Annotated in this window: 44 protein-coding genes and 1 pseudogene (1 of these 45 only partly in view); 16 read left to right on the forward strand and 29 right to left on the reverse strand. The window is 71.5% G+C overall.

Annotated elements, in window-relative coordinates; genetic code table 11:
• The 14 genes and pseudogenes from pgi to ACIQM4_RS20970 form a co-directional block, all read right to left on the reverse strand.
• Positions 1-210, reverse strand: the 5' end (the start) of a protein-coding gene (pgi, locus tag ACIQM4_RS20905; protein WP_401593539.1) for a glucose-6-phosphate isomerase. It extends 1,482 nt beyond the left edge of the window; only the first 210 of its 1,692 coding nucleotides appear in the window; its start codon is at positions 208-210; the stop codon falls past the left edge of the window.
• A gap of 49 nt (positions 211-259) precedes the next feature.
• Positions 260-1,453: an MFS transporter gene (locus tag ACIQM4_RS20910; RefSeq protein WP_401594148.1), complete on the reverse strand. Its 1,194-nt coding sequence runs from the start codon at positions 1,451-1,453 to the stop codon at positions 260-262.
• A gap of 190 nt (positions 1,454-1,643) precedes the next feature.
• A complete protein-coding gene (locus ACIQM4_RS20915; protein ID WP_078557164.1) occupies positions 1,644-1,979 on the reverse strand; it encodes an RNA polymerase-binding protein RbpA in 336 nt (111 codons plus the stop codon).
• Between the two features lie 172 nt (positions 1,980-2,151).
• Positions 2,152-2,388 carry a preprotein translocase subunit SecG gene (gene secG, locus ACIQM4_RS20920; protein ID WP_401593542.1) on the reverse strand — a complete coding sequence of 79 codons (237 nt, stop codon included), beginning with the start codon at positions 2,386-2,388 and terminating at the stop codon, positions 2,152-2,154.
• Positions 2,389-2,516: 128 nt separating this feature from the next.
• Positions 2,517-3,296 carry a triose-phosphate isomerase gene (tpiA, locus tag ACIQM4_RS20925; protein WP_401593544.1) on the reverse strand — a complete coding sequence of 260 codons (780 nt, stop codon included), beginning with the start codon at positions 3,294-3,296 and terminating at the stop codon, positions 2,517-2,519.
• 7 nt (positions 3,297-3,303) lie between these two features.
• The gene (locus tag ACIQM4_RS20930) at positions 3,304-4,515 is read right to left on the reverse strand and encodes a phosphoglycerate kinase (protein WP_401593546.1); all 1,212 of its coding nucleotides are present in this window, start codon (positions 4,513-4,515) and stop codon (positions 3,304-3,306) included.
• Positions 4,516-4,623: 108 nt separating this feature from the next.
• Positions 4,624-5,634, reverse strand: coding sequence for a type I glyceraldehyde-3-phosphate dehydrogenase (gene gap / locus ACIQM4_RS20935; protein ID WP_401593548.1), 1,011 nt, complete (start codon positions 5,632-5,634; stop codon positions 4,624-4,626).
• 233 nt (positions 5,635-5,867) lie between these two features.
• The gene (locus ACIQM4_RS20940; protein ID WP_401593551.1) at positions 5,868-8,816 is read right to left on the reverse strand and encodes a M14 family zinc carboxypeptidase; all 2,949 of its coding nucleotides are present in this window, start codon (positions 8,814-8,816) and stop codon (positions 5,868-5,870) included.
• Positions 8,817-9,152: 336 nt separating this feature from the next.
• Positions 9,153-10,133, reverse strand: a pseudogene (whiA, locus tag ACIQM4_RS20945) (DNA-binding protein WhiA); the annotation flags it as partial.
• Complete coding sequence (yvcK, locus tag ACIQM4_RS20950) at positions 10,124-11,182, reverse strand: uridine diphosphate-N-acetylglucosamine-binding protein YvcK (RefSeq protein ID WP_401593553.1); 1,059 nt, start codon at positions 11,180-11,182, stop codon at positions 10,124-10,126. The pseudogene whiA and the gene yvcK, both read right to left, overlap by 10 nt.
• A complete protein-coding gene (gene rapZ, locus ACIQM4_RS20955) occupies positions 11,179-12,192 on the reverse strand; it encodes an RNase adapter RapZ (protein ID WP_401593556.1) in 1,014 nt (337 codons plus the stop codon). Before rapZ ends, yvcK begins: the two co-directional genes overlap by 4 nt.
• Positions 12,143-14,203 carry an excinuclease ABC subunit UvrC gene (gene uvrC, locus ACIQM4_RS20960; protein WP_401593558.1) on the reverse strand — a complete coding sequence of 687 codons (2,061 nt, stop codon included), beginning with the start codon at positions 14,201-14,203 and terminating at the stop codon, positions 12,143-12,145. Before uvrC ends, rapZ begins: the two co-directional genes overlap by 50 nt.
• 116 nt (positions 14,204-14,319) lie before the next feature.
• A complete protein-coding gene (locus ACIQM4_RS20965) occupies positions 14,320-15,147 on the reverse strand; it encodes a hypothetical protein (RefSeq protein ID WP_401593561.1) in 828 nt (275 codons plus the stop codon).
• Positions 15,148-15,151: 4 nt separating this feature from the next.
• Complete coding sequence (locus ACIQM4_RS20970) at positions 15,152-15,871, reverse strand: papain-like cysteine protease family protein (protein WP_401593564.1); 720 nt, start codon at positions 15,869-15,871, stop codon at positions 15,152-15,154.
• A gap of 277 nt (positions 15,872-16,148) precedes the next feature.
• Between ACIQM4_RS20970 and ACIQM4_RS20975 the strand changes: the two genes are divergently transcribed.
• On the forward strand, positions 16,149-17,114 hold the full coding sequence (locus ACIQM4_RS20975) for a hypothetical protein (protein WP_401593566.1): 966 nt from the start codon (positions 16,149-16,151) through the stop codon (positions 17,112-17,114).
• A gap of 70 nt (positions 17,115-17,184) precedes the next feature.
• On the opposite strand, the gene ACIQM4_RS20980 is transcribed toward ACIQM4_RS20975, so the two are convergent.
• Both ACIQM4_RS20980 and uvrA read right to left on the reverse strand, forming a co-directional pair.
• Positions 17,185-17,616, reverse strand: coding sequence for a Rieske (2Fe-2S) protein (locus ACIQM4_RS20980; RefSeq protein WP_401593569.1), 432 nt, complete (start codon positions 17,614-17,616; stop codon positions 17,185-17,187).
• A gap of 434 nt (positions 17,617-18,050) precedes the next feature.
• Positions 18,051-21,113 (reverse strand): excinuclease ABC subunit UvrA, encoded by a 3,063-nt coding sequence (uvrA, locus tag ACIQM4_RS20985; RefSeq protein ID WP_401593571.1) that lies wholly within the window; start codon positions 21,111-21,113, stop codon positions 18,051-18,053.
• Positions 21,114-21,386: 273 nt separating this feature from the next.
• On the opposite strand from uvrA, the gene ACIQM4_RS20990 reads away from it, so the two are divergent.
• The 3 genes from ACIQM4_RS20990 (at position 21,387) to ACIQM4_RS21000 (ending at position 23,872) form a co-directional block, all read left to right on the forward strand.
• The gene (locus ACIQM4_RS20990; RefSeq protein WP_401593573.1) at positions 21,387-22,073 is read left to right on the forward strand and encodes a maleylpyruvate isomerase family mycothiol-dependent enzyme; all 687 of its coding nucleotides are present in this window, start codon (positions 21,387-21,389) and stop codon (positions 22,071-22,073) included.
• A gap of 23 nt (positions 22,074-22,096) precedes the next feature.
• A complete protein-coding gene (locus tag ACIQM4_RS20995; protein WP_401593575.1) occupies positions 22,097-22,753 on the forward strand; it encodes an MBL fold metallo-hydrolase in 657 nt (218 codons plus the stop codon).
• 168 nt (positions 22,754-22,921) lie between these two features.
• Entirely contained in the window at positions 22,922-23,872 is a 951-nt protein-coding gene (locus tag ACIQM4_RS21000) for a TauD/TfdA dioxygenase family protein (protein ID WP_401593577.1), read from the forward strand.
• A 268-nt stretch (positions 23,873-24,140) separates the two neighbouring features.
• Here the strand turns inward: ACIQM4_RS21000 and ACIQM4_RS21005 are convergent, their stop codons facing one another.
• The 4 genes from ACIQM4_RS21005 to uvrB all read right to left on the reverse strand — a co-directional run bounded on the left by ACIQM4_RS21005 (position 24,141) and on the right by uvrB (position 30,466).
• Complete coding sequence (locus ACIQM4_RS21005; RefSeq protein WP_401593580.1) at positions 24,141-25,139, reverse strand: TerC family protein; 999 nt, start codon at positions 25,137-25,139, stop codon at positions 24,141-24,143.
• A gap of 258 nt (positions 25,140-25,397) precedes the next feature.
• Entirely contained in the window at positions 25,398-27,458 is a 2,061-nt protein-coding gene (locus ACIQM4_RS21010) for a TerD family protein (RefSeq protein WP_401593583.1), read from the reverse strand.
• A 110-nt stretch (positions 27,459-27,568) separates the two neighbouring features.
• On the reverse strand, positions 27,569-28,147 hold the full coding sequence (locus tag ACIQM4_RS21015; RefSeq protein ID WP_401593586.1) for a TerD family protein: 579 nt from the start codon (positions 28,145-28,147) through the stop codon (positions 27,569-27,571).
• Between the two features lie 177 nt (positions 28,148-28,324).
• Positions 28,325-30,466, reverse strand: a complete 2,142-nt coding sequence (gene uvrB, locus ACIQM4_RS21020; RefSeq protein ID WP_401593589.1) for an excinuclease ABC subunit UvrB — start codon at positions 30,464-30,466, stop codon at positions 28,325-28,327.
• A gap of 301 nt (positions 30,467-30,767) precedes the next feature.
• Between uvrB and ACIQM4_RS21025 the strand changes: the two genes are divergently transcribed.
• The 3 genes from ACIQM4_RS21025 (at position 30,768) to ACIQM4_RS21035 (ending at position 34,053) form a co-directional block, all read left to right on the forward strand.
• The gene (locus ACIQM4_RS21025) at positions 30,768-31,679 is read left to right on the forward strand and encodes a glycerophosphodiester phosphodiesterase (RefSeq protein ID WP_401593591.1); all 912 of its coding nucleotides are present in this window, start codon (positions 30,768-30,770) and stop codon (positions 31,677-31,679) included.
• Positions 31,680-31,782: 103 nt separating this feature from the next.
• A complete protein-coding gene (locus ACIQM4_RS21030; RefSeq protein WP_401593594.1) occupies positions 31,783-32,349 on the forward strand; it encodes a methylated-DNA--[protein]-cysteine S-methyltransferase in 567 nt (188 codons plus the stop codon).
• A gap of 378 nt (positions 32,350-32,727) precedes the next feature.
• The gene (locus tag ACIQM4_RS21035) at positions 32,728-34,053 is read left to right on the forward strand and encodes an MFS transporter (RefSeq protein WP_401594151.1); all 1,326 of its coding nucleotides are present in this window, start codon (positions 32,728-32,730) and stop codon (positions 34,051-34,053) included.
• A gap of 182 nt (positions 34,054-34,235) precedes the next feature.
• On the opposite strand, the gene ACIQM4_RS21040 is transcribed toward ACIQM4_RS21035, so the two are convergent.
• Positions 34,236-34,607, reverse strand: coding sequence for a cupin domain-containing protein (locus ACIQM4_RS21040; protein ID WP_401593596.1), 372 nt, complete (start codon positions 34,605-34,607; stop codon positions 34,236-34,238).
• A 197-nt stretch (positions 34,608-34,804) separates the two neighbouring features.
• Between ACIQM4_RS21040 and ACIQM4_RS21045 the strand changes: the two genes are divergently transcribed.
• Positions 34,805-35,086, forward strand: a complete 282-nt coding sequence (locus ACIQM4_RS21045) for a GlsB/YeaQ/YmgE family stress response membrane protein (RefSeq protein ID WP_401593599.1) — start codon at positions 34,805-34,807, stop codon at positions 35,084-35,086.
• A 1-nt stretch (position 35,087) separates the two neighbouring features.
• Here ACIQM4_RS21045 and ACIQM4_RS21050 read toward each other — a convergent pair whose 3' ends face one another.
• Together ACIQM4_RS21050 and ACIQM4_RS21055 are read right to left on the reverse strand one after the other, a co-directional pair.
• A complete protein-coding gene (locus tag ACIQM4_RS21050) occupies positions 35,088-35,732 on the reverse strand; it encodes a uridine kinase (RefSeq protein WP_401593601.1) in 645 nt (214 codons plus the stop codon).
• 474 nt (positions 35,733-36,206) lie between these two features.
• Positions 36,207-36,941 (reverse strand): hypothetical protein, encoded by a 735-nt coding sequence (locus ACIQM4_RS21055; RefSeq protein WP_401593604.1) that lies wholly within the window; start codon positions 36,939-36,941, stop codon positions 36,207-36,209.
• A gap of 73 nt (positions 36,942-37,014) precedes the next feature.
• On the opposite strand from ACIQM4_RS21055, the gene ACIQM4_RS21060 reads away from it, so the two are divergent.
• Positions 37,015-37,689 (forward strand): DUF2293 domain-containing protein, encoded by a 675-nt coding sequence (locus ACIQM4_RS21060; RefSeq protein ID WP_401593607.1) that lies wholly within the window; start codon positions 37,015-37,017, stop codon positions 37,687-37,689.
• A 164-nt stretch (positions 37,690-37,853) separates the two neighbouring features.
• On the forward strand, positions 37,854-39,197 hold the full coding sequence (locus ACIQM4_RS21065) for an MFS transporter (RefSeq protein ID WP_401593610.1): 1,344 nt from the start codon (positions 37,854-37,856) through the stop codon (positions 39,195-39,197).
• A 22-nt stretch (positions 39,198-39,219) separates the two neighbouring features.
• On the opposite strand, the gene ACIQM4_RS21070 is transcribed toward ACIQM4_RS21065, so the two are convergent.
• The 3 genes from ACIQM4_RS21070 to ACIQM4_RS21080 form a co-directional block, all read right to left on the reverse strand.
• A complete protein-coding gene (locus ACIQM4_RS21070; RefSeq protein ID WP_401593613.1) occupies positions 39,220-40,503 on the reverse strand; it encodes an SWIM zinc finger family protein in 1,284 nt (427 codons plus the stop codon).
• A 274-nt stretch (positions 40,504-40,777) separates the two neighbouring features.
• Entirely contained in the window at positions 40,778-43,960 is a 3,183-nt protein-coding gene (locus ACIQM4_RS21075; RefSeq protein WP_401593615.1) for a DEAD/DEAH box helicase, read from the reverse strand.
• A 430-nt stretch (positions 43,961-44,390) separates the two neighbouring features.
• Entirely contained in the window at positions 44,391-44,762 is a 372-nt protein-coding gene (locus ACIQM4_RS21080; RefSeq protein ID WP_401593617.1) for a hypothetical protein, read from the reverse strand.
• Positions 44,763-45,345: 583 nt separating this feature from the next.
• On the opposite strand from ACIQM4_RS21080, the gene ACIQM4_RS21085 reads away from it, so the two are divergent.
• The 4 genes from ACIQM4_RS21085 to ACIQM4_RS21100 all read left to right on the forward strand — a co-directional run bounded on the left by ACIQM4_RS21085 (position 45,346) and on the right by ACIQM4_RS21100 (position 49,493).
• Positions 45,346-46,593: an LLM class flavin-dependent oxidoreductase gene (locus ACIQM4_RS21085; RefSeq protein WP_401593620.1), complete on the forward strand. Its 1,248-nt coding sequence runs from the start codon at positions 45,346-45,348 to the stop codon at positions 46,591-46,593.
• Positions 46,590-47,453 carry an ABC transporter permease gene (locus ACIQM4_RS21090; protein WP_401593622.1) on the forward strand — a complete coding sequence of 288 codons (864 nt, stop codon included), beginning with the start codon at positions 46,590-46,592 and terminating at the stop codon, positions 47,451-47,453. The genes ACIQM4_RS21085 and ACIQM4_RS21090 overlap by 4 nt, the downstream gene beginning before the upstream one ends.
• 113 nt (positions 47,454-47,566) lie before the next feature.
• Entirely contained in the window at positions 47,567-48,646 is a 1,080-nt protein-coding gene (locus ACIQM4_RS21095; protein ID WP_401593624.1) for a glycine betaine ABC transporter substrate-binding protein, read from the forward strand.
• Positions 48,633-49,493: an ABC transporter ATP-binding protein gene (locus ACIQM4_RS21100; protein ID WP_401593627.1), complete on the forward strand. Its 861-nt coding sequence runs from the start codon at positions 48,633-48,635 to the stop codon at positions 49,491-49,493. The genes ACIQM4_RS21095 and ACIQM4_RS21100 overlap by 14 nt, the downstream gene beginning before the upstream one ends.
• Here ACIQM4_RS21100 and coaE read toward each other — a convergent pair.
• The 3 genes from coaE to rpsA all read right to left on the reverse strand — a co-directional run bounded on the left by coaE (position 49,490) and on the right by rpsA (position 52,916).
• Positions 49,490-50,101: a dephospho-CoA kinase gene (gene coaE, locus ACIQM4_RS21105; RefSeq protein WP_401593629.1), complete on the reverse strand. Its 612-nt coding sequence runs from the start codon at positions 50,099-50,101 to the stop codon at positions 49,490-49,492. The two genes, ACIQM4_RS21100 and coaE, sit on opposite strands and share 4 nt — an antisense overlap.
• A gap of 83 nt (positions 50,102-50,184) precedes the next feature.
• Entirely contained in the window at positions 50,185-51,123 is a 939-nt protein-coding gene (locus tag ACIQM4_RS21110; protein ID WP_401593632.1) for a PAC2 family protein, read from the reverse strand.
• A gap of 278 nt (positions 51,124-51,401) precedes the next feature.
• Entirely contained in the window at positions 51,402-52,916 is a 1,515-nt protein-coding gene (gene rpsA, locus ACIQM4_RS21115) for a 30S ribosomal protein S1 (RefSeq protein ID WP_401593634.1), read from the reverse strand.
• Positions 52,917-53,310: 394 nt separating this feature from the next.
• Here rpsA and ACIQM4_RS21120 point away from each other — a divergent pair, with 394 nt between their 5' ends.
• Together ACIQM4_RS21120 and ACIQM4_RS21125 are read left to right on the forward strand one after the other, a co-directional pair.
• On the forward strand, positions 53,311-54,177 hold the full coding sequence (locus ACIQM4_RS21120; RefSeq protein ID WP_401593637.1) for a class I SAM-dependent methyltransferase: 867 nt from the start codon (positions 53,311-53,313) through the stop codon (positions 54,175-54,177).
• A 15-nt stretch (positions 54,178-54,192) separates the two neighbouring features.
• A complete protein-coding gene (locus ACIQM4_RS21125) occupies positions 54,193-56,814 on the forward strand; it encodes an ATP-dependent RNA helicase (RefSeq protein ID WP_401593640.1) in 2,622 nt (873 codons plus the stop codon).
• Positions 56,815-56,893: the final 79 nt, after the last annotated feature.

The following is a 56,893-nucleotide window of genomic DNA, read 5'->3' on the forward strand; positions in this document are numbered from 1 at the left end:
CTTGGAGTAGTCGAGGTACAGGTCGCCGGCCTGGAGGGTGTAGCCGGTGCCGCGCGCCGGATCGGCGTCGAACAGGTCGCGCAGGTGGGTGTCGCCCAGCTGCTCCCGGTGCTTGCCCAGGGCGGCCCACTCGGGCAGCTGGTTCAGCCTGGTGCGCCCGCCGGTGCCCTGCGCGCCGCTCTTCGGGTCCACTGCGTTCATCTCGGACATCAGCCCTCTTCTACTCGTATCCGCGTGCATCCCCCGCTGCTTCCCCAACTTAATTGATCAGAGGTGCGAGTGCGGCGACAGACAGGACGAACAGTCCGGCGGCCAGCAGCATCGGGGCGTTCAGCCCCCAGGCCGACGCCACCAGACCGCCCAGCAGCGCGCCGAGCGGGGCTCCCGCGCTGCCCAGGGTCCGGGACGCCGCGCTGATCCTGCCCAGCATCCCCGCCGGGGCGCGCTCCTGCATCAGGGTCACCTCGTTGGCGTTCCACACCAGGCCCATCAGGCCGAACACGGCGAGGGCCGCCACGCTCACCCAGAGCTCCCGCACCAGCCCCATCGCCAGCAGGCAGCCGCACTGCACGATCCCGGCGAGAAACACGCAGCGTATGCGCCCCAGGGCGCGGGCCAGCCGTCCCGAGACCAGCCCGCCGACCACACTGCCCGCCCCGTAAGCGGTGAGGGCCACGACGTATCCCGTGCGGCCTCCGTGCAGCCAGCCGGTGATGTGCAGCACCAGCATCGCGATGAGTGCGCCGACCCCCACGTTGCACAGTGCGGCCGAGAGGCACAGCCCGCGCAGCGGACGGTCGGCCCACAGCGTCGAGAGCCCCTCCTTGATGTCGCCGCGCAGGGTCGCGCCGGCCGCCCTCGGTGTCCGGCGGGGAGCGGCGGTGCGCAGGGAGGCGATCAGCGCCGCCGCCAGGACGTAGGTGAGCGCGTCGGCCGCGAACGGCACGGCGGGGCCGGGGAGCAGCAGCAGCGGGACCAGCGGGGCGGCCAGGAAGGTGCCCGCGATCATCTGCCCGGTCATCAGCCGGGCGTTGGCCGTGCCGAGCGCCGTGGCGGGGACCAGCTGGGGCAGCAGCGCGGTGGCCGCGTTGTCGAAGAGGGTCTGCAGGGTGGTGAGGGCGAACGCCACCACGACGAGCAGGGCGATCGAGGCGTGTCCCAGCGCCACTGCCACCGCGAACGCGGCCATCAGCGCGCCCCGCAGCAGGTCGACCGTCCACATCGCCCGCCGCTGGTCCACCCGGTCCGCGACCGCGCCGCCGATCAGCCCGAACAGCAGCCAGGGCAGGAACCCGCACGCGGTCACCAAGGAGACCAGCAGGGGGTCACGGGTGAGGGAGGCGGCGAGCAGCGGCATCGCGGCCCCGCGCAGCGAGTCGCCGAACTTGGAGACGACAGCGGCCGACCACAGCCGCCCGAACCCCCCGCGCCAGGTGGGCCCCGCGCGCTCCATCGCCTGTACCGCCGCCACAACCGCCCCCGCCCGTCCCGCTGTTCAGACCGTGCGAGAACAGTAGACGCGGCCACTGACAATCGCCCTGACCAGCGGGAAAGCCATCAGCACAGCATCCGCCGGGCGGGCGGTCACGCAAGGCGCAAGGCGACGGCCGGACACCTTCCGGTCTCCGGCCGCACGGTGGTTCCTAGATTTCGCCGCGCAGTTTCGCGAGTGCCTCGGCGAGGATCGCCTCGCCGTCCGCGTCGCTGCGCCGCTCCCGTACGTACGCGAGATGCGTCTTGTACGGTTCGGTGCGCGGCGGCGCAGGCGGGTCGTCCCGGTCTTGTCCGGCCGGGAATCCGCAGCGCGGGCAGTCCCAGGTGTCCGGGACCTGCGCGTCGCTGGCGAAGCTCGGCTGTGTCTCGTGCCCGTTGGAGCACCAGAAGGAGATGCGCAGACGGGGCGCGGACTCGCCGCGCTCTGCCTCACCCATCGGCCCCGCTCCGACCCGGCTTCCCCGGATCGCGTTGCCACTTGCCACGGTCGTAACTCCCTGCGTGATGGTGCGGCGAAGCTTCGTCGAGCGGCTCCGCGGCAGGCGCCCAGTGTCGGTAAGGCCCAACGCGCGTCCAGTGACGGGAGTTACACCCCGACGCCGGGACACCCGCCCATGATAGGCCGGGTCCCGCGCGTCGCACCGTCGGTGCGGCGAGTCAGCCCTTCAGCTTCATCAGCAGGGCGAGCACCACAATCAACGCGAACCAGATCAGTCCGACGACGACGGTGATCCGGTCGAGGTTGCGCTCGGCGACCGAGGACCCTCCGACGGACGACTGCATGCCGCCGCCGAACATGTCGGAAAGGCCGCCGCCCTTCCCCTTGTGCATCAGAACCAGCAGCATCAGCAGCAGGCTGAATACGATCAGGGCGATCGAGAACCCCATAACCACGGCTGGACCACTTTCCTCGGATCTAGAAAAACGACGGGGCCGGTGGCTGGCCACCGGCCCCGTCAGAGTACGACGGATCGGCCCCGAGGCCTACTCACCGCCGGTAGTACTGCCGGTACTGCTGACGACTACTGGTCGCGGAACCGCACGATCTTGACGAACTCGTCGGCGTCCAGCGCCGCGCCGCCGATCAGCGCGCCGTCCACGTCCGGCTTCGCCATGATCGCGGCGACGTTGCCGGACTTCACCGAACCGCCGTACTGGATGCGCACCTTGTCGGCCAGCTCCTGCGAGTACAGCTCGGCGAGCCGGCCGCGGATCGCGCCGCAGACCTCCTGCGCGTCCTCGGGGGTGGCGACCTCGCCGGTGCCGATGGCCCACACCGGCTCGTACGCGATGACGATCGACTCGGCCTGCTCGGCCGGGACGTCCTTCAGGCCGCCGTCGACCTGGGCGAGCGTGTACTCGACCTGGTTGCCGGCCTTGCGGATGTCGAGACCCTCACCGACGCACATGATCGGCGTCAGGCCGTGCTTGTACGCGGCCTTCACCTTGGCGTTGACGAGCTCGTCGGTCTCGTTGTGGTACTGGCGGCGCTCGGAGTGCCCGATCGCCACGTACGCACACTTGAACTTGGCGAGCATGGCGCCGGAGATCTCACCGGTGTACGCGCCGGAGTCGTGCGCCGAGATGTCCTGGGCGCCGTACTTGATCTGCAGCTTGTCGCCGTCCACCAGGGTCTGCACGGAGCGCAGGTCGGTGAAGGGCGGCAGGACGGCGACCTCGACCGCGTCGAAGTCCTTCTCCGACAGTGCGAAGGCGAGCTTCTGTACGTGGGTGATGGCCTCAAGGTGGTTGAGGTTCATCTTCCAGTTGCCCGCCATCAGCGGGGTGCGGGTGGTACTCATGTAAGGATCAGTCCTCCAGTGCGGCAAGGCCGGGAAGGGTCTTGCCTTCCAGGTATTCGAGGCTGGCGCCGCCGCCGGTCGAGATGTGGCCGAAGGCGTTCTCGTCGAAGCCCAGGATGCGGACCGCGGCGGCCGAGTCGCCACCGCCGACGACAGTGAAGGCGTCGCTGTCCAGCAGCCCCTGCGCCACGGCTGCGGTGCCGCCCGCGTAGTCGGGGTGCTCGAAGACACCCATGGGTCCGTTCCAGAAGACCGTGGCCGCGTCGGCGAGCTTCGACGCGTACAGCTCGCGGGTCTTCGGGCCGATGTCCAGGCCCTCCTGGTCGGCCGGGATGGCGTCGGCGGCGACGGTGGCCGGGTTGGCCGGGGTCTTCTTCTTGAGGTCGGGGAACTCCGACGAGACCAGGACGTCGACCGGCAGCACGAACTCGACGCCCTTCTTCCCGGCGCGCTCCAGGTACTCCAGGACGACCGGGATCTGGTCCTCCTGCAGCAGCGAGATGCCGACCTCGTGGCCCTGGGCCTTGAGGAAGGTGTACGCCATGCCGCCGCCGACGAGGATCTTGTCGGCCTTCTCCAGGAGGTGGTCGATCACGCCGAGCTTGTCGGAGACCTTGGCGCCGCCGAGGACGACGACGTACGGGCGCTCCACGTGGTCGGTGAGCTTCTTGAGGACGCCGACCTCGGTGGCGATGAGGTCGCCGGCGGCGTGCGGCAGGCGGGCCGGGAGGTCGAAGACCGAGGCGTGCTTGCGGTGCACGGCGCCGAAGCCGTCGCCCACGTACAGGTCGGCGAGCGAGGCGAGCTCGTCCGCGAAGGCGCCGCGTTCGGCATCGTCCTTGGCGGTCTCACCGGCGTTGAAGCGCAGGTTCTCGATCACCGCGACCTGGCCGTCGGCGAGCGCGTCCACGGTCGCGCGGGCGGACTCGCCGACCGTGTCGGTCGCGAACGCCACGTCGGCGCCGAGCAGTTCACCGAGGCGGGCGGCGGCCGGTCCGAGCGAGAAGGCGGGGTCGGGGGCGCCCTTGGGACGGCCCAGGTGCGAGGCGACGATCACGCGCGCGCCGACGGCGGCGAGCTTGCGGACCGTCGGCTCGACGGCGCGGATGCGGCCGTCGTCGGTGATCTTCGAGCCGTCGAGCGGCACGTTGAGGTCGGCACGGACAAAGACCCGCTTGCCCGCTACGCCATCGGCGATGAGTTCGTCAATCGTCTTCATGAGTTACGGCTCCTCAGGAGGGCTGGACAGGCCACAGGGCTCGCACAGCGCCGCGTTGCGCTGCCCGAGCCCTGTAGCTCACATCTTGATGCTCTCAGTACTGCTGGATCAGAGCTGGCCGCCGACGAAGACGGTCAGGTCGACCAGGCGGTTCGAGTAGCCCCACTCGTTGTCGTACCAGCCGAGGATCTTCACCGTCTTGTCCTCCTGGACCATGGTCAGGGAGGAGTCGAAGGTGCAGGACGACGGGTCGCCGACGATGTCGGAGGACACGATCGGGTCCTCGGTGTAGGTGAGGTAGCCCTTCAGGTCGCCGTCCACGGCGGCCTTCTTGAACGCGGCGTTGACCTCGTCCTTGGTGACCTCACGGCCGAGCTCGACGACCAGGTCGGTGACCGAACCGGTCGGGACGGGCACGCGGATGGCCATGCCGTCGAGCTTGCCCTTGAGCTGCGGGAGGACCAGGGCGGTGGCCTTGGCGGCACCCGTCGTGGTCGGGATGATGTTCTCGGCGGCGGCGCGGGCACGACGCAGGTCCGAGTGCGGGAAGTCCAGGATGCGCTGGTCGTTGGTGTACGCGTGCACCGTCGTCATCAGGCCCTTGACCAGGCCGAAGTTCTCGTCGAGAACCTTGGCCATCGGCGCCACGCAGTTGGTGGTGCAGGAGGCGTTGGAGATGACGTGGTGGTTGGCGGCGTCGTACTTGTCCTGGTTGACGCCCATCACGATGGTGATGTCCTCGTCCTTGGCCGGAGCCGAGATGAGGACCTTCTTCGCGCCGCCGGCGATGTGCTTCTCGGCGTCGGCCTTCTTGGTGAAGATGCCGGTGGACTCGATCACGATGTCGACGCCCAGCGTGCCCCACGGGATGTCGGCGGGGTTGCGCTCGGACAGCACCTTGATGGTGTGACCGTCGACGGTGATGGTGTCCTCGGTGTGCGACACCTCGGCCTTGAGGCGGCCCAGGATGGTGTCGTACTTCAGAAGGTGCGCGGTGGTCGCGGTGTCACCCAGGTCGTTGACAGCCACGATCTCGATGTCCGCACCCTGCTCCAGCAGCGCCCGGAAGTAGTTGCGCCCGATGCGGCCGAAGCCGTTGATGCCTACGCGGATCGTCACGAACCGATCTCCTCGTTGGTACGCCGAGGTTTCGACGCCACGGCGAGCTTGAATGGGATGTCCCCGACCGACTCCGACCCTACCTCTCCGTAGACCGAGCCGCCGCATCGAGTGGGCCCGGAACAGGGCCGTACGTGGATCGGCGGCCCGTACTCCCCAGTAATGAAGCGGGGAGTACGGGCCGCCGGGACCTTCGCCCTGACTACTCGCGGTGACGACGCTGTTGTGCGGGGTCAGCCCTTGATGCTCCGCAGGGCCTTCTCCAGCAGCTTGGCGCGCTGCCCGGCGTCCGGGACGTGCTCCAGGCCGAAGCCGAGGAGCGCGGTGTCACGCGTGGTGACGCCCGCGTACGTCTGGAACAGCTCGCCGGTACGGGCCCACGGCGCGGTGGCCGGCGGGCTGCCGGCCGGCGGTGCGGCGGCGGCCCAGGCGCCCAGGGAGGTCTCGAAGCCGTCGACGGCCTGGTCCGCGCCGCCGACGCTGACCCGGGCGTTGTCGGCGAAGACACCGCGGCCCAGGCTGCTCGGGTCGGTGACGTACGACAGCGACAGCTCGACCTTCTTGCCCGCGTAGGCGCTCAGGTCGAAGGAGACCTGCTTCCAGCCGGAGGAGGATCCGGTGAAGCTGTTCCACGCACCGCTGGTTCCGGAGGCCGTGCAGGCCGCGCCCTGGGTGAGGTAGTGACCGAGGAACGGGTGCGCCTGGAGGAAGAACCCTGCCTCGCACTCGGCGGGCACGGTGGCGGAGGTCTGGCCGCCCGCCTCGGGGAGCGTGGTCCAGTCCTCGGCGCCCGCGGTGTGCGCCTCCAGGAGGGCGTGGTCGTAGCCGGGCTCGGTGTCCCAGTTCAGCGCCATCCTGAGGGCCGGCCGGTCGGCCGCGGTGACGCCCGTGAGGTCCACGGTGCGGGTCAGCCGCTTCCAGTTGCCGTTGGTGCTGACGGCCGAGGCCATGCCCTGGCCGTCGAACGGGGCGTACGGGTTGTTGATGCCGGTGTAGCGGCCCGCCTGGGCGCTCTTGAACTGCGGGAACGCGGCCGGCGGGAGCACGTCCGAGGTGACCTCGTAGGAGCCCGCGGTGTCGAGCGGGTTGCCGGGTGCGCCGGTCAGCGGGGTGGTGATCCCCGCCAGGCCGCCCGCCCCTGCGAGACCGGTGGCGCCGGGGCTGTTCACCCGGCCGTACGCGCCCAGGTAGTACTGGCTGAAGTCGTCGGTCGCGGCCGGGCCGAGCCTGGCGTTGCCGCCCGCCTTCTCCCCGGCCTCGACCAGCTTGCCGCCCTCGTTGAGGTACGAGCGCAGCGCGAGCTGGGTGGGGCCGCCGGGCACCGTGTCACCGGTGTAATGCACCACCGAGTCGAAGTGTCCGAGGACGCCCAGCGGGTGCGGGGCGCCCTGGGTGGCGACGTCCCAGACGGCGGCGGAGCGGCCGTTGGCCCGCAGCGCGTCCACGTACTTCTGGACCTGCGTCGCGGGTGCGCCCTCCTCGGCGACCACCAGGTGCGCGGCCCGGGGGCGCTCGGCGAGCGTGTAGGTGAAGTGCTCGCTGGAGGTCGCCCTGCCCTCGCGGGTGACGCCGGTGAACCAGACCTCGACCTTGTCGCCGGGCTTCCCGTCCTGCACCTTGGCGCGGTAGTCGTCGAAGTAGGTGTTGTCCTCGTCGCCGTAGCGCAGGCCGCCGTTCCAGGGCTTCAGCGCCTGGTCGTGGACCTTGCCGCCGTTGACGCGGTACCTGAGCTCCTTGTCGCGCACCGACTTGCGGACCGTGACGTTGACTTCCTGGTCCTTGTCACGGGCGTACGAGGAGGTGAACGGGTCCGGCGTGAAGTCCGGGGCGTCGATGCCGACCGGCGAGACCGGCCGGTCCGGGGTCAGGGACGTCTCGGCGACCGCGAGCGCGAAGGGGACGTTCTTCGCGAACTCCTGCTGGATCAGCTTCTCGTCGTCGGGGAAGTTGAAGCCGGACCGGCAGTCGCGGGCCTCCCAGCGGTCGTTCGGGTCGATGTTGGACGCCGTCTGGCAGGTGGTCATCTCCGGCGTGAACATCTTGATGCCGTTGACGTTGCCCGCGTGGCCGTCGGCCTCACCGTTGGTGGTGTAGAGCTCCGAGGAGACCTGCGGGTGGTAGCCCGGGACCGCCGAGTTCTCCGGGGTGCCCGCGAGGGCCTTCAGGGCCACGTCGTCGGGGCTGGAGGTGGCGACCTGCCAGCCGATGCCGTAGAGGAGCAGCTCGGCGGCCGAGTGGTAGTTGATCGCGTACTTGAAGCCGATGCGCTTTTGGAACGCGTCGATCGCCTTGGTCTCGGGCTCGGAGTTCGGCGTCGGGCCGCGGAAGGTCTCGTCGGCCGGGTCGGGCGACGAACCCTCGTTGTCGTAACCCCACTTGTAGGCGAAGTTGCGGTTGAGGTCGATGCCGTCGCCGGACTCGACGGTGCCGTTGGCGTTGGTGTCGCGGAGGTTCTTGCGCCACAGCCGGACGTTGACGTCGCTGCTGCTGTGCGTGTAGTCGTAGCCGTCCGGGTTGGCGGAGAGCACGAACCACAGCTCGCTGCTGTCGACCAGCTTGGTGATCCGCCGGTCCTTGCCGTAGTTGTCGAGGTAGTGGTGCAGCAGCCGCCGGTTCATCTCCGGGGTGATCCACTCACGTGCGTGCTGGTTGGCCATGTAGAGCGTCGAGGGCTTGGCGCCGTCGCCGGTACCCCTGGCGTTCTTCGTCAGCTTGAGGGCCAGGATGTCCTTGCCCTGCACGGTCTTGCCGATGCTCACGAGCTTGGTGAGGCCCGGGTACTTCTGCGCGGTGGCCAGCAGCTCCTCCTGGAGGCCGCCCTTGCCGCTGTACGGACGGAACACGCCGTCGCCGGGGGCCGCGGCCCTGGCGTTCGCGGCGACCTTGTGCTCGCTGATGTCGACGCCCTGGCCGCGGAGTTCGCCGGCCTGCTTCCGGGTGAGGATCAGCTCGACGGTCGCGGTGCCCTTGGCCGGGACCCGCTCGCTCAGCTCGTGGGCGTCGGTGCCTGCCTTGAGCAGCAGCGGCACCTGGTCCTGGGTGACCTCGGCGTTCCACACCGAGATGCTGTCGCCGCCCCCCGCGGCGTTCCCCGCGGGCTGCGCCTGCGCCGCGGGCACTGCCGCGACCCCGGCTATCAGCAGTGAAGAAGCGGCGAGTATCGATCTCGCTCGGCGTCTCATGTGCCCCCCTTGCTGTTGTCTGCCACGTGAGTGGACAGACGCCAGAATCATGACCATTCATGGTCACGTCAAGAGCACATCAGGCACACAGAAAAGCTGCCCCTGGCACACAACTTGGCGCCAGGGACAGCGAGTTGAAACGGAGTCAGGAACTCCGCGACGGTGCGGCGCCGCGGATCAGAGGCTTCCGGCCATGCCGCTCGCCATGCCGCCGGAGAGGCCGCCCGGCATCCCGCCGGTCATGCCACCGGACAGCCCGCCGGCCATGCCGCCGGACATTCCGCCCGCCAGGCCGCCCGCCAGTCCGTTGGCGAGCCCCTTGGCCATCTCCTCCTCGATCTCCTCGGTCATGTCCTCGGTCAGGTTGCACTCCGTACCGGGGATGCCGAGGTCCTGGGCCCGCTTGTCCGCCATCGCGAGGAGGCGGCGGATGCGGCCCGCGACCGCGTCCTTGGTCAGCGGCGGGTCCGCAAGCGCGCCCAGCTCCTCCAGGGAGGCCTGCTTGTGCTCCATGCGCAGCCGTCCCGCCGCGGCGAGGTGCTCGGGCACCTCCTCGCCGAGGATCTCCAGCGCGCGCTGCACCCGGGCCCCGGCGGCGACCGCGGCGCGGGCGCTGCGGCGCAGGTTGGCGTCGTCGAAGTTGGCGAGCCGGTTGGCGGTGGCACGGACCTCGCGGCGCATCCGCCGCTCCTCCCAGGCCAGAACCGACTCGTGCGCGCCGAGCCGGGTCAGCAGGGCGCCGATCGCGTCGCCGTCCCGTACGACGACCCGGTCCACGCCGCGCACCTCGCGCGCCTTGGCGCCGATGGAGAGCCGGCGGGCCGCGCCGACCAGCGCGAGGGCCGCCTCGGGGCCGGGGCAGGTGACCTCCAGCGAGGAGGACCTGCCGGGTTCGGTGAGGGAGCCGTGCGCGAGGAAGGCCCCGCGCCAGGCCGCCTCGGCGTCACAGGTGGCCCCCGAGACCACCTGCGGGGGAAGTCCCCGGATGGGACGGCCGCGGCCGTCCACGAGGCCGGTCTGGCGCGCCAGCTGATCGCCGCCCGCCACCACCCGAACGAGGTAGCGCGAGCCCCTGCGAAGACCGCTGGGAGCCATCACCACGAGCTCCGAGCTGTGCCCGAAGATCTCCAGGATGTCCTTCTTGAGCCTGCGCGCCGCATAGCTGGTGTCCAGCTCCGCCTCGATCACGATGCGGCCGCTGACCAGGTGCAGCCCGCCCGCGAACCGGAGGATCGCCGAGACCTCTGCCTTTCTGCAGCAGGTCCGGGTGACGGGGAGCCGGGAGACTTCGTCCTTCACCGCTGCCGTCATCGCCATGGGCCGATCCTTCCATGCATCCGAAAAATACGGTCGTACGCGGCTGCCAGGAGCTCCGGGTCGTGCTTGGGGGCTCCGTCGGGCCGGGCCACCGGCGCCAGCTCGACCGTCGCGCCGAACCGTTTTGCGGCATCGGCGAGTGAGGGAAGGTCGGGCACGGCGGCCTGGTCGGCCAGCACCACGTCGAGGGCGAGTTTAGGGGCGTGTCGGGCCAAAACCTCCAAATGACGTTGCGGGGAAAAGCCCTCGGTTTCGCCCGGCTGGGGCGCCAGATTGAGGGACAGAATCCGCCTCGCCTTGGTCTCCACCAGGGCATCAAGCAGTTCCGGGACCAACAGGTGGGGGATCACCGAGGAGAACCAGGAACCGGGTCCAAGAACCACCCAGTCGGCGTCAAGAACCGCCGCCACCGCCTCCGGAACCGCGGGCGGATCGTGCGGTACGACATGCACCGACTGGACCTCACCGGGGGTCAGCGCGACCGTCGCCTGCCCCCGCACCGTGCTCACGGCGTCCGGAAGCTCCGGGTCGTGGCCGCGCACGAGCGCCTGGAGCTCCAGCGGAACGGCCGACATGGGCAGCACCCGGCCGTGCGCCCCGAGGAGCTTGCCGACCAGGTCCAGGGCCTGGACGTGGTCGCCGAGCTGCTCCCACAGGGCGACGATCAGCAGATTGCCGACCGCGTGCTCGTGCAGGTCGCCCTTGGACTGGAAGCGGTGCTGGATGACGCGGGACCAGGTCTGGCCCCAGTCGTCGTCGCCGCACAGGGCGGCCAGCGCCTTGCGCAGGTCGCCTGGCGGCAGGACGCCCAGCTCCTCCCGGAGCCTGCCGCTGGAGCCTCCGTCGTCGGCGACGGTGACGACCGCGGTGAGGTCGCCGGTGATGCGCCGCAGGGCGGCGAGCGAGGCGGACAGGCCCCTGCCGCCGCCGAGGGCGACGACCTTGGGGGTGGCGCCGCGTCTGCCGCCGCGTGCGGCGCGCGGAGCCGGCTGGCCGCCGGACGCCGGGGTACGGCGCAGGCGGCGGAGCCGGACGGTGCGGTTGGTCACTCGCGCCCCATGTCCCGGTGGACGACGACGGTCTCCACGCCCTCGGACGCGAGGCGGGCGGCGAGCTTCTCCGACATGGCGACGGAGCGGTGCTTGCCGCCGGTGCAGCCCACCGCGATGGTGACGTAGCGCTTGCCCTCGCGGCGGTAGCCGGTGGCGATCAGCTGGAGCAGCTCGGTGTAGCGGTCGAGGAACTCCTTGGCGCCCGGCTGGTTGAAGACGTAACCGGACACCTCTTCGTTGAGTCCGGTGAAGGGGCGCAGCTCGGGGACCCAGTGCGGGTTCGGCAGGAACCGGCAGTCGACCACCAGGTCGGCGTCGACCGGCAGGCCGTACTTGTAGCCGAACGACATGACCGTGGCCCGCAGCTCCGGCTCCTCGTCGCCGGCGAACTGGGCGTCCATCTTGGCGCGCAGTTCGTGGACGTTGAGGCTGGAGGTGTCGATCACCAGGTCGGCGTCGCCGCGCAGCTCGCGCAGCAGGTCCCGCTCGGCGGCGATGCCGTCGGTGATCCGGCCGTCGCCCTGGAGGGGGTGCGGGCGGCGGACCGACTCGAAGCGGCGCACCAGGGCGTCGTCGGAGGATTCCAGGAAGACCACCCGCCGGGTGACGCCCTTGGCGTCGAGGTCGGCGAGGGACTCGCGGAGGTTGTCGAAGAAGCGGCGGCCGCGGACGTCGACGACGACGGCGATGCGGGCCACGTTGCCCTGGGAGCGGGCGCCGAGCTCCACCATGGTGGGGATCAGCGCGGGCGGCAGGTTGTCGACGACGAACCAGCCGAGGTCCTCCAGGCACTTCGCGGCGGTGCTGCGGCCGGCTCCGGACATGCCGGAGATGATGACCAGCTCGGGGATGGGCGTCTCGGCCGCCTCGGGGGCTTCCCGCGTGGTGCCCGTACTCACGTGTGCTCCGTCTCGCTCTCGGTCGTGGGGGGTGTCCAGGGGCCGGCCTGCGGCCTGGTCACGGCCCGGGGCAGGTTCTGGGTCCTGCCGGGTGTGCTGCTGCGTCATGTGTCGTTCCCCCGTTCTCCGACGGGGGCGCCGCGGGTGCGGTGTCCTCGTCGTCCTCAATGATCTCTCCTGTCGCCGTGTTCACGGCGGGTGCGGCCGGGGCCGCCGCTGCGAGGGCCGCCGCGACGGTCTCGGCCGTCTTGCGGCCTATCCCCGGAACCTCACAGATCTGGTCAATTGTGGCGGACCGCAGCTTTTTCACCGAACCGAAGTGTTTGAGCAGGGCCTGCTTGCGGCTGTCGCCCAGGCCGGGCACCTCGTCGAGCGGTCCGGCGCGGAACCGCTTGGCCCGTTTGCTGCGCTGATAGGTGATGGCGAAGCGGTGGGCCTCGTCGCGCACCCGCTGGAGGAGGTAGAGGCCCTCGCTGCTGCGGGGCAGCACCACCGGATCGTCGTCGTCGGGCAGCCAGACCTCTTCGAGGCGCTTGGCGAGCCCGCAGACGGCGACGTCGTAGATCCCCAGCTCGTCGAGGGCCCGCTTGGCGGCCGCGACCTGCGGCTGGCCGCCGTCGACCACCAGGAGCTGGGGCGGGTACGCGAAGCGCTTGGGCCTGCCGTCCTCGTCCGCCTCCTGCTCGGGCACCTCGCCGCCCACCCAGTCCCCGGCCTTCTCCTTGGCCGCCAGATAGCGCCGGAAGCGGCGGGTGATCACCTCGTGCATCGAGCGGACGTCGTCCTGGCCCTCGAAGGTCTTGATCTCGAAGCGCCGGTACTCGCTCCTGCGGGAGAGTCCGTCCTCGAAGACGACCATGGACGCCACGACGTCGTCGCCCTGGAGGTGCGAGATGTCGAAGCACTCGATGCGCAGCGGGGCGCCGTCCAGGCCGAGCGCCTCCGCGATCTCCTCCAGCGCGCGGGAGCGGGTGGTGAGGTCGGAGGCGCGCTTGGTCTTGTGCAGCACGAGGGCCTGCTGGGCGTTGCGCTGGACCGTCGCCATCAGGTCCTTCTTGTCGCCGCGCTGCGGGATGCGCAGCGACACCCGCGAGCCGCGCTTGTCGGACAGCCACTGGTTGACGGCCGCGGTGTCGTCCGGGAGCGCCGGGACGAGGACCTCCTTGGGCACCGCGTCGCCCTTCTCCTCGCCGTACAGCTGCTGGAGGGCGTGCTCGACGAGGCCCTGCGTGTCGACGTTCTCCACCTTGTCGGTGACCCAGCCGCGCTGGCCGCGCACGCGCCCGCCGCGGACGTGGAAGATCTGCACGGCGGCCTCCAGCTCGTCCTCGGCGAGGGCGACGAGGTCGGCGTCGGTGGCGTCGTTGAAGACGATCGCGTTCTTCTCCAGCGCCCGCTTGAGGGCCCCTATGTCGTCGCGGAGGCGGGCGGCCTTCTCGTACTCCATGTCCTCGGCGGCGATCACCATCTGCTGCTCGATGCGCTTGAGGTACGTCCCGGTGCGGCCGGCCATGAAGTCGCAGAAGTCCTCGGCCAGTTCGCGGTGCTCCTCGGGAGTGACGCGGCCCACACACGGGGCGGCGCACTTGCCGATGTAACCGAGCAGGCAGGGGCGGCCGATCTGGGCGGAGCGCTTGAACACCCCGGCGGAGCAGGTGCGTACCGGAAAGACGCGCAGCATCAGGTCGACGGTCTCGCGGATCGCCCAGGCGTGGCCGTAAGGGCCGAAGTAGCGCACGCCCTTCTTCTTGGGGCCGCGCATCACCTGCACGCGGGGGAACTCCTCGTTCATGGTCACCGCGAGGGAGGGATAGCTCTTGTCGTCGCGGTACTTGACGTTGAACCTGGGGTCGAACTCCTTGATCCAGGAGTACTCCAGCTGTAGCGCCTCGACCTCCGTGGAGACCACGGTCCACTCGACGGACGCGGCGGTGGTGACCATCGTGCGCGTCCGCGGGTGCAGGCCTGCCAGGTCCTGGAAGTAGGACGACAGGCGCGGGCGCAGGCTCTTCGCCTTCCCGACGTAGATCACCCGGCGGTGCTCGTCGCGGAACTTGTAGACCCCCGGCGACTCGGGGATCTGGCCCGGCCGGGGCCGGTAGCTGGAAGGATCTGCCATGTCGAACAGCCTACTTGCGGGCACCGACAGTCGGGGCGCCCCGGGTGGAGCGCCCCGACCTGTTCACCTGGTGGTGCGGTACGGACGGCGGCCGGCGGACGGCACGCGTACCACCGTCACGTCCGCGGGCGGCGGCGCAGGCGTACGACGGTCAGTCCCGCGGCGGCGAGCAGCGCGGCCGCCCCGCCGGCCGCGAGCGGGGCCACCGGGACGCTCCCCCCGGCGGCCGTGGGCGGTCCGGCAGCCGTGGGCGGTCCCTCCGCCGTGGGCGCGGTGGAGCCGGCGCCGTAGCCGCCCGCCTTGCCCTGCGTGGCGTAGGCGCTGCCGGGGAGCTTGTCGCCGTAGGCCTGGTGGACCCGGTCGCGGTACACGGTCAGGCTGGTGCCCCCGGCCCCGACCGCGCGGGCCGCGTCGTCGTCCAGCGGCAGCACCCGTGCACCGTCGTGCACGTACCAGGCGTCGGTCTGCGGCTCGCGGAAGACGGTGCCGCCGGGCAGTTTGCGGGCGCCGTCCGCGGCGTAGCGGGTCTCGTCGTCGCCGGTGGCGATGTTGACGACCTTCCAGGTGCCCGCCCGGGGCGTCAGCCACAGCGAGGCCTTCTGCCCGTCCGCGGAGACCGCGGTGGTCGCCAGGAAGTCGAGGCGGGAGACCGGGGCGCCCGGCCTGCCCGCGACGAACTCGGCGGACAGCGTGCGCACCGGGACCGTCGTCCCCTGCACGCGTGGTGCGGCGGCGGCGCGGGTGACGGCGCCGTCGCGGGCGAAGAAGCGGGACAGCGTGTCGAGGGTGGCGGGGGCGGTCGCCGCCGCGCGGGCGGCGGCCCGCTCGGCGGGGGCGACGGGGTTCTCCGCGGCACCGGCCTGGCCGGCGAGGCCGAGGACGGAGGCGGCGACGGCCACGACGGCCGCTGTTCCGGCGGGCCCGGTCATCATGCGCAAGGCCATGGCGTCACGCCCCGATCTTGTAGAGCGAGTGGGTCCAGGAGAACTCGTTGTTGTTCACGTACCAGTCGTGCGAAGCCCAGTTGTAACGGCTGCTGCTCTTCCACGGGTCACCCCAGTAGACCCAGCTGCTCGCCGTGTCGTAGCCGTAGATGACGTGCATGTGGCCGCCGCCGCTCGACCACTGGATGCGGGTCTCGATCGGACGGTCGGCGGATATCTCCGTCTGGACGGTGGGGTAGCGCAGCCACCCGGTCACGTAGGAGCCGGGGTTGATGCCCGCCCAGTCGAGGCCGTTCTGGACGTTGCCGAGGGTGGCCTGGTTGTTGGGGCAGGTGGTGCTCTGGTTGCGGCCGAAGGCGGCGTTGCAGAACTGGTTCTGGCTGTAGTTCCTGCCGAACCAGGCGGCGATGGTGTTGCCGCCCGCCGCCCAGCACCAGTTAGTCTTCTCCTGGGCCTGCATGGTGATGTTCAGGCGCTTGGCGGCGAGCAGCGGCGCGCCCGGTGAGGGGGCCGCGGGGAGCTGTGCCTGCTGTGCCTGCTGTGCCTGCCGAGACGCAGTCGCGGGGCCGTCGGAGACGGATGCGGCGGGGGCGGGGGGCGCCGTGGGCACGGGGGCGGCGGTCGCCGTCGCCGTGCCCACGGCGAGCAGCAGTGCGGCGGTGGGGACGGCAGGGCAGAGCCGTCCGAGGGTTCTGCGGGGTCTGGTGTCGCTTCGATCGCGCATCGCGGTCCTCCCGAGGCGGTGGTGGGGGCCTTCCCGGCTCCGGCGGGGGCCGACGGGGCGAGGAAGGGGTGGAGGAGCGCGTCCGGACGCTGCTGAGGAGCATCGGGTGTTGTCGGGTGCAGGTCAACACGCTTCAATGCGGGGTGACGCGGTGCTGTGAACGGCGTGACGCGGATGTGAACGGCGCACTCCCGCCCACCAGCCCGCTTCGCCGTCGGCGGCGTGCGCGTGCGGTGCGCCGCCGTGAATGTTCACCCCCCCACCCGGAGGAACCGTGATGCGGCAGCACCCGACGCACCCCACGCCGGACACGGACGGTCCCCTGCCGTCGGTGGCCGAGCTGGAGCAGCTGCTGCGGACCGGGCCCTTCCATCTGGCGCTGCGGGCCGCGCTCGCCGTGCGCGGGCTACCGCTCCAGCGGGTGCAGCACCATCTCGCGGACCGGGGCGTCAAGGTCGGGGTGACCAGCCTCAGTTACTGGCAGCAGGGGGCGCGGCGCCCGCAGCGGGCCGAGTCGCTGCGCGCCGTACGGGAGTTGGAGAGCGTGCTGAGGCTGCCCGCCGAGTCGCTGATCCGGCTGCTGCTCACGGACGCGAGGGACGAGCCCGAGCGGCCGGCCGCGCGCGCGTACCGGGCGCTGGTGGAGGCGTCGGGCTCGGTAGAACTCCTGCTTTCGGAGCTGGAGTCCCCGGTCGACGGCGGACTGCACACCGTGGGCCATCACGAACGGGTGCGCATCGGCGGGGGCCGGGAGCTGGTGGGGCGCGACTCACAGCACGTGGTGCGGGCCCACAGGGACGGCGTCGACCGCTATCTGGCCGTGCACCACGGCGATCCCGGCTGCGACGCGTCCCGGGTGGTGGCGCGGGCCGGCGAGAACTGCCGTACCGGGCGGGTGCGGTGGCACCGGGAGACCGGCCTGGTCGTCGCGGAGATGCTGTTCGACGCACGGCTGCGGGCCGGGGACACGTACTTCTTCGAGTACGGCTTCGAGGACGGCACCGGTGGCCCGAGCACCGAGTACGTGCGCGGCTTCGCCTTCGCCGGCGGCCAGTACCTGCTCCAGGTCCGCTTCGACGAGGAGGCGCTGCCGGTGCGGTGCCGCCGGTTCGCCCAGACGACGACGGGTGCGCCGCGGGTGGCCCGGCAGGACCTGACCCTGAGCGGCCGGCACGGCACGGTGCACTTCGTCGAGCAGGTGGTGCGGCCGGGAATGCTCGGCGTGGACTGGGACTGGGAGTGACGGATGGGGCGGGGCAGGGCCTGGGTGGCGTTTCCGCCACGATCCGCCGCCTCGTCGCGCTTCGGACGGCTCAGGCGTTCGGGCCCGCGACGAGCTTGCCGTTCTCGACCTTGACCGGGACCGAGGGCAGCGGCGCGGTGGCCGGGCCGTGCAGGGCCTTGCCCGTGGTGGTGTCGAACAGGCTGCCGTGGCAGGGGCAGTGGCCCTCGTTGGTCTCGACCTTGTCCAGGACGCAGCCTGCGTGCGTGCACTGAGCACTGAACGCCTTGTACTCGCCCTTGGCCGGGCAGCTCACCACGAGGCGCTGCTCGCGGTACAGCTTGGAGCCGCCGACCGGCACGGCCGTCGCGTCACCGAGGGCGACGGGGGCGGTGGGGGTCGGGTTCTCGGCGTGGCCGAGCTTCGACTCGGTGGAGCAGGCGGCGGCGCCGAGCCCGGCGGCCCCGGCGAGTGCGGCGCCCTTGAGGACGGTGCGGCGGGCGGCGGACGGGCTGCCGGACATGGGGATCTCCACGGGTGCGGTACGGGTGGTGCGGCGGTGCGATCCCACCGGGGGGTGCGACGGGTACGCGGTGCGATCCCGCCAGGACCACGACGGGTGCGCGGTGCGATCCCGCCAGGACCACGACGGGTACGCGGTGCGATCCCGCCAGTGTTGCGACGGGGACGCGGTGCGATCCCGACGATACCCGTGGGGCCCGTGCGCACCCGGCGGCGGGCACCACCCGACGGGTCGCCCTCGTGGGCGTCCCCTCCGGCACCCCCGGGCCCGACCCCACAAACCCGGCGTGGGGGGGGGGGGGCCCCCCCGGGGCCCCCCCCCCCCCCCCCCGGCCCCCCCCCCCCCCCCCCGGGGGGGGGCCCGCCCCCCCCCCGGGCCCCCCCCCCACGCCTCCCGCTGTGACGCACCGCGCACGCGCACCGCGCAAGAGCCCCTCAGCCCTTGCGGGTCCGTGCCGTCGTCTTCTTCGCCGGTGCGGACTTCTTCGCGGCCGTCTTCTTGGCGGCCGGGGCGGCCGACTTCGCCGCCGTCTTCCTCGTCGCGGTCTTCGCGGTCGCCGCCGTCTTGCGACCCGCCACCGCCTCGGTGGCTGCCACCGTGCCGGCCGTCCTGCGCGCCGGGGCCTTCTTCTTCGCCGGGGTCGCGTCGCTGATCCGGCTCGGGTCGAGGATGTCCCGCAGGAACTTGCCGGTGTGGCTGGCGGCGACTCCCGCCACCTCCTCCGGGGTGCCCTCGGCAACGACCAGGCCGCCGCCCTTTCCGCCCTCGGGGCCCATGTCGACGACCCAGTCGGCGGTCTTGATGACGTCGAGGTTGTGCTCGATGACGATCACCGAGTTCCCCTTCTCCACCAGCCCGTCCAGGATCTTGATGAGCTTGCTGATGTCCTCGAAGTGCAGACCGGTGGTCGGCTCGTCGAGGATGTAGACGCTCCGCCCCGAGGACCGCTTCTGCAGCTCCGCGGCCAGCTTGACGCGCTGCGCCTCGCCGCCGGAGAGCGTGGTGGCGGCCTGGCCCAGGCGGACGTACCCGAGGCCGACCTCATTGAGGGTCTGGAGGTAGCGGGCGATGGAGGTGACCGGCTCGAAGAAGTCGAGGGCCTCCTCGATCGGCATGTTGAGCACCTCGGCGATGTTCTTGCCCTTGTAGTGCACTTCGAGCGTCTCGCGGTTGTAGCGGGCGCCGTGGCACACCTCGCACGGGACGTAGACGTCCGGCAGGAAGTTCATCTCGATCTTGATGGTGCCGTCGCCGGAGCAGTTCTCGCAGCGGCCGCCCTTGACGTTGAAGGAGAACCGGCCCTGCTGGTAGCCCCGGACCTTGGCCTCCGTCGTCTCCGCGAACAGCTTGCGGATCTTGTCGAAGACTCCGGTGTACGTCGCGGGGTTGGAACGCGGCGTACGCCCGATGGGCGACTGGTCGACATGCACGACCTTGTCGAGGAGCGCGTCGCCCTCCACCCGCGTGTGCCGCCCCGGAACGCTGCGCGCGCCGTTCAGCTCGCGGGCCAGGTGGGTGTACAGGATGTCGTTGACCAGCGTGGACTTGCCGGACCCCGAGACACCGGTGACCGCGGTCAGGACGCCGAGCGGGAAGGTGACGTCGATGTCCTGGAGGTTGTTCTCGCGGGCGCCGTGCACGGTGAGGTGGCGCGCAGGGTCAACGGGACGCCGGACGTCCGGGGTCGGGATGGCCCGCTTTCCGGAGAGGTACTGCCCGGTGATCGACCCCTTGTTGGCGAGCAGGCCCTTGAGGGAGCCGCTGTGCACCACCTTGCCGCCGTGCTCCCCCGCGCCGGGACCGATGTCGACGATCCAGTCGGCGACCTTCATCGTGTCCTCGTCGTGCTCGACGACGATCAGCGTGTTGCCCATGTCGCGCAGCCGCACCAGCGTCTCGATCAGGCGGTGGTTGTCGCGCTGGTGCAGACCGATGGACGGTTCGTCCAGCACGTACAGCACGCCGACCAGGCCGGAGCCGATCTGGGTGGCGAGCCGGATGCGCTGGGCCTCGCCGCCGGACAGGGAGCCCGCCGGGCGGTTCAGCGAGAGGTAGTCGAGGCCGACGTCCACGAGGAAGCGCAGGCGCTCGTTCACCTCCTTGAGGACGCGCTCGGCGATCACCTTGTCACGGTCGTTCAGGGTGAGCTGGATGAGGAATTCGGCGCACTCGCTGATCGACATCGAGGAGACCTCGGCGATGGACTTGCCCATCACCGTCACCGCGAGGATGAGCGGCTTGAGACGCGTGCCCTCACAGGTGGGGCAGGGCACCTCGCGCATGTAACCCTCGAAGCGCTCGCGGCTGGAGTCGCTGTCGGACTCCGAGTGCCGGCGCTTCACGAACGGCACCGCGCCCTCGAAGGAGGTGGTGTAGGCGCGCTCGCGGCCGTACCGGTTGCGGTAGCGGACCTCGATCTGCGTCCGGTGGCCGTTGAGGAGGGCCTTCTTGGCGCGCTGCGGCAGTCCCGCCCACGCCATCTCCGTACTGAAGCCGAGCTCGCTCGCCAGTGCGTTGACCAGGCGGGCGAAGTAGTCCTTGGTGTGTCCGTGCGACCACGGGTGGATGGCGCCCTCGTCGAGGGACTTGTCCGGGTCGGGGACGATCAGCTCGGGGTCGACCTCCATGCGCGTACCGATGCCGGAGCAGTCGGGGCAGGCGCCGAAGGGCGAGTTGAACGAGAACGAGCGGGGCTCAAGCTCCTCGAACGACAGGTCGTCGTAGGTGCAGTAGAGGTGCTCGGAGTACATCCGCTCGCGGTCCGGGTCGTCCGCGTCGAGGTCGACGAAGTCCAGGATGACCATGCCGCCGGAGAGCCCGAGGGCGGTCTCCACGGAGTCGGTGAGCCGGCGCTTGGCGCTCTCCTTGACGGTGAGGCGGTCGACGACCACCTCGATCGTGTGCTTCTCCTGCTTCTTGAGCTTGGGCGGCTCGGACAGCTGGATCGTCTCGCCGTTGACCCGGGCGCGGCTGTAGCCCTTGGTCTGGAGGTCGGCGAACAGGTCGACGAACTCGCCCTTGCGCTCGCGCACCAGCGGCGAGAGGACCTGGAAGCGGCTGCCCTCGGGCAGTTCCAGGACCTTGTCGACGATGGCCTGCGGCGACTGCCGGGAGATCGGGCGGCCGCACTCGGGACAGTGCGGCTTGCCGATGCGGGCGAAGAGCAGCCGGAGGTAGTCGTAGACCTCCGTGATGGTGCCGACCGTCGAGCGCGGGTTGCGCGAGGTCGACTTCTGGTCGATGGAGACGGCGGGCGAGAGGCCTTCGATGAAGTCCACGTCCGGCTTGTCCATCTGACCGAGGAACTGCCGTGCGTACGAGGAGAGCGATTCGACGTAGCGGCGCTGCCCCTCGGCGAAGATCGTGTCGAACGCGAGGGAGGACTTGCCCGACCCGGAGAGCCCCGTGAAGACGATGAGGGAGTCGCGGGGGAGGTCGAGCGAGACGTTCTTGAGGTTGTGCTCGCGAGCGCCACGAACGATGAGACGGTCGGCCACGCCGGTTCGCACCTTTCTGGAGAAGAAGAAGAAGCAGGGTGCCGAGAAGCAGGCTGCTGGGGGTGCCCTGTATTGCGGCTGATTGCCCCGTACTACGGGTGGGTGCCCTGTTCTGCGGGCCGAAATCCCACGGGCACCGTTCCGTTCAACACTTGCCCGGGGTTCGGATGTTCCCTTCGAGCGTATAGCACGTACATTCGATTAGCGGCCAAACCGCACCTGCTTCACCCGAACGAGTGGATGCGTCTTGCGCGGCGGCCTATCGTCTGCCCCATGAGTGATCATGTGCACGATCTGGCACTGCTGAGCGCGGCGACCGACCGGCTGCTCGCCTCCGCCGCCCGGCTTGACAACGCCTCGCTCGCCGAACCGTCACGGCTTCCCGGCTGGAGCCGTGGCCACGTACTGGCCCACCTGGCCCGTAACGCCGACGCCCTGCTCAACGTCCTCTCCGGCCGTCCCATGTACGAGAGCGCGCAGGCGCGCGACGGCGACATCGCACGCGACGCCCCGCGCCCCCTCGACGTACAGCTGGAAGACGTACGGGCGACCGCGGAGCGCTTCCGGCAGGCGGCGGACGAGCCCGCCGACTGGGGACGCACCGTGGAGCTGCGCAACGGGGTCACCGACACGGCGTCCCGGCTGCCGTTCCGGCGGCTGATCGAGATCGAGCTGCACCACGTCGACCTGGACACCGGGTACGACCTGGAGGACCTCCCCGCGGAGTTCACCCGCCGCGAGACCTCCTTCCTCGCGGACCGCTTCCTGGGCAACGAAGCGGTGGCCCCCACGACGCTCACCGCCGACGACGGCCAGCAGTGGACCACCGGCCGCAGCGGCGGCCCCGCGATCACCGTGACGGGCGCGGCCGCCGATCTCCTGGGCTGGCTCGCCGGCCGCCGCGACGGCGCCGCACTGACCGTCCTGGGCGGTCCGCTGCCCGTGCTGCCGTCCCTCTAGCGGCCCGCTATAGGGTGCGCGGTATGACGTACAGCGGAGCGGTGAGGGTCGGCGGACCGGCGGACGTGCACGAGCTCAAGGACCTGATGATCTCGAAGGTCGCGGTCGGCTCGATGAACAACAACGCGTATCTCCTGCGCTGCCGGGACACCGGCGAGCAGCTGCTGATCGACGCCGCGGCCGAGCCGCACACCCTGTTGTCGCTGATCGGCACGGACTCCGTGGCGTCCGTGGTCACCACCCACCGGCACGGCGACCACTGGGCGGCCCTCGCGGAGGTCGTGGCGGCCACCGGCGCCCGCACCTTCGCCGGGCGGTACGACGCGGAGGGCATCCCCGTCCCGACCGACACGCTCGTCGCGGACGGCGACACCGTACGGGTGGGGCGCGTGGAGCTGACCGCGCGCCACATCGTCGGACACACCCCGGGCAGCATCGTCCTCGTGTACGACGACCCGCACGGCCACCCGCACGTCTTCACCGGGGACTGCCTCTTCCCCGGCGGGGTGGGCAACACCTTCGGCGACGCGGCGGCCTTCGTCTCACTGCTCGACGACGTCGAGCAGAAGGTCTTCGGACAACTGCCGGACGAGTCGTGGGTCTACCCGGGCCACGGCGACGACACCACCCTGGGCGACGAGCGCCCGCACCTCGCCGAGTGGCGCGAGCGCGGCTGGTAGGCCCCCCGGCGGGGGCCGGTCCGATGCCGGACCTCCCCAGAGCTTCCTTCATGCCGCTGCCACACGGCGGCAACGACGGCGCGCCACGATGGTCGGGCGGCAGCGGGCCCCACCCCCCGCTGCCGCCCGATTCGATCTGGGTGACCTGCCGTCCGGAGGAGCACGTCCATGACCAGCACGCTCAACGCCCTCGACGTCACCCCGCTGTCCGGCAGGATCGGCGCCGTCGTCAGTGGCGTCACCCTGTCCGGCGACCTGTCGGAGGCGACACTCACCGCCCTCGAAGAAGCGCTGTACACCCACAAGGTGATCTTCTTCCGGGGGCAGGACCATCTCGACGACACGGCGCACGAGGAGTTCGCACGACGCCTCGGCCATCCCGTCTCGCACCCGACGGTGCCCTCCGCGGACGGGCGGTACATCTTCGAGCTGGACGCCACCAAGGGCGTACGCGCCAACCAGTGGCACACGGACGTGACGTTCGTACCGGCGTACCCGAAGGCGTCGATCCTGCGCGCGCTGGAGATCCCGGCCCGCGGCGGGGACACGATATGGGCCAACACGGCCGCCGCGTACAACGACCTGCCCCTCCCGCTGCGCACCCTCGCCGACTCGCTGCACGCCGTGCACAGCAACGACTACGACTACGCGGAACGGATCGCGCACCGGCCGTCGGGCGCCGACGCGGAGGTCGCCAAGCTGTACCGGAAGGTGTTCGTGTCGACAACCTTCCGCACCGAGCACCCGGTGGTGCGGGTCCACCCGGTGACCGGCGAGCGCACGCTGCTGCTCGGCAACTTCGTGCAGCGCCTCGCCGGCCTTCCGACCGCGGACAGCCGGGCGTTGATCGACCTGTTCCAGCGGTACGTCGAGCGGCCGGAGAACCTGGTGCGCTGGCGGTGGCAGGTGGGTGACGTGGCGATCTGGGACAACCGGGCCACCCAGCACTACGCGGTCGACGACTACGGCGACCAGCCGCGGGTGGTGCGCCGGATCACCCTGGACGGGGACGTTCCGGCCGGGGTGGACGGCTTCCGCTCGACCCTGCTCGCACCGGCCGAACCACCGCGGGTGCCGGGGCTCGTACCGGCGGACGAGCTGGAACGCGAAGGACTGTAACCGGACGCGGACGCGCCCGAACGCACCTGAGCGGCGGGGGGGGGGGCCCGGGGGGGGGGGGGGCCCGCCCCCCCGGGGGGGGGGGGGGGGGGGGGGCGGGGGGGCGGGGGGGGCGGCGGGGGCGGGGGGGGGGGGGGGGGGGGGGGCCCCCGGGGGGGGGGCGGGGCCCGCCCCCCCCCCCCCCCGCCCGGCCCCCCCCCCCCCCCCCCGGGGGGGGGGGGGGCCCCCCGGGGGGCCCCCCCCCCCGCCGCTCACACGGCGTGCGAGGTCAGGAGTCGATCGAGGACCGGTCGGACTTCCCGGCTGCCTCGGCTGCCTCCCGCTGCTCGGTCTTCTTGTTGGCGATCAGGCTGGTGATCGTGGTGACGACCAGCACGCCGCAGATGACGGAGAGCGAGACCGCGATGGAGATCTCGGGGACGTGCACCCCGCCCTCGTGCAGCGCGTGCAGCACCAGCTTGACGCCGATGAAGCCGAGGATCACGGAGAGCCCGTAGCTCAGGTGGACCAGCTTCTTGAGCAGGCCGCCGATCAGGAAGTACAGCTGGCGCAGGCCCATCAGCGCGAAGGCGTTCGCGGTGAAGACGATGTACGGGTCCTGGGTGAGGCCGAAGATCGCCGGGATGGAGTCCAGCGCGAACAGGATGTCCGTCATACCGATGGCGAGCATCACGACCATCAGCGGCGTCAGGACCCGCTTGCCGTTCTTCTGGATGAAGAGCTTGGTGCCGTGGTACTTGTCGTCGACGCCGAACTTGGCCTCGATCTTCTTGAGCAGGCGGTTCTCCTCGGGGGCTTCCGCCTCTTCACCGGCACGTGCTTCCTGGATGAGCTTCCAGGCGGTGTAGATCAGGAACGCGCCGAAGATGTAGAAGACCCAGGAGAAGTTGGCGATGACCGCGGCGCCGGCGGCGATGAAGATCGCTCGCAGGACCAGCGCGATCAGCACACCGATCAGCAGTACCCGCTGCTGGAGGTGCGAGGGCACCGAGAACTTCGCCATGATCAGTACGAAGACGAAGAGGTTGTCGACGCTCAGGGACTTCTCGGTGATGAAGCCCGCGAAGAACTCGCCGGACGCCTGACTCTGGCCGAAGACCAGCAGGCCGACACCGAAGATGACGGCCAGGGCGATCCAGACACCCGTCCAGATGCCGGCTTCCTTGACCGACACGTCGTGGGGCTTGCGCCCGATGAAGAAGTCCACACCGATCAGGGCGGCAAGCGCCAAGATGGTGAGGAGCCACGTGTTCAATGAAACGTCCACTGCGCCTCCGGCAGATAGCTACGGCTACTCGATCAGCGTCGTCGCTGCCGGAGGTCTCTTCCACCCGGGCCGCTCTGTGGCGTGCGCCGGGCCGATGCCCCGGGACCGATGGCGGTCCGTATTGACGGGTACATCGCAGGCCGGGAGTACTCCCCTCCGCTCCGCCGAGAGTACAGGAAGTACCAAGAGAAGGTAAAGGGATGGGTAAACGAACCCCAAAGCGACTGGTCAGAGCCTGATCGCCAGAAGGGGACGCGACTACCTGCCGAGCGCCCTGCGGGCCGCCGCCACCTGGCTGAGCACGTTCCACAGCAGCTGTCCGGTGGGCGGGGCGAGCAGCGGTTCGTACGTCCAGGCGTGGCCCACCCACGGGTCGGCGAGATGCGCGTCAGGCACCGGGGTCAGACGCAGCAGCGAACGCCACAGCGGGTCCAGCACCGGCCCGTAGGCGCTCGCGTCCTCCCGGTCGGCCACCATCATCAGGTGGACGCCGACCGACGGCCCCTCGTCGGCCAGGTAGCGCAACTGGGTGACGGCGCGGTCGTCGAAGCCGTGCGGGAAGTCGTTGACGATCAGGAGCTGCTCTGCGGTGTCCAGGTGCGGCGGCAGCGCGTCCGAGGCACCGGCCCTGATCGCCATCTGTACGAGGTCGACGCGCTCGGTCAGCCGCGCCAGGACGGTCACCACCCCCTGCGCCCCCGTGGCGGGCGGCGTGGCCAGCACCCCCGACCTGACCAGCGGGGCCAGCGCGGCGGACGCGGAGCCCGCCGGGTCGATGACGTGCACGGTGAACTCGCCCGCCGGATAGGCCCCGAGGAGCCGCGCGGCGTGCGTCACCGCGGTGTCCATGGACAGCCGGCGCAGCTCGTCGGTGTCCATCATCATCGCCGCCTCGGAGCCCGTCCGTCCGGAGTCGATCCACAGACCGCGCTCAAGCGGCAGCCTGACGAGCAGCGGTATGTGCAGGTCGGGGCGTTCCGGGAGGTGCAGATCGCCGATGCGCAGCGCCATCGGGATCTCCATCGGGACGCGGTACGCGTGCCAGGCCGGGGTGTTCCAGCGGGCGAAGGACGGTGGCAGGGCGGGCTCGACGACCTCGGACTCGGCGACCAGCTGGGCCACGTCGCGGTCCAGGACGGCGCGGGCCTGCTCGACGAGAGCGTCCCGTTTGGCGCGGGCACCCTCCCGGGCCGTGTCGCCGGTGGAACCGATGCGGCTACGAGGGTCGGAGAGCACCTTGTCGAGCTCCTGCTCCATGCGGGACTCGGCGAAGTCGACGGCGCTGCGGTACGCGGCCGCGGTGCGGGCCAGGTCCTCGAACATGCCCCAGACCTGGTTGTAGAGCCGCTCCTCCATGGACCAGCCGGAGGCGTCGCCGGCCACCGGGCGCGGCGGCCTGCCCTCCTGCCCTGCCTGCCCCGGCTCTCCTGCTTGTCCGCCTGGACCTGGTTGGCCGGCTCCGGCGGGCACGGGCGATGGTGCGGGCGGCGTCGTGGCCCCGGCCCCGGTCGGTGCGGCCTGTGGTGCGGCCGCCTTGCGTCGGGGGTGGCTGTAGTTGACCGGACCACCGGACGGGGCGGGCAAGCCTTGCGACGGAGCGGCCGAACCCTGCGACGGGGTGGGCGCGGCGGGCGCGGTGGGCTGTCCGCCCGTGGCGTCGTGCCGCACGGCTTCCGGGGGCGCGGCCCCCTGCCGGGCGGCAGGCGGCGTGCGCTGTGCCCGGTCGTGCTCAGCTGTACGGGGCGGGGGCGGAGCCACCGAACGGGCGAGCCCGCGGCCGACCGCCTCCTGGATGGTGGCGGCCAGCTCACGGGCCTGCGGGAGGCCCTGGTCGGCGAGGAGCTCGGCGAGGCCGCCCGCGTACCCCTGACCGACGGCCCGTACCTTCCAGGCTTCGCCCCTGCGGTAGAGCTCCAGGGCGACGACGGCGGACTCGGCGTCAAGACCGGTGAGGGTGAAGGTGACGAGCTCGGCGCCGTCCAGACCCGTCACGGCGACGAAGGGCGCGGCGACCGCGCCGAAGCGCGCCGGGAAGCCCGCGGCGGACGGCAGGGCGAGCAGTACGTGCACCCGGTGGACGTCCCCGGGCAGGGCGCCGAGGTCGACGGCGAGCCGGTGGTCGGCGGCGGCCTGCCGGGAGACCTCCAGCCCAGGCAGCTGGTGGGAGCCGGGGTGGGCCACCTGCCCGACGCCCCGCACGACGCCCTGCTCGTCTCCCAGCGTGGCGCCGGCGACGACCGGCTGACCGGCCGAGACCCTGATCTCCAGGCGGGACTGGGGCAGGGGGTGGTTCTGCCCCCGGGCCAGCTCGGCCGTCATCGTCGTTCTCCCCCACCGTCGGTGTTCCCGTTGCTGCCGGAATGCGGTGCAGCCCCCGGCGGCCTGGAGCCTGCCGGGAGCTGCGGTGCTGCTGCGGAACCCGCCCGTACCTACAGGTGCGGCAGGATCGACGGCATCAGGTCCTGGAAGGTGCGGCCGTTGGCCGGGTTTCCGAGGGCCGTCATCTGCCAGCCCGTACCGGCCCGGTGCACCTTCGCCATGATCTGGGCGGTGTACTGGCCGCCGCCGTCGAGGGTGTAGCGGGCCAGCTCCTGGCCGTTGGTCTCGTCGACGATGCGGCAGAACGCGTTCTGCACCTCCTGGAACGTCTGGCCGGTGAAGGAGTTCACCGTGAAGACGATCTGGTCGATGTGCACCGGGACGCGCTGCAGGTCGACGAGGATCGACTCGTCGTCGCCGCCCTGGCCCGCACCGCCGACCAGGTTGTCACCGGTGTGCTTGACAGACCCGTCGTCGCTGACCAGGTGGCGGAAGAAGACGACGTCCACCGGCTGCTTGTCGGCGAAGAGCACGGCAGAGGCATCGAGGTCGACCTCGCGGGTACGCGAGCCGAACAGACCACGGCGCGGCGCCGCCTGCCAGCCGAGCCCCATCCGCACCGCGGTCAGGGTTCCCCCGTCGCTCTTCTGCAGGCTGATGGCCTGGCCCTTGGTCATGTTGACCGTCACGCGCTACCCCTCTCCACAAACCCACGCGGCCGCCCGTGTGTGCGGTTGTGCAGCACCCTACGCAGTCCGTCCGAGGGGGCGACAACCCCGATGCGTTTTGTGTCGTTCCTGCAACACTCCGCCGGGTGTCCGTGGGTGTCGCGCGCCACGGGCGCCCCAGGACGCACAGGGCCCCCGTTACGCCTGTCCCGCCTCCCTCATCATCCGCAGCTCCTTCTTGAGCTCGCCCACCTCGTCACGCAGCCGGGCGGCCACCTCGAACTGGAGCTCCGCGGCCGCCGCGCGCATCCGGGCGGTCATCTCCTCGATCTGTTCGGCGAGCTCGGCCGCCGGGCGGTCGGTGAGGACCTCGGCGCCCTTCTTGCCCTTGGCGGCCTTGCCGCCGGCCTTCGCCGCCTTGCCACCGAGCGCCGGAACCGGGGCCTTGGCGTCCTTGCCCGCCTTCGGCTTGCGGTAGTCGGTGCCGAGCAGCTGCTCGGTGTCGACCTCTTCGCGGGCGATCGTCGCGACGATGTCATTGATCTTCTTGCGGAGCGGCTGCGGGTCGATGCCGCGCTCCTTGTTGTACGCGACCTGCTTCTCGCGGCGGCGGTTCGTCTCGTCGATGGCCTTGGCCATCGCGGGGGTGATCCGGTCCGCGTACATGTGGACCTGGCCGGAGACGTTGCGCGCCGCACGGCCGATGGTCTGGATCAGGGACGTCCCCGAGCGCAGGAAGCCCTCCTTGTCGGCGTCGAGGATCGCCACCAGGGACACCTCGGGCAGGTCGAGGCCCTCGCGGAGCAGGTTGATGCCGACCAGGACGTCGTACTCACCGGCGCGCAGTTCGCGCAGCAGCTCGATGCGGCGCAGGGTGTCGACGTCGCTGTGCAGGTAGCGGACCTGAATGCCCAGTTCGAGGAAGTAGTCGGTGAGGTCCTCGGCCATCTTCTTGGTGAGGGTGGTGACCAGGACGCGCTCGTCCTTCTCGGTCCGCTTCCTGATCTCGTGCACCAGGTCGTCGATCTGGCCCTCGGTCGACTTGACGACGACCTCGGGGTCGACGAGGCCGGTCGGGCGGATGATCTGCTCGACGAAGCCGTCGCCGCGCGAGAGCTCGTAGTTGCCCGGGGTGGCCGACAGGTACACCGTCTGGCCGATCCGCTGCTGGAACTCCTCCCACTTCAGCGGCCGGTTGTCCATGGCGGACGGCAGCCGGAAGCCGTGGTCGACCAGGGTGCGCTTGCGGGAGGCGTCGCCCTCGTACATCGCGCCGATCTGCGGGACGGTGACGTGCGACTCGTCGAGGACGAGCAGGAAGTCCTCGGGGAAGTAGTCGAGGAGTGTGTGCGGGGCGGTGCCGGGCTCGCGGCCGTCGAAGTGCATCGAGTAGTTCTCGATGCCGGAGCAGCTGCCGATCTGGCGGAGCATCTCCAGGTCGTACGTCGTACGCATCCTCAGCCGCTGGGCCTCCAGCATCTTGCCCTGCTTCTCCAGCTCGGCGAGGCGGTCCGCCAGCTCCTTCTCGATGCCGTTGACCGCCTTCTCCATGCGCTCGGGTCCTGCCACGTAGTGGCTGGCGGGGAAGACGTACAGACTGTTCTCCTCGCTGATCACCTCGCCGGTGAGCGGGTGCAGCGTGGACAGGGCCTCGATCTCGTCACCGAACATCTCGATGCGGACGGCCAGCTCCTCGTAGACCGGGAAGATCTCGATGGTGTCGCCGCGCACCCGGAAGGTGCCGCGCTGGAACGCCATGTCGTTGCGGTTGTACTGGATGTCGACGAAGCGGCGCAGCAGGGCGTCGCGGTCGATCTCCTCACCGACCTTGAGGGTGACCATGCGGTCCACGTACTCCTGCGGTGTGCCCAGGCCGTAGATGCAGGAGACGGAGGCGACCACGACGACGTCACGGCGGGTGAGCAGCGAGTTCGTCGCGGAGTGGCGCAGCCGCTCGACCTCCTCGTTGATCGAGGAGTCCTTCTCGATGTAGGTGTCCGACTGCGGGACGTACGCCTCGGGCTGGTAGTAGTCGTAGTACGAGACGAAGTACTCGACCGCGTTGTTCGGCAGGAGCTCCCGGAACTCGTTCGCCAGCTGGGCCGCGAGGGTCTTGTTGGGTGCCATGACGAGCGTGGGGCGCTGAAGCTTCTCGATCATCCAGGCAGTCGTCGCCGACTTGCCGGTGCCGGTCGCACCCAGCAGGACGACATCCTTCTCACCTGCGCGAATACGCTTCTCCAGCTCGGCGATGGCCGCCGGCTGGTCACCGCTGGGCTGGTAGGGACTGACGACCTCGAAGGGCGCCACCGTACGTTCGATCTTGGAAACGGGCCGCATGCAACCACCGTACGGCCCACCACTGACACTCACCCGGTGATCGCCCCCGGCCCTGGTCCCGCCTGGCCCCTCCCGGGGATCGTCGGGGCTCGACCCGTGGGCAGCGGAGGGGGCGCGTCGCCCGTGCAGCCCCCTTCGTGCAACGAGTCCGTCACAACGCGTGATGTCTGGTCGTGGTGCGTCGTTCATCGCACGGATGCCCCTCGCCCGATCCCCCTTGACGCTCTACTGTCACGCTTTGGCCGTACACGGTCACTTGCACGACACACATGCGTCACGTCCCGTACACAGGAGAACTCCGTTGCACTCACGCACCGTTGCCGCCGCCCTCACCGTGCTGATGGGCGGGGCCGGCGTCCTGACCCTGTCCACCACCGCCCAGGCCGCCCCCGCGGTGGACCGCGTGGCGGCGGCCGAGGCCCGCTGGTACGCCGCCCACGGCCCCACCGTCATCGCACACCGGGGCGCCTCCGCCTACGCGCCGGAGAACACCCTCGCGGCCGTCGACCGGGCGGACACGCTGGGCATCGACTGGGTGGAGAACGACGTCCAGCGCACCAAGGACGGCGAGCTGGTCATCCTCCACGACGAGAGCCTGGCGCGGACCACGGACGTCGAGCAGCGCTTCCCCGACCGCTCGCCGTGGAAGGTCCAGGACTTCACCGCGGCCGAGATCAACACCCTCGACGCGGGCAGCTGGTTCGGCGCCGCGTTCGCGGGCACGCGCGTGCCGACGCTGAAGCAGTACCTCAACCGGGTGGACCACAACGACCAGAAACTGCTGATGGAGATCAAGAGCCCGGCGCTCTACCCGGGCATCGAGCAGGACATCGTCGAGGTGCTGGGCGACGAGGGCTGGCTCGACACAGGACACGTCCGGAACAAGCTGGTCGTCCAGAGCTTCGACGCGGCGAGCATCCAGACCCTGCACCGGCAGCGTGCCGACCTGACCACGGGATTCCTCGGCACGCCCGCCGTGGCCGACCTGCCGAAGTACGCGGCGTACACCGACCAGATCAACCCGCAGCACGGGACGATCACCAAGGAGTACGTGGCGGCGGTGCACCGGCTCACCGGGGCGCACGGCAAGCGGCTGAAGGTCAGCGCCTGGACCGTCGACGACGCGGCGAACGCGCGGAAGGTCAAGGGCTTCGGTGTGGACGCCGTCATCAGCAACAAGCCGGACGTCGTGCAGCGCGCAGTACGCCCCTGACCGGCCCCGCCGGCCGGCCGGCGCAGCTCCGGTGCACCGCACTGACCTGCGGACTCCCGTCAATCGGGGCCCGTTGTCAGTGGCCGGTCGTACGGTGGTCGGCATGAACAGCACCGCGACAGGTACGAGTTGCGTCGAGTGGGCCGTCGTCGGGAGCGACGTCGGCCCGCTTCTGCTGGCCGCGACCGACGCGGGGCTGGTGGGGGTGTTCTTCCACGCGCGGGAGAGGGCCCTCGGGAAGACCCTGGAGATGCTGTCGGCGCGGCTGGGGGCGGAGCTCGTCGAGATACCCGAGGCCACGGTGGCGTCCAGCCGGCTGGCCGAACCCGCACGTCAGCTGGCCGGCTACTTCGCGGGCACGCTGCGGGAGTTCGACCTCCCGCTGGACTGGTCGCTGACCTCCGGGTTCAACCGGCAGGTACTGCGCGAGCTGTACGAGGCGGTTCCCTACGGCGCGGTCGTCGGATACGGCGACCTGGCCCACCGCGTCGGTCAGCCGGGCGGGGCGCAGGCCGTCGGAGCTGCCATGGGGGCGAACCCCCTGCCGGTGGTGGTGCCGTGTCACCGGGTGGTGGAGAGCGGCGGCGGACTGGGCGGGTTCGGCGGCGGTTTGGAGACGAAGCGGGTACTGCTGGCACTGGAGGGGGTGCTGCCGCGCCCCCTGTTCTGAGCGGCCGCGGCTTCCTGTGTCGGCGGAGCATGCGCACTGGCACACTGCGGCGGTGACGACATTCCTTGACCATTACACCCCTCCGGGCCCGGCCGACGTTCCCGCGGGCCGCGAGGACGGGGAGGCGGGTACGAAGTGAGCGCCACCCACGGAACCAACGCCAGCCACGACCCGGGCGACCGGCCCGCTGCCGGAGCGATACCGGAGCCGGCCGGGGCGGCGTCCGGGGTCGGGTCCGGGGCCGGTGTGGCGGGGCCTGGCGCAGGGGGACCGGGCGTGGCTGGCGCCGACGGGCTCGATGGCCAGGGGCCTGGTGCGGATGGGCTTGGCGGCGGAAGGCCCGGCGCCGACGGGCTCGTTGTGGGTGGCGTTCCCGTGCTGCCTGCTGAGACCGCGTCCGTTCCCGGATCTCCTGCGCCCCCGGTGGCCGTCGAGGACCTGCCCGCGTTGCAGCGCCGTACCACCGGAGTCCTCATCGTCACCCAGATACTGGGCGGGCTGGGCGTCCCGATCGGTATCGCGCTCGCCCCCGTCCTCGCCACCGAGATCAGTGGCACCGAGGCGGTGTCCGGGCTGGCACCGACCGCCTCCGTGGTCGGCACGGCACTGCTCTCCGTACCGCTCGCCTCGCTGATGACCTCGCGCGGGCGGCGGCCGGGGCTCGTTCTCGCCTACCTCATCGGCGCGCTGGGCGCCGCCCTCGTGGTGCTCGCCGCGCTGACGAAGAACTTCCCGCTGCTGCTCGTCGGCATGGCCGGGTTCGGCGCCGCGTCCTCCGCCAATCTGCAGGCCAGGTTCGCGGCCGCCGACCTGGCCGCGCCTGACCGGCGGGCGCGGGCGATCTCCACGGTCGTCTGGGCCACGACGATCGGCGCGGTCCTCGGCCCGAACATCGCGGCCCCGGCCGGGCGGGTCTTCTCTGGCACGTCCATACCCGTGACGGCTGCCCCGTTCCTCTGGGCAGCCGTCATCTTCCTGCTCACGGGCGTGGTCGTCGCCGTCCTGCTCCGCCCCGACCCGCTCCTGACCGCACGGGCGCTGGCCCCGGACGAGGACCGGTCCGCGGCCGGTCGCTCGCTGCGCGCGGGCGTCGCCGCGGTGAAGGCGTCCCCACGGGCCAGGCTCGCCCTCGTCACGGTCGCCGTCACGCACACCGCGATGGTGTCGATCATGACGATGACCCCCGTCCACCTGGGCCACCACGGCGCGGGACTCCAGCTGGTCGGCCTGGTGATCAGTGGTCATATCGCGGGGATGTACGCGTTCTCACCCGTGATGGGCTGGCTCTCGGACCGGCTGGGCAGACTCTCGGTGATCGGCCTGGCCGCAGGCCTGCTGTCGCTCGCCGCGCTGTTGGCAGGCACCTCGGGCGGCAGCCACGGGCAGACCGCCGCGGGCCTCTTCGTGCTGGGGCTCGGCTGGTCGGCCGGCCTGGTCTCGGGTTCGGCGCTGCTCACGGACTCCGTCCCGCAACCCGCCCGCGCTGCCGCACAGGGCCTGTCGGACCTGACCATGAACTCGGCCGCGGGCGTCGGCGGGGCGGCGGCCGGGTTGATCGTCGCGCAGGCCGGTTACGGCTGGCTCAATGCGGCCGGCGCCCTGTTGCTGCTGCCGATGGCGGGACTGGCTCTGTTCACGGCCCGCACGAAAACAGTTCACGGGGAGCAGGAAGCTCCCGACCGTACGGATCCCGGCCGACCGTAGGGCGACGGCTGGGCGTGCAGCGACGGCCGGCCGTAGGGCGACGGCTGAGCGTGCAGCGACGGCCGAGCGTAGAGCTACGGCTGGGCGTGCAATGACGACGGCCGAGCGTAGAGCTACGGCTGGGCGTGCAGCGACGGCCGACGTACCGGCCCAACAAGCCCTGCCGGTTCGCCCTCCAGCCCTCAGAGGCTGATGTGGTACGCCTTGCGCAGCGTCTCGTGCACCGTCCAGGTCGTCCTGTCACCCTCGCGCAGCACGCACGCGTCGCCCGGACCGATCTCCAGGGTGGCGCCGCCCTCCACCGCGACGGTGGCGCGGCCGCTGACCACCACGAACAGTTCGTTGGCCTCGGTGTCGGTCACCACACCGGGGGTGATCTGCCAGATTCCACGCAGTTGCTTGCCGTCCGGCGACTCCCAGAGGACCTTGCCCGTGACCACCGGGTCGCCGGACACGATCTGCTCCGGGTCGAGCGGTTCGGCCTCCAGCTCGGCGTCCGGGATGTGCACGGCGAAGGATGCGGGAGCCGCGGGAACTTGATCAATTGTCGTCATGGCCGGTCACCTTAGCGCCGCCCTCCCGCACCTCATCCCCCGCCTCCTCTGCCACCTCCTCCGCCAGACCTCCCGGACGCTCCCAGGACGACAAGGAACCGGCTGAACCGGCTGCCGCGGTAGCGCGTGCTCCGACGCACGAGGGGCACAGGTAAGGGCAGAAGCAAGGGCACACGCCTCTACAGGGAGCTGCGGCCATGGAGATTTCGGGCATCATCAGTGCGATTGTGATCGGCATCATCATCGGAGTGCTCGGCCGGCTCGTGGTCCCGGGCCGCCAGAAGATCGGCATCCTGTGGACCATCGTCGTGGGCATCCTGGCCGCGTTGGCGGGCGCGGCGATCGCCAAGGCGCTCGGGGTGAAGGACACCAACGGCATCGACTGGATCGAGTGGTTGATCCAGATCGCCCTCGCCGCGATCGGGGTCGTCGCCCTCGCCAGCTTCAAGTCCGGCAACCGCAGCCGCAGCCGCCGGTAGGTCAGCGGTCCGGCAGCCCGGTCCAGGCGGGATGCCGTGCGTCGTCCGCACGCACCACGACGTCGGCTGCCTCGGAGGGGTCGACCTCGTCCTCGTACCGCACGAAGGCGGGCAGCATCCACTGCTCGCCCTCGTCGGTGCGGCGGGCGAGCGCACCGGGCGAGAGCCGCACGTGCACGGTCAGGTCGAACGGGAACCACCGGCCGAACAGCAACGGCCCGTGCACCAACAGCACTCCCCCCGGCGGGAGTTGAACATACGGGCTGCGGGTCGCCCGGTCGGTGGCCGGATTCCAGATGTCGGGCAGCACCCGCCCGCCGCCGCCGGCCTCCAGCGGGCCGAAGACCTCACGCCACAGCGCGCCGGTGTCGAACCAGCCCTCGAAATACGTGTCGGGGTCCTGCTTGCCGTACTCGAAACGCAGCGAGGCGGGCCGCAGGAACCCCTCCGTGTCGACGACGTGGACCGTGCGACCGCGCAACTTCAGCGCCGCCGCGACCAGAGCGGCGAACTCACCGGTACGTGCGGCGGGCGCCCCGTCGACGGCGGCCTTCAGCCAGGAACTGCCGTCGGCGGGGACCTGGGCGTGCAGGTGGTCGGCGAGGGCTTCGGCGAGACGGTCCCAGGTGATCGGTCGGAGCTGCATGGGGCCATGGTCGCCGATGGAGACCACTGACGCCTCGTACGTCCCGGGGTCCTCACAGCCCGGACCAAAGCTGCCCGCGGCACCGAACGCACGCGTGCGGACACGCCGGAGCGGACTCGGGGGTTTTGGCCAGCCCCCGAGCCCTGGGAATGCCGTCGTCATGCACACACCGGAACACTTGAGGAAAAGGGTCATGCGTTACATCACCGCGTTCTTCCATTGAACTACCGCGCATCGAAAGCAATTGGCTGCGCGGGCAGGACTTGAACCTGCATACGGCGAAAGGGGCCCCTGTCCGGTCGTTCCGGTGATCGACGGCGAATACTGAATCTGGAGCAATAGCCTGAGATTTGGCGCCGCCCCTGTCAGTTTGTCAGGACCGACGGGGCCGCATTCATCACGACGAGCTTCATCTTCAGCTTGCGCTCCTGGCGCACCCCCGCCGCTCAATGGCGGCGGAGGAGTTCGTGTCGGTCACCCGAAAAGATAACCGAAGACAATGTCGCCGACGTACCGGTCGGTGACCTCCGCGCCGTTCGCCTCCTCGCGGGCGAACTTCACGGCCTGCTGGAGCTTCTCCACCCGGCCCAGCAGTTCGTTCACCCGCCGCGCGGGCAGCGCCCCGGAGAACTTCACGGTCGTCCAGTAACCCACCGGGATGTCCTCGTAGTACACCTCGACCTGCGCCGGGTGCTTCTCCGTGGCCTCGGCCTTCACGTGGTTGCGCGGCACCTTCTTGGTACGGACCGTACGCACCGGCGGGTCGGTCTTCCAGGCATCCGTCGACGGGTCCTGTGCCCAGGACTCGGCGGCGTCCAGCACGGGCAGCTTTCGCACGAAGGAATGGACGTCCGTCAGCTGCTTCTCCAGGAAGAGCAGGTAGGAAACGGGCACGGAATTCAGCAGCACCCGCCCGTCCACCGCGACGTCGGCCCGAGCCTCGCAATTCGCCCAGTCCTTGGTGGCGGTCACGTCGAAAAGCCGGGTGAGTGCCGCCGCGGTGTCGCGCAGCACGTCCTCCGCCTTCACCTGAACCCTGGTGGATTCCGGCGGAAGCTGCTCGCCCTCCTCGTCCTTCGGCTGGTAAGTACGGGAGATACCCGCCAGCAGGCCCTGCTTCTGCAGGCCCTGATGGGCCGCCGTCAGGTCCTGGTGAGCCTTGGACTTGACGCCTTTCTCGACTGCGATGATCTGATTGAGTTTCGCCACCCCCAGAAAGTAACAGCCCGAACTCCGCGCCATCCAACGGTTATTCCGCTCCGGCCGGCGGTATCCCGTCCTCATGAACCCCGTCGCTCCCCTCGTGGTCGTCGAACCTCTGCGCCGGGTCCACTGCGCGGACTGCCGGCAGGGCCCGCTGCCCCTTCTGATCCTCGAACTCAACGCACCGCGCTGCCTGGACTGCGCCGACCTGGGGCACCTCGTACTCCTGCCGCGCGGCGACGCCGCACTCACCCGCCGCGCACGTGAACGCAGTTCGCTGTGGGCTGTGGTGGTACGCCACGACAGACGCCGCAGGCGGTACGAGCGACAGGGCCTGCTCGTAGAGGAGGCGGCGCTCGCCCGCGCGGAATCCGCCTGCCTCGCGGACGCCGAGGCACGGGCCCGCCGCCGGGCACGCGACGCGGCCAGGCGCGCCGTCGAGGACACCCGCTTCACGGCCGCCTTCGCCGAGGCGGTCCGGGCCCTCTTCCCCGGTTGCCCACCCGAGCGGGCCCGTGCGATCGCTGCCCACGCATCCGTCAGGGGCAGCGGCCGGGTGGGCCGCAGCGCGGCGGGCCGCGCGCTCGACGAGGACGCGGTCACGGCGGCGGTACGGGCGTCCGTACGGCACGACGACACTCCGTACGACGCACTGCTGATGGCGGGCGTACCTAGGCGAGAGGCTCGGGCTCGGGTGGCGCAGCGGATCGAGAAGGTCCTGGAGGTGTGGCACACCACCCCTGAGGTGCCGTGATTAAAGCGCGTAGCGGGGCAGGATGGCTGTTCTCCGACCCGGTTCGGGGCGCGCTCCCCCCGGAAGCACACCCCGCCCCACCACAACCGCTCACCTCCACACCGTCCCCCCCACCTCCGCACTCTCCCCCCCAATTCCATCACCCCAAGGCGAGGTACCAACCCATGCCCACCCCTGCCGCACGTCCCCGCGACGGGGGGACGCTCGCTCCCTCGCTGGATGCCGCACCGCTGCGCCCTTTCCATCTGCGGGTGACGGCAACGACGTTCGGCGCCAACTTCTCCGACGGCTATGCGCTGGGAATGATCGGCGCGGTCCTGGCGACCCTCACCGACGCCCGGCACCTCTCCGGCGTCTGGCAGGGGCTGCTCGGCGCCTCGGCGCTGATCGGCCTCTTCTTCGGCAGCATCGTGCTGGGCCGGGTCGGCGACATCATCGGCCGGCAGAAGCTGTACATCTACAACTTCGTCCTCATCACCGTCGCCTCGGCGCTCCAGTTCTGGGCTCACGACCCGGCCGTCCTCTTCGCCCTGCGCGTCCTGATCGGGTTCGGCCTGGGCGCGGACTACGCGGTGGGCCCCACGATGCTGTCCGAGTTCGCCCCGAAGCGGCTGCGCGGCCTGCTCCTCGGCTCGCTCACGGTGATGTGGACGGTCGGGTACGTTCTCGCCGGCATCCTGGGCACCTGGCTCGGTGACACGGAGGAAAGGGCGTACATCCTCCTGGCGACGGGCGCGCTGCCCGCCCTCCTCGTCCTCCTGCTCCGCATCGGCACCCCGGAGTCGCCGAGCTGGCTGGTCAGCCAGGGCAGGGTGGCGGAAGCGCGAGAGATCGCCCGCAAGTACCTGAAGAGCGAACTGGGCGACACCGACGCGACGGCGTCCATGCCCTCCTCGACCTCGTGGGCCGCGTACCGCGAGCTCTTCGCCCCGGGGCAGTCCCGCCGCACCTGGTTCGGCCTGGTCTTCTACAGCGCGCAGGTACTCCCCTACTTCGCCATCTACACCTTCATGCCGACGATCCTGCTGGCCCTGGACGTCGACGACGCCGACCTGCAGAACCTCCTCCTCAACCTCTTCCTGCTGGCAGGCGGAGTGGCGGGCCTGTGGTTCCTGCAACGCACGGGCCGCCGCCCCCTCGTCATCGCCACCTTCGCCATCATGACGGTCGCCCTCGCCCTGATGGGCGCACTCACCCACGCCTCGACGACGGCCCTGATGATCCCGTTCCTCGTCTACACCTTCGTGATGGCCGGCGCGTCGAACCTCACCCAGGTCTATCCCGCGGAGCTCTACCCCACCCACCTGCGCGCCACGGGCGTCGGCTTCCTCAACGGAACGAGCCGCATCGCCTCGGCGATCGGCACCTTCGTCCTGCCGGTGAGCCTGGAGTCGATCGGCCTGAGCTGGTCGATGTACTGGCTGGCCGGGGTGCTGCTGCTGGGGACGGTGGCTTCGCTGGCGTGGGCACCGGAGACGAGGGAGGTGGGGACCACTTCGGGGGGCTGATGCTTCGGGAGCTGACCGGGCCTCAGGGGCCCAGCAGGAGTGTCAGTACGTCCACCGGGTCGTTGGCTGCTGCTCCTGCGGGCCACCAGTCGTCGTTGCCGTTGTCCGACTCGTAGCCGTACCAGAGGCCGTCGCGGCCGTAGCGGAGTTGGACGCGGTCGGTCGACAGGCGGTTGTGGGAGGGGCGGAAGTCCTGGTGGCCCAGGGCGAGCAGGGTGGAGCGGGCCCGGTCGAAGGGGCCGGCCGGGGGGTCCCAGGGTTCGTCGAGGATTTCCAGCGCCGTGGCGCCGCCCTGCCGCCAGGCTGCCACCGCCTTGGCGAGTTCGGCGGGGGTGCGGCCGAGCGCCCTGGTCAGGGAGGTGTAGAGGGAGCGGGTCGCCGCGGTCAGGCCGGATCCTGGCTGGGCCGCGGCGATGCGGACCGCGTCCTGCCAGGGGGTGAGGCCGGCGATCGGGTCGGTACCCGTGGTGAGGAGGGCGTGCGCACGGGCCGCCGCGTCCGTGGCGAGATGGTCCAGAGCGAGCGGGTCGGGGGCTCCCTTGGTCTGCGGGTACGACGGCGGGGTGCCGGGGCGCGCGGGCGGCGGCAGAGGTGGCGGGAGTGTGCCCACGGGACGGCCGGGGTCGAGTGCTTCCCGGGCCAGGAGCGCCGGGACGGACGGAGGCCGGCGGGTTTCCGTGGCGCTGCGGGCGGCGTTGCGTCGGGAGAGGGCGTCGAGGATCTCGCGTTCGTCCCGGCCGCGGAGCAGGAAGACGAGGAACGGGTCCTCGTCGAGGAGGCGGGCCACCTGGTAGCAGAGAGCCGCGGCATGTTTGCAGGGGCGGCCCGCGTCCGGGCAGGTGCAGCTGGGCAGGAGGTCGCCCGCGGTGGCCGGCAGGAGAGGGATGTCCGAGAGCGGAGAGGCCGGGTCGAGCAGCGCCGACGGCATGGTCCTGGCGAGGAGCGCTTCGAGGTGCGCCGGGTGTTCGGCCGCTGCGTCCAGGAAAACCTCCCAGTCGTCGGCGGCGAGCGTGCGCAGCCGGAGGTCCGCGCGGTAGGGGCGCGCCCGGCTGCCCCGCACGTACGCCACGACTCGGCCGGGGGTGACCGTGATCGTGTCCACGTGACCCGCGTCCGCGTAGGCGTGCCCGCGGGCCAGGCGGGCCGGGTCGAGCGAGAGCGATTCGAGCGCGGCCACCCAGGCCTTCCCCCACCAGGTGACGGCGGGCCCGCTCGTCTCGGGGGACGGGGGGAACGTACGGCGGTGGTCCGCCTGGGAGGCGGAGGGAGGGGAGGAGTGAGGGGCCGGGGAGGACGACGGGGTCACGAGGGCCTCCTCGGGGCGGAACGACGTACGGCGACGGCTCGTCCGGTGGGCATTGGGTGGCGGGTCAGGGCGGCCGCTGGGCGCATGGCTGCACGTACGGCGACGGCTCGCCCAGCAGACACCGGGGGGTGGGTCCCTGACGGTACGGTCCCCCGCCCCGGGGACACCGGTGGCCGGCTCCGGGTGCTCTCCGGGCGGCCGCACGTACGAAGGTCGGGGCGGGCGGCGGCGGAGCCTCCCGGTGCTGCTCGGGACGCAGACGTCCACTGGCCGCTCACGACGGCCTCCGCAGGGAGACCAGGTCGGCGAGTTCGCGGTCGGTGAGTTCCGTGAGGGCCACCTCGCCCGTGCCGAGGATCGCGTCCGCCAACGACCGCTTGGCAGCGAGCAGTTCCGCGATGCGGTCCTCCACCGTGCCCTCCGCGATCAGGCGGTGGACCTGGACCGGCTGGGTCTGGCCGATGCGGTACGCGCGGTCGGTTGCCTGCTCCTCGACCGCCGGGTTCCACCAGCGGTCGAAGTGGACGACGTGTGCGGCGCGGGTGAGGTTCAGCCCGGTGCCCGCCGCCTTCAGGGACAGCAGGAAGACCGGGACCTCGCCGGACTGGAAGCGGTCGACCATCTCCTCGCGGTGGGCCACCGGTGTCCCTCCGTGCAGGAGCTGGGAGGGGATCGCGCGGGCGGACAGGTGCTGGGAGAGGAGGCGGGCCATGCTCACGTACTGCGTGAAGATCAGGACGGAGTCCTCCTCGGCGAGGATCGTGTCCAGAAGCTCGTCGAGTAGGTCGAGCTTGCCCGAGCGGCCGGTCAGGCGGGCGGCGGAGCGGCCGGAGGAATGGCCGGAGGAGTGGCCGGTTGAGCGGTCGACGGAGTGGCCGGTGGGGCGGCTGGTACCTCCGGTCGTGCCGCGCTCGCCCAGCTGTGTCTGGCCGCTCTCCTTCGGCCCCTCCTTCAGGTACTGCGCGGGATGGTTGCAGATCTGCTTGAGCGAGGTCAGCAACTTCATGATCAGGCCGCGGCGGGCGATGCCCTCGGACGCCTCGATGGCAGCCATCGTCTCGTGCACGGCCGCCTGGTAGAGCGCCGCCTGCTCGCGGGTGAGCGAGACGGGATGGTCGGTCTCCGTCTTGGGCGGCAGCTCGGGTGCGATGCCGGGGTCGGACTTCTTGCGGCGCAGGAGGAAGGGACGGACCAGCCGGGAGAGGCGTTCCGCCGCTTCGGGATCCTCGCCGCCCTCCACCGCCCGCGCGTGCCGGGCGCGGAAGGTGGTGAGCGGCCCGAGGAGGCCGGGGGTGGTCCAGTCCAGCAGGGCCCACAGTTCGGAGAGGTTGTTCTCGACGGGGGTGCCGGTGAGGGCGATCCTGGCCGGGGCCGGGATCGTACGCAGCGCCTTGGCCGTGGACGAACGGGGGTTCTTCAGGTGCTGCGCCTCGTCCGCGACGATCATGTTCCAGCTGTGGGCGGCCAGTTCGGCCGCGCTGGTACGCATCGTTCCGTACGTGGTGAGGACGAATCCGCCGTCACGCGGCGCGGAATCGGTGGCGGAACCAGTCACGGGATCGGTCGCGGAATCGGTCGCGGAATCGGTCGCGGAATCGGTCGCGGAATCGGTGGCTGAGTCGAGCGGTGCGTCGAGTGTGCGGGTGGCGCCGTGGAAGCGGCGGACCGGCACACCGGGCGCGAAGCGTTCGATCTCGCGCTGCCAGTTGCCGAGCAGGGACGCGGGGCAGACCACCAGGGTGGGGGCGGAGCGGGCGCGGTGCAGATGGAGGGCGATGACCGTGATCGTCTTGCCGAGACCCATGTCGTCGGCGAGACACCCGCCGAGACCGAGCGAGGTCATCAGATCGAGCCAGGCCAGGCCACGCAGCTGGTAGTCGCGCAGGGTGGCGTGCAGGGCCGGCGGCTGCGGGAGGGTGTCCGCCCCACCCCTGGCGAGCCGGTCGCGGAGGGCAGCCAGCGCGCCCTCCGGAACCGCCGGCACCTGCTCCCCCTCGACCTCCGCCGTACCGGTCAGCGCGACCGCGAGCGCGTCGGCCGGGTCGAGGAGCCCCAACTGCCGCTTGCGGGCCTTTCGTACCAGCGCGGGGTCGACAACCACCCACTGGTCGCGCAGTCGGACCACCGGGCGGTGCTCCTCCACCAGGGCGTCCATCTCGGCCTCGGTGAGTTCCTCGCCGCCGACCGCGAGCTGCCAGCTGAACGCGAACAGCTGGTCCGCCTCGAAGAACGGCGTGCCGTCGGTGGCCGACCCCGGCGCGGGACGCACCACGGCGGTCGCGGTGAGCGTACGGGCCAGCTCGCGCGGCCAGTGCACGGCGACGCCCGCAGCCTCCAGCTGGTGCGACGCCGCCCCGAGCAGGTCGTACAACTCGTCGTCGGACAGCGGCAGTACGTCGGGGACCGGCTGCTCCAGGAGGCGGGCGAGCGGGGGCCAGACGCGGCCCGCGCGGCGCAGGGCAAGGACCGTGTCGATGCGTGCGCGCGGACCGAAGTGGTCGCCGCCCTCGCCCTCCCAGAGTTCCGCCACGTCCACCAGGTGGGTCGGGTCGGCGAGGCTGTGCACCTGGACGACGGCGGCGCCCGCACGACGCGACTGGGCCGGCTCCCTGCCTCTGCGGGTGGCCCGGTCGCCGGCGTCCTCGTCGTTCTGCATTCCCCGGCCGCTGCCCGTGTCCTCCTCGCGGGTGTCGAAGAGGCTGTACACGGGCAGGTCCAGCCGGAGTGAGACCCGCACGCCGGCGTCCGCGCCCGCCGCGACTTCGGCCGCCCATTCACGCAGGCCGGGTAGGTGCTGGGCCTCCCGCGCGGCGAAGGGGCCGCCCAGTGCGAGGGCGGCGGCGGGTGTACGGGGCAGCGTGTCGGCGACGGCGTCGACGAAGGACTTGACGAGGTGGGCCGGGTCCGGGACGTGCAGGGGGGTGCGGTCCGGGAGCGGCGCGGCGTTCCCCTCGGGCGGCAGCGCGGCGGCAATCGCACGCAGCTGTGCGACGTCCGAGGCATCGGGCGGACCCGCCCGCCAGGCGTCGTCACCGGCCGGGGTCAGGCCGGGCAGCAGCAACCCCCGGGCGGCCAGGTGCAGCGCGTGCAGCGCGGCTGCTCCCCAGCACCGGGTCGCCGGATGCGCGGCAGGGTCGTGCCGGGCGGCCGCGAGCAGGGGCAGCGCGTTGGCGAGCGGGAGGAAGAGGACGGGGACCGTGCGGGTACGGACGACGGCGCCGTGCCGACGCACGACGGCGAGGGTTCCGGGGGTGCTGACGGCGTCACCGTCATCGTCGATGACGGCGTCGGGCAGTGGCTCGCCGGCCGGCGCCCAGAACGCGATCCGGCCGTCCCGGGGCAGGGGCGCGGGGAGGTAGAGGGCGGCGGCATGCGCGGGCAGGCGGCGCGTCGGGGCGTGCGCTGCGTGCGCTGCGTGCGCTGCGTGCGCTGCGTGCGCTGCGTGCGCTGCGGTCATCGTGTCGTCGCCTCCCGTCCGGGTGTGGAACTACGCAGGTGAACGCAGGTTTTCTGCGTGGACCTGCGAGTCTACGGGCGGGGTCTGACAGCCGACGTGAGCGAGGGACGGCGGGGCCGGGCTGCGGCCCGGCGGGGGCGCGGCGCGGCACGGTGCGAGAGGGCCGCGGCGAGGCCAGGGACGGGGCCTGGGCGGTGTCCGTGGCCGTGTCCGTGGCCGGGGCTCGTAGCCATGGCTGCGGCTGGGGCCGTGCCCGCAGTCGGGGCGAGGCTAGGGCTGTGCCTGCGGTCTGGGTCGTCGCTGGGGCTGTGCCCATGGTCGGGGCCGAGGCTAGGGGCCGTATCCGCGGTCCGGTCGTCGCTGGGGCTGTGCCCCTGGTCGGGGCCGAGGCTAGGGCCGTATCCGCGATCGGGGCCGAGGCCACGGCCAGTTACGGCGAGTGCGGCGGCGGCTGGTGCGAGTGCGGTCGGCACCGGCCAGGACGTGTCGACCACCCGCGAAGGCGGCGCGCCGCGCCGGGGCCGAGCCCGGCCGCCGCGGACCGCCACGGGCCCCCACGGACCGCCAGATGAAGCACAGCCCCTCCTCGCAGCCACCTCGTGCGACGCAGCGCGACCAGCGGGTTGATGTCCTCGTGCGGAACCGCCAGGTCGAGCAGCACCGCGGGCAGCTCGTCGGCGGTCGGCAAGATGCCGGTGTCGGGCATCCCGTCCCCCACCCCCTCGTCAAGGACCGGCTCCAGTCCCTCCAGTTGGTCGGGCCACTCCGCCAACCCCCGGTCCCTTCGGAGTACTTCCTTCACGGTCACCACTCCATCCACCGCCCTCACCGTCCGCACCCTTCTCACCGCGCTCACACGCCCCGCACGAAGCACCATCATCGCCGGGCCCAGCGCCGGACCAACGGTGAAGTCGTCCCAGTAATCGAGATGTTCCGATCCAGAATGCGGACCGAGGTTGTCGAGCGGCACCTTGGGCGGCAAGGATGCGGGCATGGCCCCTGTTCTCGTATCGCGTCGTCACGTGGATCTGCTGCGTGTCTCGACCATGCTCTGTCGGGCCTCCTCCTGCCGTACGTCCGGCTGCTGACGCACCCGTTTCCGGCAAGCCGCCAGCCCCGGTCGGGCCCCGGTCTCCTCGTGACCGCTGCTCGGCGCGTTGCCCCCGGCGTTCCCGGCCCGGCCCCGCGTACGCCTCGGCACTTCTCCGCAGCTGTATCCCACGGCCGCACTCCGTAACCACACGCGCGTAAACCACACGCGCGTAGCCATTCACGCGTAACCACCCGCGCGTAACCACTCCTGCGCAAGCCTTCTGCCCTCCGTACGGAATCCCGCCGGGCCCGCGTGCCCGTGCGGGGCTCCCCGCTGTCTTTGAGGTCTCGCCATGCCCACCGTCGCGCCCGCAGCCGTGTCCGCGAACCTGTCCGGCACCGCTGCCCAGCCCCTGTTGCACTGGTTCCTGCCCACCGGGGGTGACGGCCGCGATCCCGGCGGGGTCACCGCCGTGCAGGGCAGGACCGGGTCCGCCACCCGGCGCCCCGCCGACGTCGGATATCTGTCGCAGGTGGCGCGCGCCGCCGAACAGGCCGGGTTCCACTCGCTGTTGACCCCCGTCGGTCTCGGCTGTGTCGATCCGTGGATACTCACCGCCGCCCTCGCCCAGCACACCGACCGGATCGGCTTCCTGGTCGCCTTCCGGGCCGGGTTCGCCAGTCCCACCCTGCTCGCCCAGCAGGCGGACGCGTTCCGCCGGTTCGCCGGCGGCCGGTTGCGGCTGAACGTCGTGACCGGTGGCGACCCCGCCGAGCAACGGGCGTACGGCGACCACCTCGCGCACGATGAGCGGTACGCGCGGACCGCGGAGCTCATGGCCGCCCTGCGCGCCCTGCTCGACGGCAAGGAGGTCGGCGGCAGCGGCTCCGACGACGCGGGCGCGTACTTCCGCCTCCAGGGGGCCCGGCTCGTCGACCCGGCCGTGGAGCACCCCGTACCGCTGTACTTCGGTGGCGCCTCGCCCGCGGCCGAGGACGTGGCCGCGCACCACGCCGACGTACAACTGCTGTGGGGGGAACCTCCGTCGGCGATCAAGGAGCGCGTCGAACGGCTGCGGGCCAGGACGCGGGCGGTACGGGGCGAGCACGCCTCGCTGCGGTTCGGACTGCGGCTGCACGTCATCGCCCGCGACACCGCGGGTGAGGCCTGGGCGGAGGCGGACCGGATCCTCTCCCGGCTCGACCCCGAGGCGGTACGTGCGAGCCAGGCCAGGTTCGCCGCCATGGACTCCGTGGGGCAGGCCCGGATGGCCGCCCTGCACGGCGGCTCCGCCGACGCCTCAGCGCTGGAGATCGCCCCCAACCTCTGGGCGGGCATCGGTCTCGTACGGGAGGGAGCGGGCACCGCGCTCGTCGGCTCGCACGACGAGGTCGCTCAACGGCTGTACGAGTACCGGGCGTTGGGAGTTGACGAGTTCGTGCTTTCCGGTTATCCGCATCTTGAGGAGGCGTACCGGGTGGGCGAGGAGGTCGCCCCCCGGCTGCGGGCGCTCGTCGACGCGGCAGACGTGCACGTGGCAGGCGCACACGAGTCAGGCGCGCGGGCGGCGGCAGGCCTCCGAGAGGCGGCGGGTACGTGACCCTCACCGCGCCCGCCGAGCCGGCCGCCGTCACCAAACCCGTTCCGCCGCCCGCGGCCGGCACCGGGACCCGTTTCGCCGCTCTGCGTTGGGCCGCGCTGCGCGCCGTCGCCCTGGCCGTACTGCTCGGCGCCTGGCAGCTGGTGGTGCTGGCCGAGGTGTGGCCGCGCGTGCTGGTGCCGTCGCCGGGCGAGGTGTGGCACCAGTTCGTGCTGTCGTCGACCGTGCACGACGGGGTGCGGGGACAGAGCGGCCACCTCCTGGTCGAGCACCTCGCGGTCAGCCTCCGCCGGATCGGCATCGGCACCGGTTACGCGGTACTCGCCGGGGTACCGCTCGGGCTCCTCATCGGTGCCGTCCGCCCGGTCGCTGTCGTGCTCGAACCCGCGGTGACGTTCCTGCGGACGCTGCCGCCGCTCGCCTACCTCTCGCTGCTCGTCATCTGGTTCGGCATCGACGAGTCCCCCAAGGTATGGCTGCTGATCATCGCCGCCCTGCCGCCGATCGCGGCTGCCACCGCCGCGGCCGTGCGGACCGTTCCCGGCCATCTGGTGGAAGCGGCGCGCGCACTGGGTGCGGGACAGCTGTCGTTGCTGCTGTCCGTACGGCTGCCCGCGGCGCTGCCGGAGATCCTCACCGGGATACGGATCGCCGTCGGTGTCGCGTACACCTCCGTGGTGGCCGCCGAGACCATCAACGGCGTGCCCGGCATCGGTGGGATGATCCGCGACGCGCAGCGCTACAACCAGACCGCCGTCGTGATCGTCGGCATCATCGCCATCGGCCTGTCCGGCATCCTTCTCGACGCCCTGCTACGAGCGGCAGAGCGGTATCTCGTGCCCTGGCGCGGCCAGAAGTGAGTTCCACGCGCCCCCTCTCCTCCCCCGCCCCTCCACACCCTCCGGAGCCAGCCATGCCCCCGCACCCCCGCCGTGGTGAACGCAGCCGTACCCTTCGCCGTCGTACCCCCCTGTTGGCGACCCTTCGCCGTCGCACCGCCCTGCTGGTCGCCCTTCCCCGTCGTACCGCCCTGCTGGCCGCGGCCGCCGCGCTCACCGCCCTCACCGCCTCCGCCTGCGGCTTCGGCGGGTCCGACGCCCAGGGAAGCGCGGGCGCCTCGGGGAAGACGGTCGTCCGCATCGCCTACCAGGCGATCCCCAACGCCGACCTGGTGGTGAAGAACCAGGGGTTGCTGGAGAAGGCGCTGCCCGACGTGTCCGTGAAGTGGGTCAAGTTCGACTCCGGCGGCGACGTCAACACTGCGGTGATCGCCGGCTCGGTGGACCTGGGCCTGGCGGGCTCCAGCCCGGTCACCAAGGGTCTGTCCGCGCCGCTCAACATCCCGTACAAGGTCCTCTGGATCCACGACCTGATCGGCGACAACGAGGCCCTCGTCGCGAAGAAGGGCATCGGCGGCATCAAGGACCTGGTCGGCAAGAAGGTCGCCACCCCGTTCGGATCGACTTCCCACTACTCGCTGCTCGCCGCGCTGAGCTCGGCGGGCGTGCCGGCCGACCAGGTGCAGGTGCTCGACCTCCAGCCGCAGGACGCGCTCGCCGCCTGGACCCGCGGCGACATCGACGCGGCGTACGTGTGGACCCCGACCCTGGACGAACTCACCAAGGACGGGAAGGTCCTCCTCACCAGCCGCGAGGTCGCCTACGCGGGCAAGCCCACCGCCGACCTCGGCATCGTCACCAACTCCTTCGCCGCGAGCCACCCCGAGATCGTCACGGCCTGGCTCAAGGCCCAGGACCAGGCCGTCGCCCAGGTGAGGTCGGCCCCCGCGAAGGCCGCCGCCTCCATCGGCAAGGAGCTCAACGTCTCCCCCGCCGTCGCGCGGCGCCAGCTCGGGCAGCTCGTGCTGCTCAGCGCGAAGGAGCAGGCCGGGCCCGACTACCTGGGGCGTCCCGGGGCGCCCGGCAAGCTCGCCGAGCACCTGCGCGACGCGGCCGGCTTCCTCAAGGGGCAGAAGGCCGTGGACTCGGTGCCCCCGGTGGCCGACTTCCAGAAGGCTCTCGCCGTGAAGGAGCTGTCCCGTGCCACTGGCTGAGACCGCGCGGGGCGCAGGAGCCGGGGCAGCGGCAGAAGTTGCCCGGCCGGAGGTGGAGCTGCGCAACGTCACCGTCCGTTACGGCCGTAACGCCCGCGCTCTGACCACTGCCGTCGAGGACGTCTCCCTGACCCTCGCCGACGGCGAGTTCACCGTGCTGGTCGGGCCGTCCGGCTGCGGCAAGACCACTCTGCTGCGAGTGCTGGCGGGCTTCGAGCGGGCCTCGGAGGGGACTGCCCTGGTACGGGGAGCGGCGCCGGCCCCGGGTGGCGGCACCGGCATCGTCTTCCAGCAGCCGCGCCTCTTCCCGTGGCGCACGGTCGGCGGAAACCTGGCCTTCGCCCTGGCCAGGAAGGGAGTCCCACGGGACGAACGCGCCGACAGGGGCGCCGAGTTGCTGGAACGCGTCGGCCTCCCGGGCATGGCTGCGCGCCGCACCTGGGAGCTCTCCGGCGGCCAGCAGCAGCGGGTGGCGATCGCTCGCGCCCTGGCGGGGGAACAGCGACTGCTCCTGATGGACGAGCCGTTCGCGGCCCTGGACGCGCTCACCCGCGAGCGCCTCCAGGAGGAGGTCCGCACGCTCGCGGAGTCCTCCGGCACGACGGTGCTGTTCGTGACGCACTCGGCGGAGGAGGCGGTACTGCTCGGGAAGCGGGTCCTGGTGATGGCGGCGCCCGCGGGCGCTCCCGGCCGCGTGGTCACCGAGCTGGCCGTGGACCTGCCCCGCGGTCCGGGCACCGACCCGGCGGCCCTGCGCGCCACCCCCGAATTCGCCCGCCTGCGCGGCAAACTGACCACCCTGATGCGAGAGGCGGCGACACTCACCCCGGCACCGCAGGACAGTTAGCTCCCCTGCTCCCCCGCCGCCCGTTCCTCCAGAGTCCGCCACACCTTCCGTACCTGCGGTTCCAGCGCTTCCAGCGGCCCGTCGTTGTCGATCACCAGGTCGGCGACGGCGAGCCGCTGCTCGCGTGTTGCCTGCGCCGCCATCCGTCCGCGTGCGTCGGCCTCGCTCGTCCCCCGTAGACGTACGAGACGGTCCAGCTGGGTCTGCGGGGAGGCGTCCACGACCACCACCAGGTCGTACAGCGACGCCAGCCCGTTCTCGGTGAGCAGCGGTACGTCGTGGATCACCACGGCGTCCGCCGGAGCAGCGCGCTCCAGTTCGGCCGAGCGGGCCCCGACCAGCGGGTGCACGATCCCGTTGAGGATCTTGAGCTTGGCGGGGTCGGTGAACACGACGGCGCCCAGCGCGGGGCGGTCCAGCGTGCCGTCCGCCGTCAGGACGTCAGGGCCGAACGCGGCCACCACGGCGTCGAGCCCGGGAGTCCCGGGCTCGACGACCTCACGTGCGATCTTGTCGGCGTCGACGACCACCGCGCCGTACGACGCGAGAAGCCGCGACACTTCGCTCTTGCCGGCACCGATGCCGCCGGTCAGGCCCACTTTCAGCATGACCGGCAGCCTAGGGCCTGTGGTGCCGGATCCGGCGGGCAGGCCCGGAAGCGACCGGGCCCGGCGTGCGCCGAACGGGCGGCCTAGGCGTCGCCCTCCCGTTCGGCGAGGAACTTCTCGAACTCCAGGCCGATCTCCTCGGCCGACGGCAGGTCCTTGGCCTCCGCGACGAGGCTGCCGCGCGTCTCCGCGCCCGCCACCGCGTCGTACTGGTGCTCAAGTCCCTGGACCAGGGCGACCAGTTCCTCGTCGCCCTCGCCGACCTGCCGGTCGATCTCGTCCTGGGTGCGGCGCGCCTCCGTGCGCAGCGAGTGCGCCACCGAGGGCAGCACCAGGCCGGTCGCCGCGGTGATCGCCTCCAGGACGGTCAGCGCCGAGTCCGGGTACGCGGAACGAGCCACGTAGTGCGGGACGTGCGCGGCGACGCCGAGCACGTCGTGCCCGGCCTCCGACAGCCGGTACTCGACCAGCGAGGCCGCCGATCCCGGCACCTGGGCCTCGTCGAACGGGCTGCGGTGCCCCGGCACCAGGTCCGTGCGGTTGCCGTGCGGGGTGAGGCCCACCGGGCGGGTGTGCGGGACGCCCATCGGTATCCCGTGGAAGTTCACCGCCAGCCGCACGCCGAGCCGCTCCACGATCTGCCGCACCGCGGCCGTGAACCGCTCCCACTCCACGTCCGGTTCGGGACCGGCCAGCAGCAGGAACGGTGCGCCCGTGGCGTCCTGCACCAGGTGCACCTCCAGCGACGGCGTCTCGTAATCCGTCCACCGGTCGCGCCGGAAGGTCAGAAGCGGACGACGGGCCCGGTAGTCCACCAGCCGGTCGTGGTCGAAGCGCGCCACCGCCTGGTGCGGCAGTGTGTCGAGGAGCTTCTCGACGATCTGGTCGCCGGTCTCGCCCGCGTCGATGTAACCGTCGAAGTGGTAGAGCATGACAAGTCCGGCCGACTCCTGGGCCAGCGCCATGTCGACGACGGCCAGCCCCTTCGGCTCCCATGCGTACAAATCCTGCGGATCAAGCACGATTCCCGCTACCTCCTCGCGTTTCACAAGGAAGAACGTGCTGCGGGGCGCGGGCATTCCCGCCGGCGCCCTCATCCCTCGTACGGGTGGACGATCCGCCCGAACCCCCTCGGGAGCTCTTTTCTCGACCCGCGGAGATGCGGGGGTCCCGGACATGCAGCGAGGCCCGCTCCCCCGGAGGGGAACGGGCCTCGCTGTTCAGCCAGTTCGACTGCCGGCCGTCACTGTGTGACGTCGGCGGTCAGCCGGCTCCACGCGACCGGTGAGGGTCAGAGCATTCAGCTCTGGCCGCCCGCCAGCTTCTCGCGCAGGGCCGCAAGGGCCTCGTCCGACGCCAGGGCGCCGGAGTTGTCGTCCGACTCCGAGGAGTACGAACCGCCCGAGATACCGGCGCTGGCGCTGCCACCGGCGGCGGCGGCCGGAGCGGCAGCACCCTCCGCGGCAGCGGCCTCGTCGGCCTCGCGGGACTTGATGACCTGGGCCTGGTGCTGCTCGAAGCGCGTCTGCGCCTCGGCGTACTGGCCCTCCCACGCCTCGCGCTGGGTCTCGAAGCCCTCGAGCCAGTCGTTCGTCTCGGGGTCGAAGCCCTCGGGGTAGATGTAGTTCCCCTGGTCGTCGTACGAAGCGGCCATGCCGTACAGCGTCGGGTCGAACTCGACCGAGGCCGGGTCGGCACCGAAGGACTCGTTGGCCTGCTTCAGCGACAGCGAGATCCGGCGACGCTCAAGGTCGATGTCGATGACCTTGACGAAGATCTCGTCGTTGACCTGGACGACCTGCTCCGGGATCTCCACGTGGCGCTCGGCCAGCTCGGAGATGTGGACCAGGCCCTCGATGCCCTCGTCGACGCGCACGAACGCACCGAACGGAACCAGCTTCGTGACCTTGCCGGGGACGACCTGGCCGATCTGGTGCGTACGGGCGAACTGCTGCCACGGGTCTTCCTGCGTCGCCTTCAGCGACAGGGAGACACGCTCGCGGTCCATGTCGACGTCGAGGACCTCGACGGTGACTTCCTGGCCGACCTCGACAACCTCGGACGGGTGGTCGATGTGCTTCCAGGAGAGCTCGGAGACGTGCACGAGACCGTCGACGCCACCCAGGTCCACGAAGGCACCGAAGTTGACGATCGAGGAAACGACGCCGGAGCGGACCTGACCCTTCTGGAGGGTCGTGAGGAACGTCTGGCGAACCTCGGACTGGGTCTGCTCGAGCCAGGCACGGCGGGACAGGACCACGTTGTTGCGGTTCTTGTCCAGCTCGATGATCTTGGCCTCGAGCTCCTTGCCCACGTAGGGCTGGAGGTCGCGGACACGACGCATCTCGACGAGGGAGGCCGGCAGGAAGCCACGGAGGCCGATGTCGAGGATGAGACCACCCTTGACGACCTCGATGACGGTGCCGGTGACGATCCCGTCCTCTTCCTTGATCTTCTCGATCGTGCCCCAGGCGCGCTCGTACTGAGCACGCTTCTTGGACAGGATGAGACGGCCTTCCTTGTCCTCCTTCTGGAGAACGAGGGCCTCGATCTCATCGCCCACGGCGACGACCTCATTGGGGTCGACGTCGTGCTTGATGGAAAGCTCGCGGGACGGGATCACGCCTTCGGTCTTGTAACCGATGTCGAGCAGGACCTCGTCCCGGTCGACCTTCACGATGACGCCGTCGACGATGTCGCCGTCGTTGAAGTACTTGATCGTCTCGTCGATCGCGGCGAGGAAGGCTTCCTCGTTACCGATGTCGTTGACCGCTACCTGCGGGGTGGTAGAGGTGGTCTCGGTGCTGCTCGTCATGTGGGAAAGGGCTCCGGTACGGACAGAAATCGTAGGTACTGCTACGCCGTGAGCCTGTCGCTCTGCAGAAGCCGGACAGCCGAAGAAGCACCGGGCTTGGCACACCGCCAGGCGCCTCGAAAACCGAGGAGACATACATACAGATACGAGCGCGGCCTGCTAGGTCTGAGGCGCGCAGGCTCGCAGCGCAACTTGTAGCATACGGGGGCCGCCGGGCAGGGTCAATGCGCGAAGGCACACACCGGGGGCACAACGCCCCATACCCGGCACAACTCAGGTTCGGCGAGGCCACAATGGCCGCCCCGCTCCCCCTCGGTCTCTCCCCGGCAACCCCGCCGGGGCGTACCCGGGGAGGGTTCCGGCAGAGCCCACTCAGACGATTCAGACGGGTGCAATGATCCACGAAGACGAACCCTCCGACGCTTTCGCCTCCCTCGACGCACTGGGCGACCAGGACGACGCGGAGACCGAGGCCACCCGGCGTGACGCGGGGGAGACGGAGAGCAGCCGGGCCAGCCGGGGCTGGTGGGACCGCAACGCGGACGAGTACCAGCAGGACCACGGCACCTTCCTCGGGGACGACCGCTTCGTGTGGGGCCCCGAGGGCCTCGACGAGGTGGAGGCGGAGCTGCTCGGTCCCGCCGAGGACCTCAAGGGGCTCGACGTGCTGGAGATCGGCTCGGGCGCCGCGCAGTGCTCGCGCTGGCTGGTCTCGCAGGGCGCCCGCCCCGTCGCGGTCGACCTCTCCCACCGGCAGCTCCAGCACGCGTTGCGGATCGGCGGCGGAGAGGACGGGGTAGGCCTGGTGCAGGCCGACGCCGGGGTGCTGCCGTTCCGGGACGGCTCCTTCGACCTGGCGTGCTCGGCGTACGGCGCGGTGCCGTTCGTCGCCGACCCGGTGAAGGTGTTCCGCGAGGTGCACCGGGTGCTGCGGCCCGGCGGCCGGTGGGTGTTCTCGGTGACGCACCCGGTCCGCTGGGCCTTCCCGGACGAGCCGGGGCCAGAGGGGCTCTCGGTCTCCGCCTCGTACTTCGACCGCACCCCGTACGTGGAACAGGACGACCAGGGGCGCGCCGTGTACGTCGAGCACCACAGGACCCTCGGGGACCGCGTCAGGGACGTGGTGGCGGGCGGCTTCCGGCTGGTCGACCTCGTGGAGCCGGAGTGGCCGGCCTGGAACAGCTCGGAGTGGGGCGGCTGGTCCCCGCTGCGCGGCAACCTGATCCCGGGGTCGGCGATCTTCGTGTGCGTCCGCGACTAGGACGACACTGGGGGCGTGATCCGTACCGACGCCCTTGACCAGTTGCCCGTACGCACGGCTGTGCCCGCCCTCGAAGAGGCGCTGGCGCGGCACGGGGCCGCGGTGCTGTGCGCGCCGCCAGGCACAGGCAAGACGACCCTCGTGCCGCTCGTGCTGGCCGGCCTGGTGGGCGGCGGTCCGGTGCGGCGGGTGGTCGTCGCCGAGCCGCGCCGGATCGCCGCGCGGGCGGCGGCCAGGCGGATGTCGTGGCTGCTCGGCGAGCAGGCCGGCGGACGGGTCGGGTTCACCGTCCGGGGTGAGCGCACGGTGGGCCCGCGGACGGTCGTCGAGGTCGTCACGACAGGTGTACTGCTGCAACGGCTCCAGCGCGACCAGGAGTTGCCCGGCGTCGACGTCGTCGTACTGGACGAGTGCCACGAACGGCACCTGGACGCGGACACCGTCGCGGCCTTCCTGCTGGACGTACGGGCGGCGCTGCGGCCGGAACTGCGGCTGGTCGCCGCGTCGGCGACGACGGACGCGGCGGGCTGGGCCGAACTGCTCGGCGGCGCGCCCGTGGTGGCGGCGCAAGGGGTCTCGTACCCCGTCGAGACGGTGTGGGCGCCGCCGCTGCGGCCGGTGCGCCCGCCGCACGGGATGCGCGTCGACCCGGCGCAGCTGACGCATGTGGCGTCGGTGGTGCGCCGGGCACTCGCCGAGCGCGAGGGCGACGTCCTGTGCTTCCTGCCGGGGGTGGGGGAAATCGCCCGGGTGGTCGGCCAGTTGGGGAGCGTGGGGGCGGAGGTGCTCCAGGTGCACGGGCGGGCTCCCGCGGCGGTGCAGGACGCGGTGCTCGCGGGCTCCTCGGCGGGCCGCCGGGTGGTCCTGACCACCTCCGTGGCCGAGTCCAGCCTCACGGTGCCCGGGGTGCGGGTGGTGGTGGACTCCGGCCTCGCCCGTGAACCGCGCACGGACCACGCAAGGGGGCTGAGCGCGCTGACGACCGTACGTGCTTCGGGTGCGGCGGCGCGCCAGCGGGCAGGGCGCGCGGGACGCGAGGCGCCGGGGACGGCGTACCGCTGCTGGGACGAGGCGGAGGAGATCAGGCTGCCGCGCTTCCCGAACCCGGAGATCAAGGTGGCCGACCTGACGGCGTTCGCCCTCCAGGTGGCCTGCTGGGGCGACCCTGACGCCTCGGGGCTCGCCCTGCTCGACGCGCCACCCGCCGGGGCGATGGCCGCGGCACGGGAGGTGCTTTCCGCGATCGGCGCGGTCGACGCACGGGGCCGGGCGACGGAACGCGGGGTACGGCTGTCGCGGCTCGGGCTGCACCCCCGGCTGGGCAGGGCGCTGCTGGACGGCGCACGGGAGGTCGGCGCGCGCCGGGCCGCGGAGGTGGTGGCACTGCTGAGCGAGGAGCCGCCGCGCGACTACGGGGACGATCTGGCGGGCGCGTGGCGGGCGGCCAGACGCGGAAACGACGGCTACGGGGCGCGCTGGCGGCAGGAGGCACGACGACTGGCGTCGGCGGCGGAGGGGGCGGGCGGGACGGGTCGGTCGGGCGGGACGAGCGGATTGGGCGGTGGCGGCGTCTCGGGTGGCTCCGGGAGCTCGGGTGGTTCCGGGGGCTCGGGTGGCTCCGGAGGCTCGGGTGGCTCCGGTGGCTTCGGTGGTGGTGACGACGCGGTGGCGGGGCTGGTGGCCGCGCTCGCGTTTCCCGAGCGGGTCGCGCGGGCCCGGGGCGCAGGCGCGTTCCTGATGGTGTCCGGAACGGGCGCGGAGGTGGCCGAGGGATCGCGGCTGCGCAGTGCGGCGTGGCTCGCGGTGGCGGTCGCGGACCGGCCGTCGCACTCGGCGTCCGCGAGGGTGCGGCTGGCAGCTGTCGTCGACGAGGGCACGGCGCGGCTCGCCGCCGAGCACCTGCGGATGTCGGGGGACGAGGTGCGCTGGGAGGGCGGGGACGTCGTCGCCCGGCGGGTGGAGCGGCTGGGCGCGGTGGAGCTGACCGTACGTCCGCTGAAGGAGCCGCCACGCGCGCGCGTGCAGGACGCGTTGCGGGAGGGGCTGCGGCGGGAGGGGCTCGGGCTGCTGCGCTGGACGCGGGACGCGGGGGCCCTGCGGGAGCGGCTGGCCTTCCTGCACCGGGAGTTGGGGGCGCCGTGGCCGGACGTGTCCGACGAAGCGCTGGCGGCCGACACGGACGCCTGGCTGGAGCCGGAGCTCTCGCGGGCGCGTCGGCGGGCTGACCTGGGGCGGATCGACGCCGGGCAGTCGCTCCGGCGGCTGTTGCCGTGGGCGGGCGGGGACGCGGCGCGGCTGGACGAGCTGGCGCCGGAGCGGATCCAGGTGCCGAGCGGGTCGCGCGTGCGGGTCGATTACGCGGGCGAACAGCCGGTGCTGGCGGTGAAGTTGCAGGAGATGTTCGGGCTGGCGCAGACGCCTCGGGTGGGTGGGACGGCGCAGGTGCCGGTGCTGGTGCACCTGCTGTCGCCGGCGGGCCGGCCCGCTGCGGTGACGGCCGATCTGGCGTCGTTCTGGCAGGACGGGTACCGGGCGGTACGGGCGGAGCTGCGCGGTCGGTACCCGAAGCACCCCTGGCCGGAGGACCCGGGGAACTTCGAGGCGACACGGTTCACGAAGGGGCGGTTGCAGAGGTAGCGGGAGGGCCGAGGCCCCCGGGGGGGGCGGTGGCCCGGGAGGGGCCGGAGGCCCGGGAGCGGGCGGAGGCCCGGGAGCG

Source organism: Streptomyces sp. NPDC091272, from assembly GCF_044757485.1.
GTDB lineage: Bacteria > Actinomycetota > Actinomycetes > Streptomycetales > Streptomycetaceae > Streptomyces.

Excerpts from the sequence above, each read along its gene's own strand:
- ACIQM4_RS20910 (WP_401594148.1), bottom strand. The coding sequence starts at position 1,453 with ATGGAGCGCGCGGGGCCCACCTGGCGCGGGGGGTTCGGGCGGCTGTGG.
- tpiA (WP_401593544.1), bottom strand. The coding sequence starts at position 3,296 with ATGAGTACCACCCGCACCCCGCTGATGGCGGGCAACTGGAAGATGAAC.
- ACIQM4_RS20930 (WP_401593546.1), bottom strand. The coding sequence starts at position 4,515 with ATGAAGACGATTGACGAACTCATCGCCGATGGCGTAGCGGGCAAGCGG.
- ACIQM4_RS20940 (WP_401593551.1), bottom strand. The coding sequence starts at position 8,816 with ATGAGACGCCGAGCGAGATCGATACTCGCCGCTTCTTCACTGCTGATA.
- rapZ (WP_401593556.1), bottom strand. The coding sequence starts at position 12,192 with ATGACGCAGCAGCACACCCGGCAGGACCCAGAACCTGCCCCGGGCCGT.
- uvrC (WP_401593558.1), bottom strand. The coding sequence starts at position 14,203 with ATGGCAGATCCTTCCAGCTACCGGCCCCGGCCGGGCCAGATCCCCGAG.
- ACIQM4_RS20965 (WP_401593561.1), bottom strand. The coding sequence starts at position 15,147 with ATGGCCTTGCGCATGATGACCGGGCCCGCCGGAACAGCGGCCGTCGTG.
- ACIQM4_RS20970 (WP_401593564.1), bottom strand. The coding sequence starts at position 15,871 with ATGCGCGATCGAAGCGACACCAGACCCCGCAGAACCCTCGGACGGCTC.
- ACIQM4_RS20975 (WP_401593566.1), top strand. The coding sequence starts at position 16,149 with ATGCGGCAGCACCCGACGCACCCCACGCCGGACACGGACGGTCCCCTG.
- ACIQM4_RS20980 (WP_401593569.1), bottom strand. The coding sequence starts at position 17,616 with ATGTCCGGCAGCCCGTCCGCCGCCCGCCGCACCGTCCTCAAGGGCGCC.
- ACIQM4_RS20990 (WP_401593573.1), top strand. The coding sequence starts at position 21,387 with ATGAGTGATCATGTGCACGATCTGGCACTGCTGAGCGCGGCGACCGAC.
- ACIQM4_RS20995 (WP_401593575.1), top strand. The coding sequence starts at position 22,097 with ATGACGTACAGCGGAGCGGTGAGGGTCGGCGGACCGGCGGACGTGCAC.
- ACIQM4_RS21000 (WP_401593577.1), top strand. The coding sequence starts at position 22,922 with ATGACCAGCACGCTCAACGCCCTCGACGTCACCCCGCTGTCCGGCAGG.
- ACIQM4_RS21010 (WP_401593583.1), bottom strand. The coding sequence starts at position 27,458 with ATGACGGCCGAGCTGGCCCGGGGGCAGAACCACCCCCTGCCCCAGTCC.
- uvrB (WP_401593589.1), bottom strand. The coding sequence starts at position 30,466 with ATGCGGCCCGTTTCCAAGATCGAACGTACGGTGGCGCCCTTCGAGGTC.
- ACIQM4_RS21030 (WP_401593594.1), top strand. The coding sequence starts at position 31,783 with ATGAACAGCACCGCGACAGGTACGAGTTGCGTCGAGTGGGCCGTCGTC.
- ACIQM4_RS21040 (WP_401593596.1), bottom strand. The coding sequence starts at position 34,607 with ATGACGACAATTGATCAAGTTCCCGCGGCTCCCGCATCCTTCGCCGTG.
- ACIQM4_RS21045 (WP_401593599.1), top strand. The coding sequence starts at position 34,805 with ATGGAGATTTCGGGCATCATCAGTGCGATTGTGATCGGCATCATCATC.
- ACIQM4_RS21050 (WP_401593601.1), bottom strand. The coding sequence starts at position 35,732 with ATGCAGCTCCGACCGATCACCTGGGACCGTCTCGCCGAAGCCCTCGCC.
- ACIQM4_RS21060 (WP_401593607.1), top strand. The coding sequence starts at position 37,015 with ATGAACCCCGTCGCTCCCCTCGTGGTCGTCGAACCTCTGCGCCGGGTC.
- ACIQM4_RS21065 (WP_401593610.1), top strand. The coding sequence starts at position 37,854 with ATGCCCACCCCTGCCGCACGTCCCCGCGACGGGGGGACGCTCGCTCCC.
- ACIQM4_RS21075 (WP_401593615.1), bottom strand. The coding sequence starts at position 43,960 with ATGACCGCAGCGCACGCAGCGCACGCAGCGCACGCAGCGCACGCAGCG.
- ACIQM4_RS21085 (WP_401593620.1), top strand. The coding sequence starts at position 45,346 with ATGCCCACCGTCGCGCCCGCAGCCGTGTCCGCGAACCTGTCCGGCACC.
- coaE (WP_401593629.1), bottom strand. The coding sequence starts at position 50,101 with ATGCTGAAAGTGGGCCTGACCGGCGGCATCGGTGCCGGCAAGAGCGAA.
- rpsA (WP_401593634.1), bottom strand. The coding sequence starts at position 52,916 with ATGACGAGCAGCACCGAGACCACCTCTACCACCCCGCAGGTAGCGGTC.
- ACIQM4_RS21120 (WP_401593637.1), top strand. The coding sequence starts at position 53,311 with ATGATCCACGAAGACGAACCCTCCGACGCTTTCGCCTCCCTCGACGCA.